This is a genomic window from Spirosoma lacussanchae, from assembly GCF_005870035.1.
GTDB classification, from domain to species: Bacteria; Bacteroidota; Bacteroidia; order Cytophagales; family Spirosomataceae; genus Spirosoma; species Spirosoma lacussanchae.
Window position 1 is genome coordinate 57,672 of sequence record NZ_SWJG01000004.1, and the last position, 57,671, is coordinate 115,342.

General features: G+C 55.8%; 42 protein-coding genes (2 of these 42 cut by a window edge). 14 read left to right on the top strand and 28 right to left on the bottom strand.

Annotated elements, in window-relative coordinates; genetic code table 11:
- The 5 genes from FBR45_RS16150 to FBR45_RS16170 all read left to right on the top strand — a co-directional run.
- Nucleotides 1–3,174, top strand: the 3' portion of a protein-coding gene (locus tag FBR45_RS16150; protein ID WP_138504153.1) for a hybrid sensor histidine kinase/response regulator transcription factor. The gene continues 936 nt to the left of window position 1, outside the view; the window shows 3,174 of its 4,110 coding nt (coding positions 937–4,110); the start codon falls outside the window, past its left edge; the stop codon is at nt 3,172–3,174.
- Between the two features lie 83 nt (nt 3,175–3,257).
- Nucleotides 3,258–3,869, top strand: coding sequence for a hypothetical protein (locus FBR45_RS16155; protein WP_138504155.1), 612 nt, complete (start codon nt 3,258–3,260; stop codon nt 3,867–3,869).
- A gap of 114 nt (nt 3,870–3,983) precedes the next feature.
- On the top strand, nt 3,984–6,266 hold the full coding sequence (locus FBR45_RS16160) for a glycoside hydrolase family 88 protein (protein WP_138504157.1): 2,283 nt from the start codon (nt 3,984–3,986) through the stop codon (nt 6,264–6,266).
- 41 nt (nt 6,267–6,307) lie between these two features.
- Nucleotides 6,308–7,063 (top strand): SDR family oxidoreductase, encoded by a 756-nt coding sequence (locus FBR45_RS16165; protein WP_138504159.1) that lies wholly within the window; start codon nt 6,308–6,310, stop codon nt 7,061–7,063.
- A gap of 11 nt (nt 7,064–7,074) precedes the next feature.
- Nucleotides 7,075–8,229, top strand: coding sequence for a glycoside hydrolase family 130 protein (locus FBR45_RS16170; protein ID WP_138504161.1), 1,155 nt, complete (start codon nt 7,075–7,077; stop codon nt 8,227–8,229).
- Between the two features lie 156 nt (nt 8,230–8,385).
- Here FBR45_RS16170 and FBR45_RS16175 read toward each other — a convergent pair whose 3' ends face one another.
- The 18 genes from FBR45_RS16175 to FBR45_RS16260 all read right to left on the bottom strand — a co-directional run bounded on the left by FBR45_RS16175 (nt 8,386) and on the right by FBR45_RS16260 (nt 34,749).
- Nucleotides 8,386–9,975 carry a glycoside hydrolase family 32 protein gene (locus FBR45_RS16175; protein ID WP_138504163.1) on the bottom strand — a complete coding sequence of 530 codons (1,590 nt, stop codon included), beginning with the start codon at nt 9,973–9,975 and terminating at the stop codon, nt 8,386–8,388.
- Nucleotides 9,976–10,071: 96 nt separating this feature from the next.
- The gene (locus FBR45_RS16180) at nt 10,072–10,971 is read right to left on the bottom strand and encodes a carbohydrate kinase family protein (RefSeq protein WP_138504165.1); all 900 of its coding nucleotides are present in this window, start codon (nt 10,969–10,971) and stop codon (nt 10,072–10,074) included.
- A gap of 11 nt (nt 10,972–10,982) precedes the next feature.
- Nucleotides 10,983–12,323: a sugar porter family MFS transporter gene (locus tag FBR45_RS16185; RefSeq protein ID WP_138504167.1), complete on the bottom strand. Its 1,341-nt coding sequence runs from the start codon at nt 12,321–12,323 to the stop codon at nt 10,983–10,985.
- Nucleotides 12,324–12,627: 304 nt separating this feature from the next.
- Entirely contained in the window at nt 12,628–13,341 is a 714-nt protein-coding gene (locus tag FBR45_RS16190; RefSeq protein ID WP_138504169.1) for an outer membrane lipoprotein-sorting protein, read from the bottom strand.
- A 50-nt stretch (nt 13,342–13,391) separates the two neighbouring features.
- Nucleotides 13,392–15,950, bottom strand: a complete 2,559-nt coding sequence (locus FBR45_RS16195) for a TonB-dependent receptor domain-containing protein (RefSeq protein ID WP_138504171.1) — start codon at nt 15,948–15,950, stop codon at nt 13,392–13,394.
- A 117-nt stretch (nt 15,951–16,067) separates the two neighbouring features.
- A complete protein-coding gene (locus FBR45_RS16200) occupies nt 16,068–16,826 on the bottom strand; it encodes a LytR/AlgR family response regulator transcription factor (protein ID WP_138504172.1) in 759 nt (252 codons plus the stop codon).
- A complete protein-coding gene (locus tag FBR45_RS16205; RefSeq protein WP_138504175.1) occupies nt 16,823–17,932 on the bottom strand; it encodes a sensor histidine kinase in 1,110 nt (369 codons plus the stop codon). Before FBR45_RS16205 ends, FBR45_RS16200 begins: the two co-directional genes overlap by 4 nt.
- Before the next feature lie 303 nt (nt 17,933–18,235).
- On the bottom strand, nt 18,236–21,019 hold the full coding sequence (locus FBR45_RS16210; RefSeq protein WP_138504177.1) for a substrate-binding domain-containing protein: 2,784 nt from the start codon (nt 21,017–21,019) through the stop codon (nt 18,236–18,238).
- Between the two features lie 164 nt (nt 21,020–21,183).
- Nucleotides 21,184–22,035, bottom strand: coding sequence for a LamG domain-containing protein (locus FBR45_RS16215; RefSeq protein ID WP_246082268.1), 852 nt, complete (start codon nt 22,033–22,035; stop codon nt 21,184–21,186).
- 268 nt (nt 22,036–22,303) lie between these two features.
- Nucleotides 22,304–23,473: a galactonate dehydratase gene (gene dgoD, locus FBR45_RS16220; RefSeq protein ID WP_138504179.1), complete on the bottom strand. Its 1,170-nt coding sequence runs from the start codon at nt 23,471–23,473 to the stop codon at nt 22,304–22,306.
- Nucleotides 23,474–23,483: 10 nt separating this feature from the next.
- Complete coding sequence (locus FBR45_RS16225) at nt 23,484–24,152, bottom strand: beta/alpha barrel domain-containing protein (protein ID WP_138504182.1); 669 nt, start codon at nt 24,150–24,152, stop codon at nt 23,484–23,486.
- A gap of 5 nt (nt 24,153–24,157) precedes the next feature.
- Nucleotides 24,158–25,165 (bottom strand): sugar kinase, encoded by a 1,008-nt coding sequence (locus FBR45_RS16230; protein ID WP_138504184.1) that lies wholly within the window; start codon nt 25,163–25,165, stop codon nt 24,158–24,160.
- A 10-nt stretch (nt 25,166–25,175) separates the two neighbouring features.
- Nucleotides 25,176–25,886, bottom strand: coding sequence for an MBL fold metallo-hydrolase (locus FBR45_RS16235; protein WP_171044910.1), 711 nt, complete (start codon nt 25,884–25,886; stop codon nt 25,176–25,178).
- On the bottom strand, nt 25,883–27,133 hold the full coding sequence (locus FBR45_RS16240) for an MFS transporter (protein ID WP_138504188.1): 1,251 nt from the start codon (nt 27,131–27,133) through the stop codon (nt 25,883–25,885). Before FBR45_RS16240 ends, FBR45_RS16235 begins: the two co-directional genes overlap by 4 nt.
- A 3-nt stretch (nt 27,134–27,136) precedes the next feature.
- Nucleotides 27,137–27,946: an SDR family NAD(P)-dependent oxidoreductase gene (locus FBR45_RS16245; protein WP_246082269.1), complete on the bottom strand. Its 810-nt coding sequence runs from the start codon at nt 27,944–27,946 to the stop codon at nt 27,137–27,139.
- A 1-nt stretch (nt 27,947) separates the two neighbouring features.
- On the bottom strand, nt 27,948–30,131 hold the full coding sequence (locus tag FBR45_RS16250) for a DUF6259 domain-containing protein (RefSeq protein ID WP_138504190.1): 2,184 nt from the start codon (nt 30,129–30,131) through the stop codon (nt 27,948–27,950).
- Between the two features lie 34 nt (nt 30,132–30,165).
- Complete coding sequence (locus tag FBR45_RS16255) at nt 30,166–31,656, bottom strand: RagB/SusD family nutrient uptake outer membrane protein (RefSeq protein ID WP_138504192.1); 1,491 nt, start codon at nt 31,654–31,656, stop codon at nt 30,166–30,168.
- A gap of 30 nt (nt 31,657–31,686) precedes the next feature.
- Nucleotides 31,687–34,749 (bottom strand): SusC/RagA family TonB-linked outer membrane protein, encoded by a 3,063-nt coding sequence (locus FBR45_RS16260; RefSeq protein ID WP_138504194.1) that lies wholly within the window; start codon nt 34,747–34,749, stop codon nt 31,687–31,689.
- 169 nt (nt 34,750–34,918) lie between these two features.
- Here FBR45_RS16260 and FBR45_RS16265 point away from each other — a divergent pair, with 169 nt between their 5' ends.
- A complete protein-coding gene (locus FBR45_RS16265) occupies nt 34,919–36,037 on the top strand; it encodes a LacI family DNA-binding transcriptional regulator (protein ID WP_138504196.1) in 1,119 nt (372 codons plus the stop codon).
- 1,102 nt (nt 36,038–37,139) lie between these two features.
- Here FBR45_RS16265 and FBR45_RS16270 read toward each other — a convergent pair.
- Nucleotides 37,140–37,796: a deoxynucleoside kinase gene (locus tag FBR45_RS16270; RefSeq protein ID WP_138504198.1), complete on the bottom strand. Its 657-nt coding sequence runs from the start codon at nt 37,794–37,796 to the stop codon at nt 37,140–37,142.
- A gap of 95 nt (nt 37,797–37,891) precedes the next feature.
- Between FBR45_RS16270 and trhO the strand changes: the two genes are divergently transcribed.
- On the top strand, nt 37,892–38,896 hold the full coding sequence (gene trhO, locus FBR45_RS16275; protein ID WP_138504200.1) for an oxygen-dependent tRNA uridine(34) hydroxylase TrhO: 1,005 nt from the start codon (nt 37,892–37,894) through the stop codon (nt 38,894–38,896).
- Between the two features lie 12 nt (nt 38,897–38,908).
- On the opposite strand, the gene FBR45_RS16280 is transcribed toward trhO, so the two are convergent.
- Genes FBR45_RS16280 through FBR45_RS16290 form a run of 3 tightly spaced genes read right to left on the bottom strand, consistent with a single transcriptional unit; the run spans nt 38,909 to nt 41,512 of the window.
- Entirely contained in the window at nt 38,909–40,003 is a 1,095-nt protein-coding gene (locus tag FBR45_RS16280; RefSeq protein WP_138504202.1) for a dipeptidase, read from the bottom strand.
- A 19-nt stretch (nt 40,004–40,022) separates the two neighbouring features.
- Nucleotides 40,023–41,120: a D-TA family PLP-dependent enzyme gene (locus FBR45_RS16285; RefSeq protein ID WP_138504204.1), complete on the bottom strand. Its 1,098-nt coding sequence runs from the start codon at nt 41,118–41,120 to the stop codon at nt 40,023–40,025.
- Nucleotides 41,117–41,512: a RidA family protein gene (locus tag FBR45_RS16290; protein ID WP_138504206.1), complete on the bottom strand. Its 396-nt coding sequence runs from the start codon at nt 41,510–41,512 to the stop codon at nt 41,117–41,119. The genes FBR45_RS16285 and FBR45_RS16290 overlap by 4 nt, the downstream gene beginning before the upstream one ends.
- A gap of 228 nt (nt 41,513–41,740) precedes the next feature.
- Between FBR45_RS16290 and surE the strand changes: the two genes are divergently transcribed.
- On the top strand, nt 41,741–42,517 hold the full coding sequence (surE, locus tag FBR45_RS16295) for a 5'/3'-nucleotidase SurE (protein ID WP_138504208.1): 777 nt from the start codon (nt 41,741–41,743) through the stop codon (nt 42,515–42,517).
- 93 nt (nt 42,518–42,610) lie between these two features.
- On the top strand, nt 42,611–44,155 hold the full coding sequence (locus tag FBR45_RS16300) for a GH3 auxin-responsive promoter family protein (RefSeq protein ID WP_138504210.1): 1,545 nt from the start codon (nt 42,611–42,613) through the stop codon (nt 44,153–44,155).
- A gap of 97 nt (nt 44,156–44,252) precedes the next feature.
- On the opposite strand, the gene FBR45_RS16305 is transcribed toward FBR45_RS16300, so the two are convergent.
- From FBR45_RS16305 to FBR45_RS16320, 4 genes are read right to left on the bottom strand one after another with little or no spacing between them, the layout of a single operon-like run.
- Nucleotides 44,253–47,084, bottom strand: coding sequence for a M14 family metallopeptidase (locus FBR45_RS16305; protein ID WP_394344387.1), 2,832 nt, complete (start codon nt 47,082–47,084; stop codon nt 44,253–44,255).
- A gap of 45 nt (nt 47,085–47,129) precedes the next feature.
- Nucleotides 47,130–47,756: a hypothetical protein gene (locus FBR45_RS16310; RefSeq protein ID WP_138504214.1), complete on the bottom strand. Its 627-nt coding sequence runs from the start codon at nt 47,754–47,756 to the stop codon at nt 47,130–47,132.
- Between the two features lie 17 nt (nt 47,757–47,773).
- Complete coding sequence (locus tag FBR45_RS16315; RefSeq protein ID WP_138504216.1) at nt 47,774–49,372, bottom strand: SusD/RagB family nutrient-binding outer membrane lipoprotein; 1,599 nt, start codon at nt 49,370–49,372, stop codon at nt 47,774–47,776.
- 31 nt (nt 49,373–49,403) lie between these two features.
- Nucleotides 49,404–52,649, bottom strand: a complete 3,246-nt coding sequence (locus FBR45_RS16320) for a SusC/RagA family TonB-linked outer membrane protein (protein ID WP_138504218.1) — start codon at nt 52,647–52,649, stop codon at nt 49,404–49,406.
- A 317-nt stretch (nt 52,650–52,966) separates the two neighbouring features.
- Between FBR45_RS16320 and FBR45_RS16325 the strand changes: the two genes are divergently transcribed.
- Genes FBR45_RS16325 through FBR45_RS16340 form a run of 4 tightly spaced genes read left to right on the top strand, consistent with a single transcriptional unit; the run spans nt 52,967 to nt 55,670 of the window.
- Nucleotides 52,967–53,584 carry a TetR/AcrR family transcriptional regulator gene (locus tag FBR45_RS16325; protein WP_138504765.1) on the top strand — a complete coding sequence of 206 codons (618 nt, stop codon included), beginning with the start codon at nt 52,967–52,969 and terminating at the stop codon, nt 53,582–53,584.
- Between the two features lie 48 nt (nt 53,585–53,632).
- The gene (locus FBR45_RS16330) at nt 53,633–54,073 is read left to right on the top strand and encodes a DUF2147 domain-containing protein (protein WP_138504220.1); all 441 of its coding nucleotides are present in this window, start codon (nt 53,633–53,635) and stop codon (nt 54,071–54,073) included.
- Between the two features lie 19 nt (nt 54,074–54,092).
- Entirely contained in the window at nt 54,093–54,872 is a 780-nt protein-coding gene (locus FBR45_RS16335) for an SDR family NAD(P)-dependent oxidoreductase (RefSeq protein WP_138504222.1), read from the top strand.
- 30 nt (nt 54,873–54,902) lie between these two features.
- Nucleotides 54,903–55,670 (top strand): hypothetical protein, encoded by a 768-nt coding sequence (locus FBR45_RS16340; RefSeq protein ID WP_138504223.1) that lies wholly within the window; start codon nt 54,903–54,905, stop codon nt 55,668–55,670.
- Between the two features lie 5 nt (nt 55,671–55,675).
- Here FBR45_RS16340 and FBR45_RS16345 read toward each other — a convergent pair whose 3' ends face one another.
- Entirely contained in the window at nt 55,676–56,314 is a 639-nt protein-coding gene (locus FBR45_RS16345) for a LysE family translocator (RefSeq protein WP_138504225.1), read from the bottom strand.
- A gap of 88 nt (nt 56,315–56,402) precedes the next feature.
- Nucleotides 56,403–56,951, bottom strand: coding sequence for an NUDIX domain-containing protein (locus FBR45_RS16350; protein WP_138504227.1), 549 nt, complete (start codon nt 56,949–56,951; stop codon nt 56,403–56,405).
- Between the two features lie 73 nt (nt 56,952–57,024).
- Here FBR45_RS16350 and FBR45_RS16355 point away from each other — a divergent pair, with 73 nt between their 5' ends.
- A protein-coding gene (locus FBR45_RS16355) for a cation diffusion facilitator family transporter (RefSeq protein WP_138504229.1) crosses the window boundary here: on the top strand, nt 57,025–57,671 show its 5' portion. The gene runs 361 nt beyond the window's last position; the window shows 647 of its 1,008 coding nt (coding positions 1–647); it begins with the start codon at nt 57,025–57,027; its stop codon lies off the right edge, out of view.

Sequence of the window (57,671 nt, forward strand, 5' to 3'; positions counted from 1 at the left end):
CGGCAGGGTTTTCAAAAGCGGTGGGAAACCGACCTGACTGCTTACCGGCATCCGCAATCGTTTCTCATCGACCGGTCGGGGGTGATGTGGTACGGCACCAACGCGGCCGGTCTCCGGCGGGTCGATCTTACCGCGCCCGACTTCACGACCTATCCCTACCATACCGCTTTTCATCCGGACGTCCTTCGGCAGGAGCTGGGTTTACCTATACAATCGCTGTTGCCGTCGCTTCGTAAGCCGGAACGGATGCAGCACTTCAGTTCGTACCTCTGCCGAACGGTTCATGATCCGCAGCAACGCATCTGGTTTGCCCACGATCGCGACGTAGGGTATTATGACCCGCGCAGCCGAACCGGTCGGTCCCTCCCTCCTCTCCCCAGCGATCAGTCGGCCGGCTCGGCCATCCGGGGCATCGCCCTATCGCCCACCGGGGGTTTATGGTGTATTCAGAGTAACGGTCTGATCTGGTACTTCGACCCTGCCCTTCGGCAGTGGACACTCCCCTTTGGCCGAACCATGCCCTACGGTCGGCTGGTGGTCGTTGATCTGCTGGCCGATACCGACCAACTCTGGATTACTACCCTGGACCGGGGCCTGCTCCGCTTTTCGCTGTCGACCCGCCAGACCCGGATCTATGATCATGCGCAACTGCCCGGTACGTTTCTGACCAATCGGTTACTGGGTATTATGCAGGATCCCCAGCGGGCCGATCTGCTCTGGGTCGGCAGCTACGAAGGCCTGATCTGCCTTAACCGGAAAACCGGCCATAGCCGTGTCTATACCACCCGCAACGGGTTGCCCAACAACACCATCTACGCCATGGAGGCCGACCGGCAGGGATTTCTGTGGCTCAGTACCAACCAGGGGCTTTGCCGCTTTCATCCCGTAACGCATCAGACCCGAACCTTCCGGGCCTACCAGGGATTACAGGCCGACGAGTTCAACCGGTTTCATTCGCTGCTGTTACCCGACGGTCGACTGGCATTCGGCGGGACGGCGGGCTGGACGATTTTTAACCCCTCCACGATCCAGACCGATACGTTTCAGCCCACGGTCATGCTGACCAGCCTGAAAATCAATAACCAGCCAGCCGATTACGGAGCTGGCCAGACGGCCCTGCCGGCTCCCCTGAATACGCTGACCGAACTGTCGCTTCCGTATGACCAGAACTTTCTGACGTTTGAGTTTGCCAGTACCCAGTATAACCAGCCCAACCGGCGCCGGTACCGATACCAGCTCAGAGGGGTTGATCCGGGTTGGGTTGATGCGGGCACCCTCCCACTGGCTACGTATACGAAACTGCCGCCCGGCCGGTACGAACTCAGACTGAATGCCGCCAATACGACGGGGCTATGGAGCCACCATATCAAAACCCTCATAGTTCGGATAAGGCCTCCCTTCTGGGCTACCTGGTGGGCATACATGACCTATAGTCTGCTCGCGCTGGGGGGGCTCTACGGCTATATTAACTACCGCACCCGCCGGATTCAGGAAAGGCATCGGCTGATTCTCGAACGGCAGGAGACGGAGCAGCTCAAAACCCTCGACAAGCTGAAGAGTCGGTTCTTTACCAACATTACCCACGAGTTCCGAACGCCACTGACGCTAATAATCACCCCCATCGATCAGCTCCTGCGCGAGCACACCTACCCACCCGCGCTCCAGCAGACCCTGACGTCGGTCCACCGCAACGCGGCCCAGTTGCTGCAACTGATTAATCAGCTGCTCGACTTGTCGAAGCTGGCGGCCGGCGGCCTGTCGGTTACCGAATCGCAGGGCGACCTGACTGCCTACGTGCGGGACCTGGTCGAGTCCTTTCAGGCCACCGCCACCGCCCGCCAGATCAACCTGACCTTTGTGGGCCAGACGCTGCCTGGCGATGTTTGCTTCGATGCCGACAAATGGGCCAAGATCAGCAACAACCTCATCCATAACGCCCTCAAATTCACCCCAATGGGCGGCCAGATTACCGTTGGGCTCTCGGCCACCGTTGACGAGACCACACAGGCCATCTCGACCGTCTGTCTGTCGGTAACCGACACCGGCATTGGCATTCCTGCCGATAAACTACCGCATGTGTTTGACCGGTTCTACCAGGTCGATGACTCGGGTACGCGCCCGTACGAAGGCAGTGGTATCGGGCTGTCGCTGGTTCGGGAACTGACCGATCTGCTCGGGGGCCAGCTTGCGATGACCAGCACTCCAGGGCAGGGCAGCCAGGTTCAGGTCACGCTGCCGGTCAGGCTGGCTCCCCATCTGCCAAATGCTGACACGGAACCAGCCTCACTCCAGCCGGCTGCTCTGTCGGCTATCGACGACCCGGAGCCCTCCCCGCCCGATTTGTATGACCCGCGCCCTCAGGTGCTGGTCGTTGACGATCATCCCGATTTGCGCGCCTACATTGCCCAGGGGTTACAGGCACACTACCGGGTCAGCACCGCTGCCGACGGACAGGCCGCCTGGCAGCTCATTCAGGTAAGCATGCCCGACCTGGTCATCAGCGACGTGATGATGCCCGGACTGGATGGGTACGCGCTCTGCCAGCGAATCAAGCAAACACCCCTGACAGCCCATATTGCGGTAATCCTCCTGACGGCACGGGTATCGGCCGACAGCAAGCTGGAAGGACTTGGCGCCGGGGCTAACGATTACCTGGCCAAGCCCTTTCAGATGAATGAACTTCAGCTCAGGGTGGCGAACTGGCTCTCGTATCAGCAACAACTCAGGCAGTTCCTCTACCAGCGGCTGAACACGGGCGATGCGCCCGTTGCCCACCAGACGCTCGAAGATCCGCTCCTGCGACAGCTGTACCAGATTCTGGATAGCGAACTGAATAACCCGGAGCTGAGCGTCAACAGACTCGCCAACGAACTGGCCGTCAGTACCCGAACCCTCCAGCGAAAACTGGCAGCGCTGACGGGGCTTAAAACCAACGAGGTTATTCGAAATTATAGACTAAAAAAAGCCGCCCAGCTTTTGCAGGAGGGGCATACCGTTACCGAAACAGCGTTTCTGGTGGGTATCGATAACCTGTCGTACTTTTCGCAGCGCTTCAAGGAGCTGTTCGGCCACTCGCCAACGGCATATATACAGCACAGCCGCAACGTACCCACCGACCTGACCACGCCACCGCCCCCAACCGAAGGGCCGTTTGCAAACTTACGGCCCGAGTAACAATCACTCGACCGGATTGCTTGTTCCACCTACTAAACGATTCGTATTTGCCCGCAAAGCGCTCACTTTTAGTAGAAAATCGGATGGATATTAAGTCAATTCTTGGCCAGCTACAACACGAGATCAAGGTGGTTCAGGGTGAGGACACCAAAGACGTGACCTACTCGAGCCAGCAGGCCTTCGCCGACGAGCCGGCAGCCACCCGGGCCTTCAACCAGTCGGTGCTTAAACTATTCCATGTCGACGGCTGGTCGGGACTGTCGAGCCTCACCGCCGACTTCAGGCTACACGACCAGCAGGGCCAGCCCAAACCAAACGATCAGCCCGTCGTCGGCGATTTTATCCAGATCAAACTCCCTGGCCCTATGCCGGAAAACTGGGTCCGGGTCACCCACATCGGCATCACTCCGACCCGGGTCGAATTTACCGTAAAACCCAGTCACAATCCGAAGTCAGCCCCGACCGACGTTATCGACCACTTTTTCGACCAGCAGGCCAGCAGCACGTTTCGGGTCGAGCGGACCGGCAATCAGGTCAGTGCCTGGGAAATCGGCAGCAATGAATCGATCAATAATCAACAACCGCAGGCTGGTGATCGGGCGGCCATCAATACGTTTATTGCCGAAGGGGGCTGGCTCTTTTACCAGAAGATTCAGTGGAAAGCCCTGACCGATTACCTGGTGCATCTGCCCTGATTCGCTCCTGCCCCCCCTACGCCATTGCCTCACTCGTCCATACCATCTGAACCCGGTACCGGTTTACTGAGCGCTGAGACATCATCCTGTTTCCTGAATTGAACCATTATTCAGATGCGTTGCAAACCGTACAACAGCGCCACTTACTGGCAACCGTTTACCCAGACGGAAGAAACGTCGCAATGGGTTACGGGTCTCGATACGCAGCTCAGGCAGGCTACCAACCGCGCCGATGTCCCTCTGTCGGTCTGGCGCGGCCAGCTGCAGAGCTGCCTGACGGCCAATTCGTTCTGGCTCCTGTACTCACCCGGAAAAACGGGTAGCCTGGCCATTCGAACCTGTTTTGACCCACAAACGATACAGGGTTGCCGGATCGGTCGGCAAAGCGATAAACAGGTCGAGTACCTGATCGACGGTTCGCTCGGCACCTTCCGGGTAACGGTAGAAGCGCCAACCGGCCAGGCTACCCTGCTCCGGTATACAACCACTCTGATCCCAGCCCAGTCGTTTCTGGTGCAGGCCCTGCCGCGCGACCTCTACCTGCTGGATACCAACGGCGACCCGACCACGACCGAAGGTATGGTTTACGTAACCCAGAACGGGCCTACGTCCGGCCTGGTCTATCTTTCGGTGGCCAAACCGGCGCTGGGCTCGTTGCTGTATTTCCAGAACCTGACGGCACTGAACGCTTACGGGGAAGCCACGCAGACCGAACCCACAGATCGGGTAACGGCCCAATGGCCCGAAGCGGGTTTCGCCCTGCCAGCTGCCAAACAACCCCTACCGGCCGGTATCGAAGTGGCCTTATCAGACGCCTTTATCTACCTGAGCCCTTCCATTCCGGCCAGTGAATTTGAAGCAGCCGACCAGTTTATGGCGGGTATGGCCTGCATTTACGCTCAGCTGCCGAAGCCCGAAACGGTCTACTATGACTGGCCCAAAGCCGCCGAACGAACCATCGACACCCTTGCGGAGTCGCCCCACTGCGGCCGGACTATCCGGCGCCAGTACTACCTCAACGCCTATGTCGACGCCACGAACAAGCCCCCCGAAAGCATGGTGCAGCTGGCGATCCTGGTGCCCCTCTGGGAGTATCAGCAATGGCAGCAGAAACCGGTTGCCCTCGCTGAAAGCCTGCAAAAAAACCTGGCAACGTTCTTCGATGCGAAGAAAGAGGTTATGATGCGGTGGCTACCCGGCGGAACGTTCAAAGACACCGATCGCAGCGAGGAGCAGGACCCCAGCAAGATAGACTCCTGGTACCTGCTTCATACGCTGATGAACCTGGCCCGGCTAGGCGAAAAGGGCGATGTGGACGCCAAAAACCTGTTTTTCAGCTCCCTGGAATTTGCCATCAAGGCCGCCCACGCCTTTGACTACGACTGGCCCGTTTTCTACAATATCAACACGCTGGAGGTCATCAAGGCCGAAACCGACGCCGGCAAAGGCGGTGAACTCGATGTGGCCGGGCTGTATACCCACGTGATGCTGCAGGCCTATGAGTTCACCAAAGAGCCGCGCTACCTCGACGAAGCCATTACATCGGCCGAGCGGCTCCGGGGCAAAGGATTCGAACTTCTCTACCAGACCAATATCACCATTATGAGCGCCCTAACGCTCGCTAAGCTCTGGAAAATTACGGGAAACCGCCTGTATTTCGACCTTAGCCGGCTCAGCATCGCCAACGTCATGGCACGGATGTGGATCTGGGAATGTGACTTTGGCTTCGGCGCCCACATCAGTACGTTCATGGGCGTGGCTCCGCTAAAAAATGCACCTTACCTGGCCGCCTACGAAGAAGCCGAGATCGTAGCCACGATGTACAATTACCTGAACGAACTGGGCACCGATGCTCCCGAACCGATCCGGTTGTTTTTCTCCGAATATACCAAGTACCTGCTGCACCGGGCGCGCTACTACTATCCGTCAGCACTGCCCCCCGAGATGGTCTGTCAGGCACCACGCGAGGGGCGCATCATCCGCGAGCTACCGATGCCGCTCGAGGACATAGCCACCGGCTGGACCCAGGCGGGTACCGTTGGGCAGGAAGTATACGGGGGGGCGTTAGCCTATATTCTCACCACCTACGCCTACAAACGATTCCCGTCGGCACCCGTACTTATTTACGCGGACTACCCCATTTACCAGGCTGAATACCAGACCGACAACAAAGAAAAGGGCTATGTCGTAATCCGGCTGGCTGGCACCGAAGGGTACACGTGCCGGGTTCGGCTGCTGGCCAGAAGTCGTGAACTGCCCCCGGTGAAACTCATCGACGAAGACGATCCGACGGGCAAGCCGATCCGCCCGGCCGAAAAAACCAGCCAGTATCAGGACTACCAGGTGCCGGGAAACAAGCGGCTCCGGATCGAGTGGAGCCGGACCGGTACATTCTGACTGGATCGATCAGCAAATAAATTAACCCTCTACTAACCGTTATGGAACAGACAACAGCCCACACAGCCGTCGAACCGCTGGCTCAGAAACGAATCCTGCTTACCGGAGGCACCACCGGCATCGGCCGGGCCATTGGCGTCCTGCTGGGGTCCTACGGCGCGCGTATTCTTACCTTCGGGCGGCATCAGCAACCCCTCGATGAAACCCTGACCGCTATTCGGCAGGCAGGCGGCACCGCCGACGGTTTAGTGGCCGACGTGGCTAAACTGGATGATATACAACGGATTTTTGAGCAGGTCGACACGACCCTCGGTGGCCTCGACATACTGGTAAACTGCGCAGCCCTGGGTGCCGAGTCGATCCGCGAGATGGACGATGCCGACTGGCGCTACGTAATCGAAACGAACCTGATCGGCTATATGGCCACGACCAAAGAAGCGATCCGGCGGATGGAGCCGCAGCAGAAAGGGCATATTGTCCTGATTGGATCGATGAGTGCCGATGTTCGGGAATCCGGCAGCTCGGTGTACGTAGCTACCAAAGCGGCCATTCAGGGTTTTGCCGAAAGCCTGCGGAAAGAAGTGAACGAAACCGGCATTAAAGTCAGTCTGGTAGAGCCGGGGGCGGTAGGCTCCGACATGCAGTCGACCACCTCGTCAGAAGAGCGGGACAAGCAAAAAACAGGCGAGATGCTGCGGGCCGAAGACATTGCGGTATGCGTGCATTACATCCTGACCCAACCGCTCCGCTGCGACGTGGTATCCGTGCAGATCCGGCCGCATCTTCAGTTGATCTAAACCCTCTCGTTATGACGTTTGAGACAGATCTGCTCGTTTTCTCACCCAATGACATCGACCTGAACCGGTCGCCCCTGCGGGCGCAGGTACAAGCCGACACCTATGTGCTGGGCGCATTCAACCCCGGTCTTACCCGCCTACCCAATGGTAATCTGCTGATCATAGTTCGGGTTGCCGAAGCGCTCAATCAACCCATCATCGGCGAGCAAATTCACGCTATCCGCTGGGACCTGCAACGGGGCTATGTGCTTGATGCGTACCCGCTGAGCAGCGTGAATGCCGCCGACCCCCGAAAAATTCAGCTGCTGGGCCATCCGTATAAAGTCATGGCCCTGACCTCGCTGTCGTGGCTGCTTCCGGTCGAGCTTACTGCCAACGGTACCGAAGTGGTTACTATCCATTACGATAAAATCGTTGCTCCCGAACAGCCTTATCAGGAGTACGGCATCGAGGATGCCCGCCTGTCGAAGATCGACGATATCTATTACATGACGACCTGCTCGGTCAGCTCGGAACGCCACGCTACCACCCTCTACACGTCTGCCGACGGGCTGACCTACCAGCTTCAGGGCATTATTCTCGATCATCAGAATAAAGACATGGTCTTCTTAGAGGGGCGGCTGGCGGGGCGTTTCCTGGCACTCACGCGCCCGCTGGGCGACCTCTACTTTGCCAGCCGGCCCGACCGTGAGTTTCTGCCGGGTCCGTCAATCAATCTGGCGGGCTCGCCCGATGGCCTCCACTGGAAACCCGCCGACACGCCCTTTATCCGGGCCCGAAAAGGGTCGGCGTCGACTATGAAGATTGGCGGAGGTACGCCCCCCATCCTGACTAAACGGGGCTGGCTGGTCCTTTACCACGGGGTGGAGTTGCATGGCATCGTTGGTATCTACCGCACCTTTGCCGCGCTGCTGGACGCCGATGACCCCAGCCAGATTCTGTACCTCAATGATGTTCATCCGGTTCTGGAAGCCAACCCCGCCCTGACCGAACCCATCCGTGACCAGCTTTACCTGACCGATGTGGTCTTCACTACGGGCATCGTTGATGCGGGCGATTATTATGTAGTTGCGTCCGGCGAAAACGACCTGGCCTGCCGGATCACCCACATCCCGCATGCGCATTTGAATCAGTTTTTAACCAGTCCCGACACGATCAGTTTGTAGGCAGAAGCGGGCTAACGGTAGTCACTTACGTCTGATATTTCTGCTCAGCCAGGGACAGGGTTTGGTCGATGGTCGGTTTAAAAAAAAGCGGCCCTGACACCACAAAAGCCGCTTTGTGGAGCTGCTTTTGTGCAAAATTCAATTGGTTTCGAACGGCTACTGGCGGATGGGCTTGAGTGCCCAGCGCGTCAGCCTGACAAACTCGGCAGTGCCTTCTTCGGCAAATATGTCAATGCCACTGGTAGTTTCGGTTGGGAAGATCAGGTCGGTTATGACGCGCTCGCCGTCGTTGACAAACACTTCAACCACCGACTTATCGACGAAGATGCGGAGCTTGATGACGCCGTTCTTCGGGCTAAGCGGAGCTTCTTCAACGCTGGGGAAACGGGGGCTGAACGATACATTACCAGACCGCCTGCGATCGAGCTGAAGTTTGCCGCCGGTGTATTGCAGAATGGTTTCCTCGTTCGCCCCTTTAGCTAGTTTGAGCCCCACCCGTTTGGCGGTACCGGGCTTCAGCTCGACCTCCAGCTCGTAGGCGTTATCGGTCGTTTTTTCCAGCGTCTGACTCTGGCTGGTCAACCGGATCGATGGCTGGTTCGTTTGGGCACCCCGCAGACTACGGACGCCTTCGATCGGCTGCTGCACCAGTTGCATCCCCCCCTGCGAGCTTTGCCGGAGGGTTATCTGCCGGGGCAATGACATGGCACCTTTGAAAGGCGTTGTGGGCAGTTCATTGCCATACGCCCAGTTGTTATGCCAGCCAAGCATGACCGGGCCGGGTTGCGAAGCGGGCAGGTTGTTGTAGGGAACCGCGGCATAATAGTCTTTCCCATAATCGACCAGCGCCCCGGCATAGCCATTGGCCGACGGAACGGGTCTGGGCTGGGCCGCCGGGTCGAGAGTAAATGTCGTCCCATCGAAATCGCCCACAAAATACTGGGTACCTACATAGTCTTTTTGCGGAAAACCCGCCGAGATAAACAGCACCCACTTCGACTTACCGGTCGGCTGGCCCGCTTCGGTATGTACCGGCACCTGCATCAGCCCCGGACACTCCCATACTTTAGAGGTATCGCCCACGGGTCCGAAGTGGCTCATCAGGGTCCAGTTTTTGAGATCTGTAGACGAGTAGAGAGCGGCCCGATGTTCCGTAGCTTTTACGGTTGCCATGATCCATTTCTGTTCGGGTGCATACCAGAACGCGTTCGGGTCGCGAAACTCTTTGCTGCCAATATCCAAGATCGGGTTTTTGTCGTACTGCTTCCAGGTGCGGCCTTTATCTGCACTATAGGCCAGGTTCTGATACTGCGCCAGCTGCTTGTCCCCCACCGTGACATTGCCGGTGTAGAGCGCGACCAGGCAGTCTTTCGTTCCCGCCGGGCACAGGCCATTTCGGTTGCCTTTGTCCACAACAGCCCCTCCGGAAAAGATAGCCGTTGTTTTACCGGCCGCATCGGTAAACTCCGGTATGGCCACCGGCAGGTGTTCCCAGTGGAGCAGATCTTTACTGACGGCGTGGCCCCAGCTCATATGTCCCCATACATTGCCAAACGGATTGTACTGATAAAACAAATGGTATTCGCCGTCGTGATAGACCAGGCCGTTCGGATCGTTGATCCAGTTCCTGGGGGGCGTAAAACGGGACTGTGGCCGATAGTCGGGACTACTCAGTCCGGGACTTTCCTGACCGTTGGACAACTGGGTCATAGCCGCCAGCAGGGTGATTAAAACAACGTTTTTCATGTAGTTAACAGTGTATCGCAGGTTGAGAACAAATCAGCGTCGGCCTGCTGCCACAGCCGCAGGCCAGCCAGGACCCATTGAAGAAATGAGGACGGGTTACTGATCCGGTACAGCAGCCTGCTCGAGAAACGAAACAATGGTCGCTTCGGTAAACGACGGTGTTGCTCCCGGCTGCGTAGCTACGTAAGCCCCGGTGGCACAGGCAAAGGCCAGTTTGTTCTGGGGCGTTTCGTGTCGTATGGTTTTGTGCAGGAAAGCCGCCAGAAACGCATCTCCGCTTCCGATGGTATCGGCCACTTCGACGGGGAAACCGGCCTGGGTATAAAACCCGGAACCATCGAGCAAAGCCGCCCCATCGGCACCGAGGGTGACACAGAGCGTTTCGAGCTGATAGCGTTCGTAGACCTGCTGCATAGCCGGTCGTAAATCGGTTTCGCTCTGGTACCAGTCCGTGATTTCAATCAGTTCGTGCTCGTTAAGTTTGGCCATATCGGCCTGGTACAGCAGGCTCTCTACTACCTCTTTGCTGTAATGGGGAGCCCGGAGGTTTACGTCAAACACTTTCTTTTTAGCCACGGCCAGCAACGTCTGAAGCGTCACATGAGTCTGATGGCTACGCGCGGCCAGGCTCCCGTAAATAAAGTAATCACTCTGGCGAACCATCTCTACCAGACCCGGTGCCAGCCGAATATAATCCCAGGCTACGGGCATGACGATCTTGTAGGTAACCTCGCTGGAGTCGGAGACGTTTGCCTTGGCCACACCCGTCAGATGCGACTGGCCGGTCTGTACCAGCTGGGTGGGAATGCCTTTCTGATCGAGGAAATCCAGGAGTTCGCGGCCCAGTTCGTCGCTGCCAACGCGGCTGATGAGCCGGGCGTCGTGACCGAAATTGCGCAGGTCGGCGGCCACGTTCATGGGCGCGCCACCCGGTTGTTTACTGGTGGGCAGTACATCCCAGAGAATTTCGCCAAAACAAATGAGGGTAGGGTTCATGATACGGGGGCTTAATGAACAACGAATGATTTGCCGACCTGCTCCAGGCTGGTGCCTTTGGTTTCGGGCATAAACTTCCAGACGAAGATGAGCTGAACGACCATCATCAGGCAGAAGAACAGGAATGTATAGGCACCGCCGATTGCTTCAGCGAAATAAGGAAATGAAAACGTGATGATGGCAGCCATGAGCCAGTGGGTAAAGCTGCCCAGCGCCTGCCCCTGCGCCCGCACTTCGTTCGGAAAAATCTCGGAGATAAATACCCAGATCACCCCCCCCTGCGAAAAGGCAAAGAAGGCAATGTACACGAAGAGAAAAATGGGTACCGACAGGCCGCCGAAGTCTTCGAGATAGAAAGCCCTGGCCACCAGGCCCAGGGTTACGATCAGGCCCACGGACCCGATAAACATCAGGGTTCTGCGCCCAAACCGGTCGATCAGGTTCATCGCCAGCAGGGTGAATAGCAGGTTGATCACCCCGATCCCGGCCGACGATAGCAAGGCAGAACTTTTGCCCAGACCCGTCATCTCAAAAATACGGGGGGCGTAATAAATGATGGCGTTGATGCCTGAAACCTGGTTGAATACCGCAAACAGAACGGCCAGCATGATGGGAGTCCGATACCGGGCCGAGAAGAGTGTCGCCTGCTGCTGGCCCGGCTGGCTGGCCGTTTGAGCAGCGCTCAACTGGAGGGCCAGCAGGGTTTCCGTATAGTTTTCTTCGTCGATGAGTTTGAGTACCTCGCGGGCTTCGTCCACGTTTCCTTTACGCAGCAACAGCCAGCGTGGACTTTCGGGAATGTTCAGCACGGCCAGCAGGAACAGCAGCGAGGGCAGGGCCTGTACGCCCAGCATCCAGCGCCAGGCATTATCGCCAATGTCCTGCAACAGGTAGTTGGACAGGTAAGCGATCAGGATACCCAGCACCACGTTGAACTGAAACAGCGCCACCAGCCGCCCCCGCGACCGGGCGGGAGAGATTTCGGTGATGTACATAGGTGCAGCTACCGACGACGCCCCGACGCCCAGTCCGCCCAGGAATCGAAATACCAGAAAGGTGCCCCAGTCCATGGCCAGCGCCGTACCCAGCGAGGAGACCAGATATAGAACGGCAATCCAGAAGAGGGTTTTGCGACGCCCCAGGCGCTCGGCCGGTATGCCGCCCAGCATAGCCCCCAGTACCGTTCCGACCAGCGCCATAGATACCGTCAGGCCATGTTCCCAGACGCTAAGCTCCCATAATCGTTGCAGGGACTGTTCGACGCCGGAGATAACGGCTGTATCGAAGCCAAATAAAAAACCACCCAGAGCGGCCGTAATCGACCAGAAGAAAATACGCTGTTGCTGACTCATACCCGACCGGAAAATGTCATTTGATGAGTCAAAGGTGTAGAAATGCGGTTCACTACGCTTGCAGTATACGTTCTGTTTCTTTCGAAATCAGATATCATAACAACACCCTATGAATCAGTTGTTTGCAGACTCATACAATGCAGCGACTTTCACTAATGATACGCTGATTTTTTGTTTTGTTACAGCCCTGTTTACAACGACTGAGGGCTGGAACAAGCCGGGCCAATGCCCAACCCCGTTCCAGCCCTCGTACGAACTTCTTGTGGCCCGGCTTGTTCCAGCCGGTTCCTGCTAACCCAGCCGCTTATTTAGCGGGCTTCTTGAAAATAGCTTCGTCCACGTTGCCGTTTACGGTTACTTTTTCGGTGGTAAAGGTCAGCGTACCCATCTGGCCAGCTTCCATTTCCATCGTCTTCGGAAATTTGATACCGTCCGTCTCTTTGTAGTCAGACAGCACAATCTCGCCTACCTGACCATTCATCGACCGCTTGATCTTGCTGACCATATACGTGGTGGCATCGATGTACTCATCATAGGGCTGACCGTCTTTACCGGTTACTTTGAGGTGATACACATCTTTGCCGTCTACCTTCTCTTTTCCGACCAGTTCGAGCTGGGTACCCTTCTCTTTGTAGCCCAGCAGCGGGAACACATCGAGTTGACCCATCTGCTGCTTCAGCTGATCGGCTGGCATGTCTTCCGGATCACCCGTGCCGCCCATCATGGCGGGCCGAACCATCCAGCCCGAACTGCCGTCAACGACCTGGATCATGGAGTTCCCCATAACGGTCGACTCGGACCGGGAAGCTTTACCCAATACCAGTGTCGTTTTACTGGGAATATCCATACCCTGCACCGAAATCGACTGCTCCATAACCAGGGTTTTAACCCCTTTCAGTTTATCGGCGCCACCGAGGGCCGCAATGTGTTTGTCTACGATCTCATCTACCGATTGCGCAAAGGCACCTACAGTAGCAAAAACGGCCAGCGCTGAGGCCAGAAACGGGGTTGTTTTCATTGTGTTAGTGAATTTTCGATTAGTACGGTTAACAAGGGTTTCAGAACGCATTACTGACGGGGCTGTCCGCCACCGGTGGTACCACCCGACTGGGTTTGACCACCTTCGCTCTTCACGTCGTCGTTGTTGACAGAGCGGGCTTTTTTGCGGGGGGCTTCCATGGTCATTTTCCCAATTTTGTAGGTAAACGTCAACCGGATGCCCCGATTATACAGGTATACGTCGCTGATCTGGCTAAGTTGCGGAGAATTTAGGACAGTATGAATATTGAAGCGGTCGTTCAGGAAATTTTCTGCGGCCAGCCCCACGCTCCCCTTCTTGTTGGCGATGTCCTTTTTCACACCCAGGGTGTAGAACCCAAAGCCGCCCTGGCGACCCTGCAGCTGTACCTGAGAACCCTGCAGGAAGCCAAACGCCTGCACCCCCCATCCTTTGCGGAACTGAGCCGACGCAAACGTACCACCGCTCACGTTAAAGCCATCGTTGGTCAGCGTTTTGGAGAGGCCATCGACCCCCAGTTCCTGACCGGTCAGGCTGGTATAGAAGGTGTTGAAGAAGATACCTACGTTGATTTTAGAGGTTACCGCCACGTTTCCGAAAATGTTGGTGCCGTAGGCATACTGACGACCAATGTTCTGATAGGTCGTTACGATAGCCCCGGGCAGCGTATCGGACGGTTGCCGCACCTGCGTGATGGCGTTGTTGGTTACCCGCCCGAAGAAGCTGGCGTTGATAAACGTTTTCTTGATGGTTCTGCTCAGGGCCAGCTCAAAGTTATTGGTCAGCTCAGGCAGCAGCTCGGGGTTACCAATCGTGATATTCTGCGGGTTAGCCGCGTTGAAGTTCGGGTTCAGCTGCTGCAGACCCGGCCGCTGAATCCGGCGGTTAAACGCCAGCTTGATCGAGGTTCCTTTTATGGTTTTTGACGCATTCAGGCTCGGAACCAGCACACCGTAGTTGGCAATACCCAGCACACCGCTCTCCCTCGTGCTGGCGTCGATGAAGGTGTGCTCATAGCGCAGGCCCCCTTTCAGGGTGTAGCGATTCTTGGTGGTGTAGGTATACGAGCTATAACCGGCCGCAATGTTCTGGTGGTACAGCAGCTCGCCCTGGGTGCCGTTCGTTTCGGTTCTGAAATCGCCCGTTGGCCCGGCTGTCAGGTAGCGGTAGTCGCTGTTGACTTCCCGCAGGATGGCTTTCCCGCCAAACTCGAGCAGCTGGTTCTTTTTGATCGGTGTTTGGTAATCGGTCTGGAGGGTAAACTCCTCATTGATGTTTTTATTCAGGTTCCGCTGCCGGCCAGTGAGCGCTCCGCTGGTGCCGAGCAAATCCGCGTCGAAGTTGTTGGTGAGGTCGTTGCGGCTGTACAGAGTCGAGATGCTCCACTCCTGCTGCGGCTTGTACGTATGCAGGTAATCGACGTTGACATCGACGGTGCCGGAGAGGTTTTTGGCATCAACATTCCGGCTCGCGGTCGAGCTGGGCAGACCGTTGGTGAACAAGCGGGTTACCAGATCCTGCTGACTGAGAAAGTTACGGACCCCGTAGCGTACGCCCGCCGTCAGACTCTGGTTTTTGGCCAGGTCATAATCGAAGCCCAGGTTATACTGACCAAACAGCCCTGAACTGGAGCCATCGCCCGTTTGCCGGGTGGTGGTCGTCACATCATTGACGCGGCTGGTCTGCTCCAGGCTGGTGCGGGTGATGGTGTTATAGTTGGCCCGCCCGAAGCCGCCGAGCGTAAAGCCCGCCTTGCCTTTGCGGTAGTTGCCGTTTAGTGATAGCGATGAGCCCCGGTTGCCCACCCCCGAATCCAGATTCAGGTTCAGACCCTGCAAACTGTTCTTTTTGGTGATGATGTTGATAATCCCCCCGGACCCTTCGGCATCGTACTTGGCCGAAGGGCTGGTAATCACCTCCACGGTTTTGATCTGATCGGCCGGAATCTGCTTGAGGGCGTCGGCTACGCTGCTGGCCACAATGGTGCTGGGCTTATTGTTGATCAGCACCCGGATGTTCTGGCTGCCGCGCAGGCTGACATTACCGTCCAGATCGACGGTCAGCAGGGGTACTTTCCGCAGCACATCCGATGCATCGCCCCCTTTGGCCGTGATGTCTTTCTCGGCGTTGTAGACCAGCCGGTCTACTTTTTCTTCGATGAGCGCGGCCTGCCCCACTACGTTTACTTCTTCGAGCGTTTTTACGCTTGGACTAAGCCGGATCACACCCAGATCGAGGGTTTGGCCGCTGGTCAGCTTCACGTCGTCGATGGTCTTGTTCCGGAAGCCGACAAACGTGAACAGCAGCCTGTATTCACCTGCCACCAGTTTCGACAGGGTAAACTTTCCTTTATCGTCGGCAACGGCGCCGTCTACGGCTTTGCCGGTCGTTTTGTTGTAGAGAGCAACAGAGGCAAATTCAACGGCTTTAGTCTGGGCCGAGTCCAGCACATAGCCCGTAATCCGGGCGTTCCCTTTGGGGCTTTGGTCGCCCGCGGTACCGGGCAGTGCTTTGGTAGGTGTAACTCCGCCACCCATTGGAAATTGAGCCCGGACAGACGAGCCGATACCAAGCAGCAGGATAGCGATCAGGTAGATGTGTGTTTTCATGGGGTTGCTTAATGCTGTACAAAGGTGTGCAGGCGCGAATACCCCTGAAACAAAAACAGGACGAACAGCCCGTTAACCCGGTTGGACATCGGTTTATGGCTGACGAATGAATGCGTTCTACCGGCCCAGCCAGTCTTTAAACTCCGACAGACGGCTCATACTAACGAATATTTCCTGCCGCGACGGGGGCGTCAGATCCAGCCGGAGCTTACCCGCCGAGTAGGCCTGAATGGTCTGAATGGCGGATCGGGCCACCAGAAACTGCCGGTTTACCCGAAAGAACTGGTCCGGATTGAGGAGTCCGGCCAGCTGGTCGAGGCTGTATTCAACGGGCAGATGAAGACCTTCGCGGGTGACCAGAAACGTAGCTTTCTCTTCCGAGACAAAATAGGCCAGCTCCGTAACCTCCACACTGCGGATTTTGGTACCGATGCTGATCATGAACCGCTCTTTGTAGGCAGCCGACCGTGGTTTTTGCATGAGCTCGACCAGGGCCTGCAGATCGGGCAGCCGGGGGGTAGCCCGAACGGTTTTGAATTTATCCAGCGCGGCCGTCAGCTCGGTATAATCGACTGGCTTGAGCAAGTAATCAATGCTGTTGACCTTAAAGGCCCGGATGGTATACTCTTCGTAGGCGGTAGTGAAAATGACGGGCACGGTCAGGTTCATCTGCTCGAACAGACTGAAGGCCAGCCCGTCTTCCAGGTGAATATCCATGAACGCCAGATCGGGCTGGGGGTGCTGCCGGAACCAGGCCAGCGCGTCTTTAACCGACGGCAGTTGCGCCAGTATGGTGATGGACGGGTCGTATTTGTTGATCAGACGTTCCAGTTGCCGGGCCGTACGGCCTTCGTCTTCAATAATTACTACGTTCATACTATCAGTGGAATTTTTACCATGAAGTTACCGGCCTGCGCGCCGTACTCAACCCGACGGTCGCTCAACAGGGCATAGCGGTTCGTGATGTTGCGGAGTCCTACGCCGGTCGAGAACTCGGGTTGGTCGCGGGGCTGTATCCGATTATCAATCACGAGCTCTTCTCCCTGACTGTAAATCCGGACCTGAAGCGGCTCCCGTACCGACATTCGATTATGCTTGACCGCATTTTCTACCAGCATCTGCAACGATAGCGGGGCAATGCGGTACTGCTGCTGCACCTCCTGCGGTACATCGACACTGACCTGAAATTTATTCTCAAACCGAATCTGGAGCAGAAAGGTATACGCCTGAATGAACTCAAGTTCGGTTTTGAGAAGCACCAGATTCTGATCGCGCTGTTCGAGAATGTAGCGGTACGCTTTGGACAGGTGTTTGATGAATTGCTCAGAAAGGTCAACGTCTTCGTGAATCAGCGAGGTGAGGATGCTCAGGCTATTGAACAGAAAATGCGGACTGAGCTGGTTCTTTAGCGCTTCGAACTGGCTCAGGGCTGCTTCTTTTTCCAGCCGTTCAGCTTTGAGCTGAACATTTTTCAGCTGCAGGTAGGCGCGGGCGTTGATGGTCAGGTAAAAGGCAGAGAGCATGATCACCACCGAAAAGCCGTTGTTGGCACGCTGGACATAGGCCAGGGCTTCGGCGGGCAGCGTAGATGGGTCCGGCTTCGGCCCTGTAAAGGGCTGGATGTAATGAATCACGGTAAAAATGCCCTGCAGAACAACACGAAAAGCAAGGATGTACAGCATCGCCAGCCCGAGCGATACCAGCACGGCCAGTAGCAACGCCAGCCAGTTGAACTCGAGCAGAAACTCTTCGCCGAACCACCGAAACAGCTGCCGCTGTATCAAATCCGTCGCGTTGATCCAAATGAAGTACATGCCCAGAGCCACCACACTGAAGCCCAGAAAATACGGCAGTCCATCCAGCAGGGTATCGGCTGTGCGGGCCGCTTCGGGCAGGTTGACATACAGAAGCAGCGGGGCATACAACAGCAGCAGCCGGATAGCCAGTTGCCATTTTTGCTTCGAAGTCAGCCGGTTAGTCATACAGATGTGTCGATCGTTGGGGAACGGGCAAAGATGCAGGGCGACCGATAAGCCGTCAAAAAAAGGTGGATGAGTCCGTCTTTTCAGCCGGTGAACGCGGGTTTTTGGAGGAAGACCCGTCGGCCCCCGGTCTACTGTCTGGCCACAACATACGGCCCCTGGCTGCCGGTTTCCGTATCATTCTAACCCGCTTGGCAGGGGGCTGTGTTGGGTTGCTACGAACCAATCCCAGTCTTTAATCCGCCGGCCGATGGTACATTGTCAGGGAAACGGGCTGGTATACCGAACGTCAGGCCGGTTCACTTACGCATTGATGGAGGGCGATTTCCGGTATTCGGAGGGTGTCTGGTGGGTGTGCTGCTTGAAGAAAGTCGTAAAATAGGCGGGCGAACTGAAGCCGGTTTCGAACGCAATTTCGGCAATGGGCTTGCTGGTCTCCGTCAGTAGCGCCCGGGCTTTCTTGAGCCGGATTTCGGCAAAATAGTCGGCCACGTTTTTCCCCAGCAGGGTCTGGGTTTTGCGGTACAGTTGCACCCGCGACAGCCCCATCTCGCGGCTCAGTTGCTCTACGCCGAAAGACGTATCGGTCAGTTTCCGCTCGATGAGGGCAGTCAATTCATTCAGAAACTTTTTCTCCTGTCGGTTTTCGGTTTTAGCCAGGTAATCGCCCGTATAGCGCTGTTGCCATTTCTCCCGATTGATAAGGGTGGTATTGATCGTTTCGAGCAGATAAGCCATCTGAAACGGCTTGCTGATATAGGCGTCGGCCCCGGCACGGGCCCCTTCAATCCGATCTTCCATCTGTCCTTTGGCGGTCAGCAGAATAACGGGTATGGTGGAGGTACGAAAATCGTTTTTGATGCGTTGGGTGAGCTGAAGCCCGTCCATGGCCTGTGCCGGCTGGCCCGACAGCATGATATCACTGATAATCAGATCAGGAATCGTTTCCAGGATGCGCTCCCAGCCCTGCTCGGCCGTCGACTCGGCCAGTACCTCGAACCGGTCAGCCAGGCGAGATACCAGGTATTGGCGCAGTTCGTCATGGTCTTCAACCAGGAGTAGGGTACCCGACTTACGCGCCCCGGCTTCGGCCACGCCCGTTTCGGCCTGCGCCCAGTCTTCCTCTACGGGCAGACCCGGCTGCCGCGCGGGCACTGGCTCGATGTCGGTTGGGTCGAGGTGGGCACTCCCGAGCGGAAGCTGCAGGGTGAACGTCGTGCCCCGCCCCTTCTCCGACTGTACCGTCAGTTCGCCCTGGTGCAGCTCTACAAACTCGCGCGAGAGCGCCAGCCCCAGCCCGTTTCCCAGCGTAAAGCGGTTACCGCCGGTATAGAACAGATCGAAAATATGGGTTTGTTCGTCGGCTGTCATGCCCTCGCCATTATCCTGCACCCGAACGAGTACGGTTTCTGCCCGCTCTTCGAGCTGCACATGAATAAACCCACCTCTCGGTGTATACTTGAAGGCGTTGGACAGCAGGTTGAACAGCACCTTGTCCAGCTTGTCCCGGTCAAACCAGATGAGCTGTTTCGATTCGCTGCTGATCAGCCGCAGATCGATCCGCTGCCTGGCGGCTTTTTGCCCGAAATCCTGTACAATATCCTGCACAAACGCGACCAGGTCTTCCTGCCGGGCGTTGAGTTGCAGCTTGCCGGCATCGGCTTTTCGCAGATCCAGCATCTGGTCGACCAGCCGCAACAACCGGTACGCATTTTTCCGGACGAGCAGCAAACTCGTCTTTACCTCCCGCGGATCGATCTGCCTGCGCGCCAGCAGGTCTTCGGTAGGGGTGAGAATCAGACTGAGCGGGGTGTTGAACTCGTGGGAGATGTACGAATAAAACCGAAGCTTCTCTTCGGTGGCCTGCCGGGCCTGCCGCGAAACGGCTTCGATCTGGTCTTTTTGCTGCCGGATGGCGTCGTTCTGCTGCGCCAGCTGCTGGTAGGCGGCCTGTTTTTCGCGGACCAAGTACAGGGCCCAGGCGCCCAGCACAATTACCACCACCAGGCTGAACAGGGTGATGTAGAGCCGGTTTCGCTGTGACGAATACGTTTCAGTCAGCTGATGAATTCGCCGGGTTTGCCGCTCAATATCCCGTTGCTGGGTATACAATCGATCGCTCTGTGCTTTCAGGGCCTGCACATTGGACGCGTCGATCTGAAACGACTTCAGAATCGTTTCGCGCGGCACGGCTTTCCCGCTCAGAATCCGGGCAGCGGCTTCTATGGCTTCCTCGCCCCCCGTTGGGTACAGAAACGTAGCGGTCAGAATACCATCCGATACCAGCCGCATGCCACCCACCGGGCCGGGCAGACCATCGATACCGACAAACCGGATTCGTCGGTCCAGACCGTATTTTTTACAAACCTGCTGGACGCCCAGCGCCATGACTTCATTGTGTGCGAACACCACATCGGCCCGTTGCAGTATTTGTTTCTTTCGCTCGGCCAGATGCCGGGCGGTGTCGCGCTCCCACTGCCCGTCGAGTTCCCGAATGACGCGCACCCCCGGCGTTCGGGCCAGCTGCTCCCGAAACCCCTGACGGCGCTCCTGAGCAGGCGACGACCCGGCCAGACCGGTTACTTCAACTACCGTCCCCTGCCCTTTCAGCAACGAGCCGACAAACCGCCCCGCCAGTCGACCAATCTCGACGTTATCGCCACTGATAAACGTATTGTACGATGTTGACGTGATGCGCCGGTCGAGCACAATGACTGGTATGCCTTTTTTGAATACGGCATCAACGGCTTTGGTAATCGGGACCGATTCATTTGGGGAAACGATGAGCAAATCGATTCCTTCAGCTGTCAGCTGCTCGATCTGGCGTAGTTGCCGGGCGGTACTATTGCCCGCGTCTTTGTAGCGTAAATCGTATTCCGGGTGCAGCGCCAGCGCCCGTTTCATGTCGTTAAGCATGGTTTGACGCCACAGGTCAGCGCCGGTACACTGCGAGAAACCAATACGATAGACGGCCTTTGATTTCGTTTCGGCACACCCGGCCAGAATGAGCAGCAGCCCGGCCAGCAGGCTACTGATAAGCCCACTGATGAATCGGCTGTGCGGTAAACCAAACCTATACTGGACCATGCGCGGGGCAGACAGCGCTGTATTCGACCTGGGCATCGCGCCTGCGTCCTCAAAAATATAGATAAAAACCAGATAGAAGTAGCTATTTCCCATCGTCGACCGGCCGGGGCAGCTTAGACGCGCTCCTGTCTGAGCGAAGCGTTCACGTTTGCGTTCCTGTCAGATCAACGAACCAGCCGGGTCAGCTCCGTTGCGCTCAACGCACGGTCAAATACGGCCAGACCGCCTATTTTGCCCGTAAAGAGATTTCCCATACCGCTTTTCAGCAGCACCGCCCCAACGGTAAAGTCAGAGCCGTTGTTACCGATCCCGTCCGGAAAATAGTACGGGTTCTTGGTTTGAGTCAGCCCGTTCGGATAGCCAGCCATTCCCCTGGTATGGTCGATCAGTTCGGCAGGTCGGGCTTCAAAAACCCCATTCAGATACGACTTGATCGCTTTTCCGTCGTAGGTAAAGGCTATACACACCCACTCGTTGGCGGGCACCGTCTGCTTACTGGCCGAGTAGTCGATGGAATAGGGAAACGGCGGAGTGGGCTTCCCCGTTTTCGACACGTGACCGCACACCTGATCTTTTCCGTTGTAGTAGGGCAAAGACACAAACAGCCCGTACTGGCGCTTGCCTCCATCCTGGTATTCGTTCCACATTCCGCCCACAAAGCCCGTTCGTTCGCCCGACCAGTTGACCCAGGCGACTACCGTTACGCCCTGTTTCGCACCATGTATATTCAGCGCGCCAGTTCGGGCGTTGGGTAGCGACAGATAGGCCCCCTTACCAAAACCAGCCGAATAGCCCGAAAGCGGCCCCTCGCTGTAGCGGGGAACCGGGCCGCCGGTTTCAGCGAGAGGAAAGTCAGCTGTACCAATTGCCTGACGGGACTGCCCCGAAGGCTCCTTAAAATCCCATAGCGCCACCAGCCCTTTGGTCGATTTGACTTTACTGACCAATGGCTGGTTAACGACAGGGGGAACTGGTTTCGATACAGCCTGTGCCTGGGTCAGATTTGACTTACCCACAAGCAAAAGCAGCGTTATTGAGACCACAAAGCAGGTGTTGACAGGACAAGTCACTAGTCGGTTTAAATCTACAGTGAGCCCAAAGAACCGCATAGTTCTATCTTTCATGCTGGTTTGTTTATGGTGGAAATGAGCGCAAGTTGGCACTAACCTTCTGCTCGGAAAGCCATTTGATTAGCCTTTTTTACCATCCTGTCAACAAGTTGGAAGCAGAGTACCGGCTTTCACGCTGGTATTGTTCACCCGACTAGTAGTATGTCAGAGCATCTTAGCTGACGAAGTAGCTCTGCGCGTCGGCCGGGCGGATTTCGGTCAGCGTTCCTTTGTAGTGCCGCAGCGGGCGCGGGTCGAAGGGGTGCTTGGCGATTTCGGCCAGGTTCAGATCAATACCTAGTCCCGGTTTATCGGAAATGATCATCTCGCCGTTCACAAACTGCACCGCTTCGGTCGTAATTTCTGAACGCCAGGGCACGTCAGTATTCATCGTTTCGAGCAGGTAGAAGTTCGGTACGCAAGCCGCCAGTTGCAACGTAGCGGCATTGGCAACCGGCCCAATCGGGTTGTGTGGGCAAACGGGCAGGTGATAGGCTTCGGCCATAGCCGCAATTTTTTTGGTCTCGGCCAGCCCACCCGCGTGGCTGACGTCGGGCTGCACAAAGTCGGCGGCCCGCAGTTCAAACAATGACCGAAAATTCCAGCGATTATACAGACGTTCGCCAGCGGCTATGGGTACGTTCACCCGGCGTTTTACCTCAGCCAGTCCTTCCAGATTTTCGGGCGGCAGGGGTTCTTCAAACCAAAGCGGTTCAAATTTTTCGAGGGCATGACCAATCCGTACCGCCGTCGGGATGTCGAACCGTCCGTGTCCTTCAATGATAATATCCGCTTTACCCCGCGTGGCATCGCGCACGGCAGCAACCACCGCCATGGCCCCATCAAACTCCACCCGGTTCATAGTTAGGTAGGCGGCTCCGAAGGGATCCCATTTAAGAGCTTTGAAGCCTTGCCGGATGGCAAAAGCTGCTTTTTCAGCGAACTGTTCGGGGGTTTTAGCCGGGGCAAACCAGCCGTTGGCGTAGCAGGGAACGCTGTCGCGTACTCTACCACCCATGAGCCGATACACGGGTACGCCGAGGTCTTTAGCCGTGATGTCCCACAGGGCCATCTCGACCCCCGACAACGCGCTCATCAACACCGAACCACCCCGCCAGTACACGTCGCGGTAGGCTTCGTGCCAGAGACTCTCGATGTTACGCGGGTCTTTACCTACAAAAATGCGCTCCAGCTCGCGGCACTGCTGCGCGACGGTCAGCTCGTTATGTTCCAGCGTAGCCTCGCCGATACCGTAGAGCCCGTCGACATTGGTCATGACGCGCACAAACACCCAATTGGTACGATAGGCGTGACAGATATACGTTTCAATGGCGGTGATCTTCATGGTTAATCTATTAGTTTATGATTTGTTTCGTGACAGCAACGCAATTGGCAACCAGTGCCTGGATTTGTCCGTACTCCTGAGCGGCCAGAACCGAAGCCGGAAAAAGCTGCGAGCCCATACCCACGCAGAAAGCGCCTGCCGAGAACCAGGACCGCAGGTTTGCATGGGTCGGCTCTACCCCACCCGTCGCCATGAGTTTGACCGTGGGCATAGGCCCTCTGATGGCCCCAATAAAGGCGGGACCGACTATGCTGGCTGGGAAAATCTTAACCACACTGGCCCCCCACTGATCGGCTTGGGCTATTTCGGTCGGGGTCAGGGCGCCCGGAAGCCACGCCACCCCGGCCTGATGACATACGTCAGCCACTTCCTTCTGAACGATGGGCTGAATGATAAAATCAGCATCCAGGTCAATGTACTTCCTGGCCTCATCGGCGGTAAAAATGGTACCAATTCCCAGCGCCAGGTCAGGCATTTCCTGACGAACCAGCTGGACCAGATCTGCAAAAACAAGGTCGGCATCAGGGCTCCGATTCGTGTATTCAAAAACCCGCACTCCACTGGCATAACAGGCTCTGACAACAGCGCGGGCCGTCGTAATGTCTGCGTGAGTAAACAGGGGAACGATGGGCACAGTGGCTAGTTTGCTGGTAATTGCTTTGGGTGTAAACCGGGCCATTCGAGTTATCGGGTTAGTCGACCGGAGGTATTGCCGTTCATGATTGTTTCGATCTCCTCAATGCTGGCCAGGGGCAGGTCGCCATCGATGGTGTGTTTCAGGGCCGAAGCAGCCACGCCAAAACGCAGCGCGGTCAAGGTATCCTTTGCCGTAAGCGATCCATAAATGAAGCCCGCCATGAAGGCATCACCTCCGCCAATCCGGTCTACAAGGTTGGGAATATCAATCGTTTCGGTTACCAGCAGTTTCTCGCCCTGCCAGCACTTGCCCAGCAGCGTATTGTGCGAAGCCGACAACTGGCCCCGTTCGGTAGTGATGATGGTTGACAGGGCTGGAAACTGGCCCATCAGCTGCTGACAGACGGACCTAAACGGTTCCTCGTTCGGGTGTGGATAGACGCCAAACAGGTCGGCCGTATCGTGCGGACTGCATACGATGACCGTGCAGTGTTTAATCAGTTCGGGAATAACATCAGCGGGTCGTTTTCCCCATTGCCAGAGCTTGCTTCTGTAGGCTACATCCATAGATACGGTAATGCCCATTCTGTGGGCGGTTTGGACCGCATCTAAACACGCCCTGGCTGCCTGTTCGGAAACCGCCGGGGTAATGCCTGTAATATGAAACCAGCTGCCGCCTTCTAGGATGGTTGGCCAGTCGAAATCAGCTGGAGAAAGCGTGGCAAAGGCGGAGTCGGCGCGATCATAGATCACCTTCCCGGCTCGAATCGACACGCCTTTTTCGACAAAAAACAAACCCAGTCGGCCCCCGCCCCGTTGGATAAAGCGTGTATCGACGCCCAGCGATTTAAAACTATCTACCACCGCATCGCCTAAATCGGTGCCGGGCAACCGGGTCACGTGGGCCACCGGCACGGCCCATTTCGCCAGGGCGGAGGCAACATTTGACTCTCCGCCGGCAAAGGCACTTTCATATGCCGTAGACTGGCTAAACCGACGATACTGGCAGGTCGTTAACCGCATCATGGTTTCGCCAAACGTTATTACTTTTCGCATCGTTCAGTGATTAAAAATTAACCGGTACTCCCGGTTGCATCAGTTGAGTTTTGATGCCGTTCTGATGACAGTTTCGGGCAAATTCCAGCGGGTCAGCGGTATTTTCGGCGAACATGCCGTAATGCATCGGAATAGCCAGGGCGGGCCTGAGTGCGCTGGCAACCCGCACCGCTTCGGTAAGATTCATGTTACCCAGCCGACCGTTGATGACGATAAACGCGATGTCGATCGGTTCGGAGCAAACAGCCTGTATATCATTCAGGTAGGCATCTGTCAGCATCGTGTCGCCACTGTAGAAGATGGCTTTGTCCTGCACGTGTAATAACAAACCAACCGCCAATGGATCGCCGTGGTAAGCCGGCAGTGCCCGCAGCTGGAACCCGCCCGCCTGGTAGACCGAACCAACCGGTAACGGGACCAGTGTTGATTCGTCAAAGTCAAATTCGCGCGCCTTCTTCATGACGCTCTCGGGTCCGATGATCCGTGCCCTTGGGTACGTTTGATGGATGATCGGCAAGGCGATGGGATCGAAATGATCCAGGTGATCGTGCGTGATGAAGATTAGGTCAGGGTGCAGGTCAGCGATCGGAACGGGTGCTTTCATGAGTCGCTTAAGGCCGTGCTTCTGCTCGACAATATCACTGTAGAATGGGTCGATGAGCAGCCGCGCGCCCTGGCTTTCTACCAGATAGCCGCTTTGACCCAGCCAGGTTACGTTCATGCGCTTACAGGGGTTAAGGGTTGCTGGACCCGGTCTTTCTGAAAATACCACCGGAGCGTAGACCATACACAAAGGCCACCCAGGAGATAGGCCAGCCCCAGCGAAGAGAGGCCGTTCGACAAACCAACCGTGGGTTTGAGATAACCAAGCAGAAACGGAACCAGAGCCGCTATGACGTAGGCAAACATGGCCGACAGCCCTACCGCCGTGGAGCGGTAGGGCGGCTCAATGACCTCAAACAACGTGGTGTAGAGATTGGCTTCGTACAGGCCCCGGCAAAAACCAAACCCGGCCAGACAAACAAACGTCCAGAACGGGGTGGCGGCCTGCCCCATACCGACAATGAAGGGTACCCCTAGCAGTAAGCCCCCGCTTTGGATCACCAGCCGGTATCGAACCGAGCGCATCGCCAGCCTGTCGGACAGCCAGCCCCCACCCATCACCCCCACAAAGGCGGCAACGTGGTGGTAAAACATGGACGTAAAGCCCGCTTCGGCCACCGACAACCCAAACTTCTCGTGCAGAAACGTGGGGGTCCATACCGTATAGCCCACGTTGACAACCACCAGCGTCAGAAAAGCACCGCAAAGCAGTCGAGCGGCCGGTTTGCGCAGTAGCGCCAGCAGGGCTTCTTTAAAAAATGCCGGTTGCTCCGCTCCTGAAATTGTTGCGGCCAGTGTTGGTGTTGGGCGCAAACGAACGAACAAAACAGCTGACAGGATAACCCCGGCACCGCCGAACAGATAGAACGCATTCTTCCAGCCGTACTGCTGGGCAATGTAGCCGCCCAACGCCCCGCTCACCACTACGCCCGCGTAGAGCGAGGTCTGGTGGATGGACATGGCCAGTGCTCGCGTTTGGTGATGATGCTGGCTAATGAGTCCGTTGGCCGCCGGTGCGTAAAAGGCTTCCCCGCCCCCCACGGCCAGACTCCTGAGTACAATCAGCTGAAGCAGGCTGTTACTTAGCCCCGTTAGCAGGGTCGCTGCACTCCAGAACAACAACGAAAACCCGATGATCCGTTTGCGGTTCAGCAAGTCGCCCGCTATACCCGCCATGGGGATCATCAGACCCAGCGTCAGTGCAAACAGCGACCCCACCAGTCCGGCCTGCGCATCGGTCAGTCCCAGATCCGTTTTGATGAGTGGCAGCGAAACATTAAAAATCTGCCGGTCAGCCTGATTGAAGAAGAACGCCAGCCAGAGCCAGAGCAGCAGTTCCCAACGGTATCGATCCTGTTTTTTCATCGGCTAGCGCATATTCATTCCACCATTCACATCGAGCACCGTACCGGTGATGTAGTCGCCCCCTTCCCCACACAGAAACGCAACCGCCAGCCCAACGCTGCGGGGCTTTCCCAAGCCAAGGGGTACGGTGGCACTAAGTTTTTTCGTGCCTTCCACGCCGTGGGTGTTCAGCATCAGTTCAGTCTCAATGATTCCCGGCGCCACGGCATTAACGTTGATTCCCAGCGGGGCACCCGTACGAGCCAGGGTTTTGGTCATGCCCAGCATCCCGCTCTTGGTGGAGGTGTAGTGCATATGGCCGTACATCGATCCCCGCTCCGCCACTACGGAGCTGATGTTGATCACGCGTCCATACTGCTGTTCCGCCATCATCATCATAGCCTCTTTGGCGCACAGAAAGCAGCTCGTCAGGTTGGTATCCAGCACGTAACGCCAGTCTTCCAGGCTGATTTCGAAGATGTTTTTGTTTTGTGAGGTGCCCGCGTTGTTGATCAGGATATCCAGGCGGCCAAAGTGCTGTTTAACAGCAGTAAACATGGCTTTCACCTCATCTTCCCGGCTTACATCGGCTTCGTAGGCCAGCAGATTGCGACCCAGTTCCCGGATTTGTTCGGCCACGACTTCCCCATCGAGGTTCAGTTTTTTGTCATTCAGCACGATGTCAGCTCCCTGCTCGGCCAACACGAGGGCAATTCCTTTTCCAATGCCACGCGCAGCTCCGGTAACTAAGGCAATTTTGCCTTCCAGGGGTAAGGGCATCATCCGTTCAGACGAACCGGGTTTGGGTTGAGGGCTTCTCACTACGTTCGCCATATCAGTTGTTTTTTCCGTAAATCAGCAGACGGATCGAGTTTGGTTTTAGAGTACTTGCCGGGGAGACAGTCGCCGTGCCGCCGGCCCGATGGTCCGGTTCGTGGGCTTCTACTAATCGGTAACCGGGCACGTTAATGGTCACGGAGCGATGCGCTGACGGGCTTGTATTCCAGACCACTATGCCCAGCTGGTTGCCCTGCCGAAATCCTTTGGCAGTAATATCGGGGCCACTGACCTGAAAGCCTTCTTCATCGACGAAGGTGCCCATCCGCAGAAACGACGCGTGGGCGTTTTCGAACCGGATCAAATCCAGTACGTATTGAGTAGCGACCTCGGCCGGGGCTTCTCTGATTTTGGCCGGAACGGGTGGGTAGTAGGTTACTTCAGCGTAGCTCTCGGCGGTGGGCATTTTCCCTTTCACCAGATAGTCTACATCTTCTTCATACCGGCTTTCAATTTCGTGGCGGAGGCCATACACGGTCGCGAAGTTGGCTTCGGCGCGGGTAATCATCGGGTTTGCGTTCCGCTGCGTTTCGACCAGTTCGGGGAAGGTGTACCGGTACAGGGCCGGAAACGAATACTGCGCCGACCCAAAGCCGATGGGTTCGATAGCGGTACCGATGCCCCAGCCGTGGTGGTAATCGATATTGTCCAGCACGCCGTCGTGGGTTGCTTCGGTCATGATGATAAACTCCGGGTCCAGCTTTTTCATGGCCGTTCGAATCTCGTTAAGCATCATAACCCGGTATTTAGTGCCCGATTCCTGGGGTAGCTTATGATCCTGAATTTTCGAAAAATTCAGCAGGGCTCCCTTTACCCCCGCCTGATCGTATAGGATACCATCGGCACCCAGCTCCCGGGCCTGAAGGGCCAGGTTCATCATCGTTTTGCGCCAATAGGCTGAGCTGTAGGAGCTTTCGACAAAAACGACGGGCGTGGCACTGTTGTACTTCCGGATGCTGCTGGTATAAGCCATCTGGTCCTCCCGAACGGCCATGGTCTGGTTGCCGGCGTGTTTATAATACTCGCTCGTAGCATCCATCATGGTGGCATTGGCATACAGGATGACCTTGAATCCACGTTTGTGCGCGCGCTCGATACCCGCTTTCAGAGCCGATTGCCCACCCAGTAAATCATCCGGTATCCAGTTAGGAAAAAGTCGGTCGTGTCCGCCATGCGCCCAGCCGAACAGGCCCAGGGTTTTGAGTCCATACCGGTCCGCGATGTCACACAGCTTGTCGATCTCGTCATAGCGCCACATCACGTAGCCGTTCTGTTGTTTCAGTATGGCCAGAAACCAGCCCGCATCCTGCTTTACCCAGGTCGGCAGCGTCGGTAGTGTAAACTGACTTAGATACCAGGTCCGGTAGCGCTTTGCCCCCGTATGCCACGTTCCTGCATACGGAGCGACCAGAATGTCAGGAACAACGTAGGTGGGGCTAAACACCGGGAAGGTGATGGCCGAACTAAACGATGCAGAGGGCGTATGGTAAGCCACCTCGAACTGTTTCTTGGTCCGGTCTGCATCGTGACACCCGATGTACAATCCCTGCTGGGGGGTGTTGATCGTAAACCATTGCATGCTGCCCCGTCCACTGGGGTAATCGAAGGACAGTTTGCCCAGGCTGGCGGGATCAGTATAGCATCGGCCGAGCGATTCGGGCCAATAAACACTGGGTTTACTATCCTTTGCCTGAATCTCGGACAGGATCGGATAAGTGAGGTCACGAAGGAACCACGGAGACGCGTCGGGTTTAGCGGCCTCTACACTCAGGTTGCCGCTAAACACAAAGGCATCATTTTTCACTCCGACACGGAACATTACTTTTAGAGGCAGCGCATGCCCTCCGCCCTGCAACCCACTGTACGTCAAGACGATTTCATTACCCGTCTGCGCTACCTCAGGGCCTGCCCCCGGCAGTACTTCTACCAGTTTTGGGGCTAGGATGGTGCTTTCCAGGCGGTTTTGCAGGGTCAGCTTCCAGAGTTTTGACAGGGGCGTGCGGGTTGTCAGGGTCGCGCTCCCCTTCGGCGCAATGGTCAGGTTTCCCTGCCGGTCGACGGACAGCGTGGCTTGGGTGGTGGAGAGCCGTACCGACTGGGTCAGAGCCGTCAGTGGCCATAGACCGGCAGCCAGCAGCGCCAATCCGAGATAAAGTGGACGTAAGGAACGTATATGTTTCATAAATAATGAATCAGCGTTAGACAGGCGGGCATGGTCAATACCCGGGATTCTGGTCGGCCTGTGTAAGGGCCAGATTGGAGTTAAGTTCGGAAAGGGGAATGGGAAACAACGTGGCTCCCTCCCTTACGTTTTTGCCCTGGGCTTTGATGATGGCCGGAAACTGACCCGTGCGCATCAGGTCGAATAGCCGTTTGTTTTCAATGACAAATTCCAGGCTCCGCTCCCGGATAACTGCCTGCCGGAACGCGCCCTTGCTCAAACCCAACGGCACGTCGAACTCCGAGGGAGCGTTCAGCGGCACTTTGTACCCCCGACGCCGGACCTGATTGACCGCATCGTAGGCGGCCGGCGGGGGGCTGGCAGCGGCTTGTGACGCAGCTTCGGCAAAAATTAACAGCACATCCGCGTAGCGGTGAATGATCGGGTTGCACGGACTGTTACCGTTTGACACTTCGTTGGGAGCGTTGTACTTGCCAAAGCCCGGAAACGGTTGGGGATAATCGAATACGCTGACAAGTTTGCCTGCCTTGTTGATAAACTTATCGTAGGTCGAAGCCGCCTTGCGCCCGTCTTTACTATCCCAGTTGAGCCAGATGTCAGATTTTTGCTCTACCGACCAGTTGGCGCTACCCAGAAAACAATTCGGGTTGTCGGTGCCTCCGGCATGGTTGAAGGAAGCGAACCAGGTACCAATCGTTGGCCCATCGAACTGAATCGACTGGATAATTTCGGCATTGGCTTCGTTGCTGATGGAAAAAACAGACCTAAAATCCGGCAGTAGCTGGTATTGCTTTGAGTCGATCACCTCTTTGGCCTTATCGGCGGCCTGCTGCCAGCGTTCTGTAGTCAGATATACCTCTGCCAGCAACGTCTGAGCCGCTCCCCGGGTCGCTCGTCCCCATTCGGCAGCCGGGCGTGTCAGCGGCAGTACTTTCTCGGCTTCCAGCAGATCGGCTACAATCTGCTCATAAACCTTGTCTGTGGGCACCTTCGGGTTGTTGGTCTGACCAGTCGACTGAATCTCTGTTGTCGGCATAGGTACGCCACCGAAGAGCCGGACCAGGTTGAAGTAATTGTAAGCCCGCACATATCGGCACTCACCAACCAGGGAGGCCCGACGTGCTTCGTCCATTGAAATCGTCGGAAGCCGCTGGATGCCCGTATTGGACCGGTTGATGCACAGGTACATCTGCTGCCAAAGCGCCGTATGAAACGGGTGGTCGGGTGTAATATTGAAGTTATCGACGGCCTGGAAGGTGGCATTCCTACCGATCATCACCTGATCGTCGGCCAATAAACCGACGTTATAAAAGTTGCGCCTGAAATAATCGTCGCTGGTGAAAGGCTGATAGGCCGCAATAACGGCGGCTTCGGCATCGGCGGCCGTTTTATAGAAATTGTCGGCCGATACGAAACTGTACACCTCTTCCTGCAACGAATCCTGACAGCCCGGCAGCAGGGCCAGCGAGAGCGACAGGCTCAGCGAAATCAGCCCCCGACGGAGGAGTGTTTGACGTGTGTTCATGAGTTGATTACTTGTCGGTTTAAGAATGCGTTAAAAACCCAGTCGCAGGCCGGCTGTCCACATTTTGGCCGCCGGATAAGCCCCGATATCGACACCTTTTCGAAGATCGGAACCTGCCGTTGAGCTTACCTCCGGGTCGAACCCGGTATACCGCGTCACCGTCAGCAGGTTCTGGCCGCTCACGTAGACCCGAGCTGACCGTAACCACTTTACGCCCAGCGATCCCACCGGAAGATTGTAGCCCAGTTGAATGTTCCGCAGCCGGAAGTAGGAAGCGTCCTCGAAAAAACGGTCGGATACCAGCGGACTGACGCTGGATGCGCGGGGATATTTGGCGTTTACATTTCTGTTTTCGGTCGTCCAGCGGTCAGTGATGTCGGCTACCTGGTTGTTGCCCCGGGCAAACACATCACTGAGGGTAAAATTGTTGGCATTGAAGACCATGGCCCCCTGCACACCCTGAAACAAAATATTCAGGTCAAAGGGGCCGTAGGTGAGCTGCGAGGTGAGGCCGTAGATCAGGTCGGGGTTCGGCTTGCCCAGAATCGTCCGGTCGTCGGCCGTGATCCGGCCGTCCCCATTGAGGTCTTTGTACCGTTGCTCGCCCGCCCGGGCGTTAGGCATCAGACTGGTAGCGCCCTGGTCTTCTCCCCACAGGCCGTCGCGGACATAGCCAAAAAAGGCCGACACCGGCTGACCCTCGCGGATGATGTTGACCGGCAAATCGACGGGTGAAGTGATCAGCGGGGCAAAAAACTGCCCCCCACGAACGGCTACCGACTGTACCCGGTTCTGATTGGTCGACAGGTTCAGCCCGGCATTCCAGCGCAATTTTCTGCGGTTGAGGATTGTCCCATCTATCGAAACATCGAATCCCTGGTTGCGGATAGAACCAGAATTGAGCAAAATGCTGCTAAATCCGGATGAAATCGCGACCGGTACCTGAGCCAGCAGATCGGTGGTGTTCTTGACGTAATAATCGAGGCTTAGATTAACCCGACTATTCAGGAAGCTAACATCAAGCCCGGCGTCATACTGTGTGGTGGTTTCCCACTTCAGGTCCGGGTTCGCCATCGTCGTGACGGCAAAGCCTACCACAGGTGCCTGAGTAACGCCCTGAATGCTGGTGACGGTATTGAGCCGGTTTAACGACTGATAGTTTCCAATTTCCTGGTTCCCCGTTACGCCTATACTCGTGCGTAGCTTCAGATCAGAAATCCAGCTCACCGCCTTCATAAACGGTTCTTCGGACACCCGCCAGGCCAGCGCGGCTGACGGAAAAAACCCCCATTTATTACCGGATCCAAACCGGGAAGACCCATCGGTCCGGGCCGAAACGGTTAGCAGATACCGGTCCTTGAAGCCATAGTTGACTCGGCCCAGCCACGACAACAGCGAGTTTTTGCTCCGGCCCGACCCGGGCAAACCCGGACTGTTGCCTGCCGACAGGTTATCCGTCCCAAACAGGTCGACGGCAAAGTTCTGAGAGCTGGCCGACAGCGACGAGAATACGCTTTCCTGCCAGGTAAATCCGCCTGTGGCGTCGAGGCTGTGATTCGCTCCAATCTGTTTTTTATACGTCAGAATATTTTCATTGAGGTAGGTCGACCCCTCCCCCGTGAAAACACTGGCCTGGCCGGTCGATCCGGGGAGCTTCCGGGAAAAATAGCGGTCGGTACGGTCACTACTATAGTCGATTCCCAGTCGAACACTCAGCGCCAACTCAGGCGAAAAAGCATACGTCAGGTTCGTATTGGCCAGGATCCGGTTCGTAACCAGCTGGTTACTGAACTCCTGAGCCAATGCCAGCGGATTGGTACCGAACGGCTCCGTTGCCGGAATGGTGTTGACCCGGAAATAGCTGCCGTCTGCGTTGTACACCGGGGCCAGCGGTGCGCTGATCAACGCGTTATATACCACCCCATTACCGAAATTAATGCTGGTTCGGGCCTGCTGGTTGATGCTTCGCGATGCGGTGATGCTGGTCGACAGACTCAATTTACGGCTGATGGTATTATCCATGTTTACCCGCACGGAACCCCGTCTGAAGCCGGAGCCAATCACGATGCCCTGCTGATCGAACCAGTTGCCCGAGATGGCGTATCGACTGGTTTCTGACCCGCCCGAGAACGACAGGGCATAATTCTGGATCGGTGCCGCCTGGAATAGCTCTTCCTGCCAGTCGGTACTGACGGGCCAGCTGCTTTTATCGGGAAACGGAAGGGTGGTTTGCCCGAGGTTCCGGGCTTTTTCGTTAGCCAGATCCATGTATTGGGAACCGTTCAGCAACGGTAGTTTACGCCGAACGGTCTGTACACCATAATAGGCTTCGAAATCAACAGTACCGGGTCCGGCTTTGCCGCGTCGAGTCGTTATGATGACGACCCCGTTGGCGCCCCGAGCACCGAAGATGGCGGTTGCCGACGCATCCTTGAGGACTTCCATCGAAACAATATCGTTGGGGTTGATGGTTGCCAATGGGTTGGTCGGCTGCGACTGACCGTCGTTCGTCCCGATGCTATTATATACCGGAAAGCCGTCGATCACGTAGAGAGGTTCGTTACCACCAAGAACTGAATTCCCTCCGCGTACCCGGATGCTGATAGCCCCACCCGGTGCCGAATTCGACTGGATCACCTGTACCCCGGCAACCCTTCCCTGCAGGCCTTGCTCGGCCGAGGTGATGGGCATCTCTTTAATAGCCTGTGCCGACACTGACGCAATGGAGCCGGTTACGTCCCGTCGTTTCTGCGTACCATAGCCGACTACTACCACCTCGTTCAGCGACTTATCGTCGGCAGCCAGCGTCACGCTGATTTCGGTCCGATTTCCCAGGACCACTTCGGTATTCTGGTAGCCAATGAAACTAACGGTGAGCGTTGCCGTAGGGCTTGCGGTCAATGTAAAGCGGCCATTGGCATCCGTTGTGGTACCCGTAGCGGATCCTTTAATCACCACCGATGCTCCGGGCAAAGGCGAGTTATCAGTCCCTGAGAAGACAATACCGGTCACTTTTTGCTGACCAAACACCGGGTTCAGGATTGAAAAGCAAAGCGTGATTAACAGCGCTAAATAGGCGTATAGGCGTTTCATCTGTAATTGGCCTTGGTTAAGGGTTAGTAGTAAATTTGGCACAATTATAATAGCACATTTTCAATATACAACTGCACAATTTTATGCAAACGTTTGCGGGAACGTGTGCATAAAAAATTATTTTTGTGGCGTTTATTTTCGCTATCTATTTCCCTCCTGTTCCATAGCTATGCCCCGTCTAGACCGCAGTCGCCGTACCAATGTTACCATTGTTGATATTGCTGAAAAGCTTCAGATTTCCTCGTCGACGGTATCCCGGGCGTTGCGTAATCATCCGGATATTCGACCTGAGACCGTTGAGGCCGTCAAGAATATGGCCAAGAAGCTGAACTACCAGCCCAACACCCAGGCCCAAAGCCTGCGCGAACGCCGGACACGGCTCTTGGGCGTACTGGTTCCGGAGATTCAGCAATTCTTTTACAGTTCGGTCCTCAATGGCATCGAAGAGGTTGCCTTCCGAAAAGGGTATCAGGTTGTAGTATGTAAATCAGGCGAAACCTACGAGCGCGAAATGCTTCAGGCCTCAGCCATGGGAAATCAGGTAGATGGGATGATTGTGTGTCTATCGCAGCAAACCCGTAAAACTGAGCACTTCAGGCAGTTAAAGCAACAGGGCATGCCGCTGGTGTTTTTTGACCGGGCGCCTGAACGCTTTACTGCCCATAAAGTAGTATTCGATAATGAAGCCCATACGTTTCTGTTAACTGAACATCTGCTCAAATCAGGTTTTAACCGAATTGCCCTGTTAACCGGCCCGCCCCACCTGATTAGTTGCCAGGAGCAGATTCGGGGGTACGAAAAAGCCCTTGACCGCTACCGAAAAGGTGACGATACAGCGCGGGTACAGACAGTAGGGTTTGGCTACCAGGATGGCTGTGTGGGGTTTCAGAAGTTGATGAAGCAGCCAGCCCCGCCAGATGCTATCCTAGCAGGCAGCGACCAATTGGCCTTCGCCACTTTATTGGAAGCGCGCAGCATTAAACTGAACATTCCCAGTCAGTTAGGACTCGCCGTTTGTGGGGGCGATCCGTTTCATGCCCGATTCGAAAACGCGGTGACAAGCCTGACGGCGAAAGGGTTCGAGATGGGCAGCCGGGCCGCATACCTCTGCATTCAGGACATTGAAAATACCGACAAAGCGACTAAGGCCCGAACCGAACGAATCACTTCCGACATTGTGATCCGGCATTCCAGTGTTCGTCCGCAGGGCGGTGAGTACGCGACTGGTGACTACAGCCGGCACATATCCACTCATGAGCCAGGTGCCGACGAGGTACACATTTATTAAATAATCAACGAAAGGCGGGCAGGAATCTGCAAGTAGAGTCACTCACAAGACGTCGCTGATTTACTCATTCAGGCATAGTCGCCCGATCTGGCAGGGTGAAAACGGCCCGGTTTAAACTCATCAGTTTATCAAAAAATACCGTTAATATGGCCTCGCAGGAGTAGGCACCATGCTCCCTTTTTTGAGCCCATCGGTATTTTGGCTTCAACCATGTAGTAACATTTGATACTGATGAATAGTGGAATCGACAAGCATGTGTACCTAATTAAGTTTTACGCAACCGCGCCTTTTAGTTAGCGAGGCCAGTTGGCAGATCGAATTAGAAAAGGACGGGATAACTGAAGGCCCGGCTATAAGGGCCTAAAAACAAAAGCCCGGCTGCAAGGGCGACCGGGCGTTGTGATATTCTCAATATACTTTATTCTACCAATACATTAACAAAAACCGTGCCTATGTTCAGCATTCATGTCGCTGAATTATTTTACCTATTTATTAAACGGAAATTTTTATATAAAACTCTAATTATCAATTAATTAACTATCAATAATTAACCTATAGACCTTATTACTAATTTAACCTTTGCAACACTGGCACGAAACCTGTTAGGCCGAAAAATGGCCTAGACCCTGAGCTCTCAGCTGTAAATCAGCACATTACTGACTTATTAGTTACTATGTCCACTTATTTTCATGAGCCGCCCCAGTCCAAATCTTTAACCTGAGTCGGGTCATTCATCAGCGGAATCACCGAAATACGCACCCGTTATGAGCCGACAATTTACACTCGTTTCCGTACGCATTGAGCAAAACAAACGCCCGGTTGCAGGGCTACCGGGCTTTGTAAACTCCTCTCAATATATTGTCTTGTGAGCCAGTTCTGTACAGCCTGACTAGCTATTTTTATATCACCTTGCAAACCAACATTTGTTCCTATAAAAACAATCAAACCTATCAAATGTTACCCAAAGTTGATTAACCGTAATTAGATTTTCAAAAATATAAATTATTCGGTAACCAATTTTCCTGACAAGGAAAGGCTTTATAGCGACATCCTTCCCCGATCGGTATGCTAACAAATTGACTTTTAACATCCAGAAGGCTTCTCAGCGGGTAGAAAGGTCTCTGCTGGCCAGGTGCTCGTCGATCTGCCGGGTTATTTCGGCAAAGTCCGCCGGACGCTCCGCATAGTCGAGGGTGTTAACATCCAGAATGAGCAAATCGCCCTGGTCATACTTGTCGACGAACTGGTCGTACAGCTGGTTGAGGCTGAGCAGGTATTCATCGCTAATTCGCTGCTCGAACGACCGGCCCCGCTTCTGGATCTGTTCGCGGAGTTTGGGCAGATCGGCCCGCAGGTAAATCATCAGATCGGGCGGCTGCACCAGACTCATCATGTTATCGAACAGGTTCAGATAGGTCTGGTAATCGCGCTCGGCCATTCGATCACTCTGGTAGAGGTTGCGGGCAAAGATGGCGGCATCTTCGTAGATCGTACGGTCCTGAACCACGGTATGCACCTGATGGGGATTGTCGCGATTGGCCTCCCGAATGGCCATAATTGTTTTGACCTGGGCGAACCGACTGTTCAGAAAATAGATTTGTAAGTTGAAGGCCCAGCGCGGCATGTCGGCGTAAAAATCAGCCAGATACGGATTACCTTCCACGGCCTCGTAGAGTACCTCCCAACCGTATCGGGCCGCCAGCATTTCGGCCAGGGTTGTCTTTCCGGCGCCTATATTTCCTGTAATGGCAATGTGCATTCGGGTCAGGCGCGCCCCGTGATTAGGTGAGTCGATCGGGCCGCCTATCAGCTAACCGCTGCTAACTATCGAGTGTTTTACGTTAATTTTGTTGTATGAAACCGTACCGCGTCTTACTCTACTATATTTATTCACCCATCGAGAACCCCGATCAGTACCGCGACGAGCATCATCGGCTGTGCCTGCGGCTGAACTTGCTGGGCCGGGTAATTGTAGCCCCCGAAGGACTCAACGGCACCGTTTCGGGCCTGACCGCCGATTGTGAAGCGTACATGGCCGCGCTCCACGCCGACCCGCGCTTTGCCGCTATCGAGTTCAAGGTCGACGAGGCCGACGAGCATACTTTTCAGAAACTACACGTTCGGGTAAAGCCGGAAATTGTGCACTCCGACCTGCCCGTCGATCCGCGCCGGCAAACGGGTATCCACCTGGAACCCGAGGAGTTTCAGCAGCTCAAAAACGATCCGGATGTGGTTCTGGTCGATATGCGATCGAACTACGAACATGCCGTTGGCCGGTTCAAGGGAGCGGTCACCTTCGACATGGAGAACCTGCGCGAATTGCCCCAACACGTCCACGAGATCGAACATCTCAAAGACAAAAAAATCATCACGTATTGCACCGGGGGCATCAAGTGCGAAAAAGCCAGCGCCTATCTGCTGTCGCAGGGATTTCAGAACGTGTACCAGCTCCACGGTGGCATTATCAAATATGGTATGGAAGCCGGGGGCACTGACTTTGACGGCCAGTGCTACGTGTTCGACAACCGGGTCACGGTCGACGTCAATCACGTGAATCCAACCACGGTGTCGGTCTGTTACCGCTGCGGCACCCCCACCAGCCGCATGATCAACTGCGCCAGCCCGGCCTGCAACAACCACGTTACCCTCTGCGAATCCTGTGGCGATGCGCATGGCGGCACCTGCACTGATGCCTGCAAAACCGATCCGGACCTGCGCCCCTACGATGGCACCGGCTATTACGGTAAGCAATCCGTAGGCTATACGCCGGTGCAGGGCTATATCAGCCGTCGCGGCCAGAAAATTGACCTAAGCGCACCACGACTGGCCCCTGTCAGCACGGATACGCCGTCGGCCTAGTCACCAGTTAAACTAGGGTAAGGCGTTCTGCAAAAACCGAAGCGCATTACCATAAAAAATTGCGTCGATGGCGTCGGCTGGGTAGCCCCGGGCAGCCAGCCGGTCGCCAAGTTGTTGCAGATCGGCAATAGTATCGAGATCTGTGGGCGACTGCTCCCGACCGAACGCTCCGTCGAGGTCGGACCCGATAGCACAGTGCAGCGCGTTGCCAGCCAGCTGGCAGATATGATCATAGTGATCAACGATCGTCTCGATGGTTATACCAAAGTCGGCCGGGTTACTCTGACGCTGGGTCAGCCCGGGCTTCATCATCCAGGCATCGAAACACCCGCCAATAACCGCCCCGCGCTCAACGAGCTGGCGGATCTGACGGTCGGTGAGTTGCCGCTGGTGCGGTACCAGGGCCCGGCAGTTGTGGTGACTGGCCCAAATCGGCCCACTGTAGAGCGACAACGCTTCCTCAAACCCCTCGTCGGTCAGATGGGTTACGTCGAGAATCATCTTTAGCCGATCCATTTCCCGCAGCAGCTCCCGGCCGCGGGCTGTCAGCGGACCGCTCAGCCCTGTACCGGGGGCATAGCGTCCATCACGGTAATGGGCTGGCCCTATCGCCCGCAGGCCATAAGCATAAGCCCGTTCAACGTAGGAGACGTCGATCAGCGAATCGGCCCCTTCCAGACTCAGCACGAAACCGACAGGCTTTTGATCAGCGGGTTCGCTCTGGTCCTGCCAGCGGGCAAGGTGCGCATTGAGGGCAGCCCGGTTGGCAATCAGTACCATCTGCTGTTCGTCTTCCATCGCCTGATACCAGGCCCGCTGCGCCTGCGTCATGGCCCAGGCCTGGGCGGGCGAGTTCCAGCCCGAGCCCGGCATCACAGCCCCCGAACCACCCGCATCGGTGGGGTTGACCCGGGCAATCTGCGTAGCAACGACCAGACCTATATGTCCCCGGCGGAGGTCAGGCAAGGACACCACGTTTTTACCCCGATCAATCTTGTCGGTCATGCCCTGCTCCGAAGCCCGAATGGCGGTTACCGGCTGGCGGTAGTCGCGGTTCCATTCGATGGCATTCATGGCCAGATCCAGATGGGTATCGATAATGAACATAAATGGCTGAAATGACGGGTTAATGACCCCGGGCGGTTACCTCCCACCGACCAGTCCACTGATTATTGACCACCACATCGGCCTGATCGTACAGGTTGACCGTTGGACAGATATGTACCGGCACCCCGTACCATACGTCGCCGGGCTGGTACCGGCTGCTGGCCTCCACGCGCACCACCAGATGTTCTTCACTCTGGCCTATGGGTTGCGCACTGGGTTCGTTCAGAAAAACGACCCGGGGCAACGGATTTTCGGCCGCAACGGACTTGTGGCCCAGGTCGAGACAAATAGTTTGGGGATCGACAATGGAAATGACCCGCATTAGCAGGGCGGCAGCCATGACAAACGGCTGATCGGGCAGCATCTGGGCGTAGCCCGCATCCCAGAATACAAACGTGCCGGGGCTCAGTTCCAGACCGGGCCGACGCGCATGCATGGAAAAACTCGGCGAGCCGCCCATGATTAGGGGCAGGGTTTCGCCAGCCGAATCGGCAATAGCCTGCTGAACGCCCGCAGCCAGCGTAAAGCTTTCGTCGGTACGCCGGGCACGGTCCGTGAGATCGGTATCCCGAATGTGACCGTCGTAAGCATGCAGCCCTACCACCCGAATGCCGGGTTGCGACTGGCAGTGATCGTGGAGGGCCGGAGCATCGGCGGGCTTGATACCGGTTCGGTTCATTCCCACATTCAGGTCAATGTACACGTCGAGTGGGCGGCCTACGAACAAAGCTGACAGGCGATCGGCTGCAGTTTCGTTATCGATCAAACAGGTAAAACGAACGGTGGGGTACTGCTGCCGCAGCTCGGCCAGCCGCTGTACCGATGGGCCAACGAGTGGATACGCCAGCAGGACATCCCGCGCACCGGCATCGGCCAGCATCCGGGCTTCGCGCAGGGTGGCGCACTTGAAAGCCACGATCCCCTCTGCCAGCAGCAGTTCGGTTACGGCCCGCATCTTGTGGGTTTTCACGTGCGGACGCAGACGTTCTGCCCCCTTTCCATCCACCATACCGGCAATCTGCAGGGCCGAACGGATATTAGCCGTCACCCGGTCCGGGTACACCAGCAAGGCGGGCGACGCAATGGTGTCGGGGTTTTCTACTTCGTACCAATTCATGACTGCGGCACCCGGGCAATCACATCGATCTCTACCTTGATCCCTTTGGCCAGCCCCGACTGAACGGTAGTACGCGCCGGCAACACCCCCGGAAAATAGGTTGCGTAAACGGCGTTATAGGCCTCAAAGTCGTTGATATTAGCCAGGTGGGCGGTTGTTTTCACCACATCATCCCAGGTGCAACCGGCGCCTTCCAGCAGTTCCTGGATGTTCTGCATAACGCGGTTGGTCTCTTCTTCTATCGTACCCAGCATGACCTCGCCGGTTAGATAGTCCAGGGGGGTCTGGCCGGATACGAAGAGCCAGCCATCGCAAACGAGACCGGGCGAATAGGCAGGTGTTACAAGTCCTTCTTTAACAACAGGATGATGAATGGGCGTTTTTGTGGCCATGTCGGGTTGGTTTTTACTGGCTGCAAAAGAAATAGTTTTTGTGTCCCTACCCAATTTATTTGCCCGATATCGACTCGGTAGCCCCAAAGTCCAACAGTGTATCAGGGGCTGCTTTTCCGATCATCAGGCCCACAGCCCGACCGTCGGAAAAGCAGCAGCTTCGGGCGTATTTGCGTAGTTTTGCAAAAACAGCCGGTCTTATTCATACCGGCGACATACGAACTCGTTATGGCTGACAGAAAGCCCCTGATTTTAATTTCGAACGATGACGGCATTACCTCCCACGGCATCCGGACACTCGTTGACCTAATGAAACAACTGGGCTCGGTGGTGGTCGTGGCGCCCAACAGTCCGCAGTCGGGCATGGGACATGCCATTACCATAGCTAACCCGATCCGGCTTTATCCATCCGATATTTTTGGCGAGGTGCCCGCCTATGAATGTTCCGGCACCCCCGCCGACTGCGTCAAGCTGGCCAAACACCACGTACTCAAGGATCGGGCACCCGACCTGGTGGTGAGCGGTATCAACCACGGCAGCAACTCATCCATCAGTGTGCTGTATTCGGGCACCATGTCGGCGGCCATCGAAGCCGCTATTGAAGGCATTCCCGCCATTGGTTTTTCGCTCGGCGACTTTACGCGCCAGCCCGACTTTTCGCATACGCACGATCACATCCTGAGCATTGCCAGTAATGTACTCGAGCGGGGCATGGAGCGCGGAACTGCCCTGAACGTGAACTTCCCGGGACGGACAGCAGAGCCCATCAAAGGCATCCGGATCTGTCGGCAGGCTAACGCCAAATGGCAGGAGGTGTTCGATGAGCGACGTGATCCGCATGGCCGCCGGTATTTCTGGCTGGCGGGCGATTTTGTCAACTTCGACACGCATGCCGAGGACACTGACGAATATGCGCTGTCGCAAAACTACACCTCTGTTGTACCGTGCCAGTATGACCTGACCGCCTACAGCATGATGGATCAATTACGTAATTGGAATCTGTAACCAAATGCTACCTGATTAACGAAACAAGGAGCGATCGACACCCCAGTCGGCTCGGCTGGGTCGTTCATCAGGTAGCATTCATCCCTATTAAGAATGGCACTTCTCGGCAGTATGTTAAAAACCGGCATTCGACTGACGAATGTCGTACAGCGCAGGCAGCTGAATCCGCTGAAACAACAGCGAAAGGCGTTCCGCAAACTGGTCGGCAAAGCCCGGTTTACGGAATTTGGCACCACCTACCACTTTGAGGAACTGCTCAGCGCAGCTGAATTTGGTGGCAAGCGGGAGTTCTACGAAAAATTTAAGCAGAACGTCCCCATCCACGACTACAACCGCATGTTCGACAGGTGGTGGAAACGATCGCTGGCGGGGGAGAAAGATGTAGCCTGGCCGGGCAAAGTCAAGTATTTTGCGCTGAGCTCCGGCACCTCCGAAGCAGCCTCGAAATATATTCCGGTTACCAAGTCGATGTCAAAGGCCATTCAGCGAACGGGCGTACGGCAGATCCTGACGCTGGGCCGCTACCAGAACCTACCGCCAACGCTCTACGAGAAAGGCTGTCTGATGCTGGGTGGTAGTACAGATCTGAACGCCCGGGGTGGCCACTTTGAAGGTGACCTGAGCGGCATCACCGCCAGCCGGATACCTCTTTGGTTCGAGCGATTTTATAAACCCGGCCGCGAAATTGCCCAGGAACGCGACTGGGCGCTGAAGCTCGACGAAATTACCGAACAGGCCGCCAACTGGGATATTGGCTACGTGGTAGGCGTGCCGGCCTGGATTCAGTTACTGATGGAAAAAATCATTGCCCGTTACCAGGTAAAGACCATCCACGACATATGGCCCAACCTGATGGTATTTTGCCACGGGGGCGTCTCGTTCGAACCGTACCGGGCCGGATTTGAGAAGCTCCTCGCCCACCCCATCACCTATATTGAAACCTACCTGGCTTCAGAAGGCTTTATCGCCTACCAGACCCACCCAAACGCGGAAGGTATGCAGCTGGTGCTGAACAATGGTTTGTTCTTTGAGTTCATCCCCTTCAACGAGCAAAATTTCACCGCCGATGGCGAGCTAACGGAGAATCCCCAAACGCTGATGATCGACGAGGTAGAGGAAGGCAAAGAATACGCTCTGCTCCTGTCGACCTGCTCGGGCGCGTGGCGCTACCTCATTGGCGATACCATCCGGTTCGTCAGCAAACCGCGGTCAGAAATCATCATAACGGGTCGCACCAAACACTTCCTGAGTCTCTGTGGCGAACACCTGAGTGTCGACAACATGAACCGGGCTATCGAGATGGTATCCGAAGAACTCGGCATTTCGGTACGGGAATTTACCGTGGCCGGCGTTACCCACGATACGTTGTTCGCCCACAACTGGTACGTCGGCACTGACGATCCAGTCAACCCTGACACACTGCGTAACCGGCTCGACGAGAAACTGAAAGAGCTTAACGACGACTATGCCGTAGAACGCCGTCATGCACTGAAAGAAATCACGGTTACGGTGCTGCCCACCGACACGTTCTACAAATGGATGGAGTCGAAAGGCAAGCTGGGGGGACAGCATAAGTTTCCACGGGTGCTGAAAAAAGGGCTGATCAACGAGTGGGAGTCGTTTCTGGCTACGGCCTGACTATATCCGGCGTCTATAGTCTTACCCGACCGAAACGATAAAGGCCCGGCACGAAGTCATCCTTCGTGCCGGGCCTTTATCGTTTCGGTATGACCGTTTACTTACCAATCATAGACACACCCTGGCTGTTGAGGCTGGTGCTGTACAGCTGGTTCAGCAGCAGTTTAAACGTTCCCTGTGCCTGAGCCCGGAAGGTAATTTCGGGGCCAAATGCGTACAGCTTACCCGCACCCACGGGTGCCATGAAGGCCGCCACACCATCCTGCAGGTACGACTGTCCCCAAGCCCAGCCGCTCCGCAGCGGCTTGTCGGTATCGAACCACGCCAGCGGCATTACGGCCCCTTTAGCGATGGCATCGGGCGAGAGTTTGAATACAGGGCTGTTATCGAAGTAGACGTCGGTCTGCGAAGGCATTCCCCAGGTGGCGTGCTGGGTCGAATCCAGGCTCACCCGCAACACACTGCCCGGAATGTAATACTTCTCGCCCGGCAGGGGCCGCTCCGTCCCGCTGCTCGTCATCTCCGTCAGCGCGTTCTTCACGGGTAGTTTCAGGTGATACGCCAGGTTGGTGCTCGACCCGATCGTAACGACCGTTCCACCCGCTTCCAGAAACGCTTTGATCTGTGGGATCGACTTGGCTGCGGTGATTTTTCCGAGCCGGGGGCGATATTCTTCCGGGGTAGTCTCTTCTTTGGGCTCTCGCTCCATGGCGCTGAAGATGTCATTATCCTGACCACGTACGGGCGGTATGGCCCGGGTCACGAAAACGATAACGTCGAATTTTTTCTTCAGATCACCCGCGTCGATATCGCCGGGGTAAATTACCTTCATCGGGAAGTGGTACTGTTCCATTAGCCAGCGTACCCAGCCCGACGGCATTGATCCGCCATAGGTATCCCAGAGAGCAATCCGCATGGGCGAGACTTTAACCATCGATGAGGTTGGCCGTTTGGCAACGCCCGTTACGTCGAGTCCCAGTTCTTTCACCGACTTATCGAGTATCGCCTTGGCCTTGGGTGATGCCGACACAAAGAAAGCGCCCGCTTCTACACCTGACTTACTGCCCAGTCCGTTAGGCAACCGGTACACGTCCACCCCCGACGCCAGCAGGTCATTGACCGCAATAAAGGAATTGTTGGTTCGGGCGCTCAGCAGGTATCCCCCGCCGGCAGCCCCGGCCATGCGCCCTTCGGGCGACTGCAACTCACCATAGGGCAGCTTTTTGAAGGGACCATCGAAACCATCGAGCACCCGGTCGAACTGTACATTCATCAGGTAAGCCAGCGTCCAGCCAGCGGCATCGTACGGCCGAACCGGCGGACCGCCCGGGTACTGGAAATCGTTGGGGTGGTCCTGCGGCTCGAACATGTCGAGAATGTGCGGCCGGAATGCCTGGTCGGTTTTAACTATGTACGACCCTTCGGGGTATTTTTTACCAGCCACGGTAAAGTCGGCTGTGGCCTGCTGAATCTGAATACCGGTCTTGATCAGCGCGTTAACAAACTTAACGGCCGTCGCGAAATCGGGTTGATTGGCCGGAATGATGAAGCCTCGCGGATCACGCAGGACCGGCGCTTTCATGATGGTATCATAATACTTAACCGGCATACCGCCCCCCCGTGGTAACATGCCATACTGAGCCAGGGCCGCATTGGTGGAGGTAGACGTGGGTTTCTTCGGATCGTTTTTGAAGGCTTCGTTAATGGCCTCGATCCGTTTCGGCGACAGGCCCCAGGTGTCTTTGCTACCGCGTTCGATCGAGTTTTTACCCATGCGGTAGATGTTGAACAGCAGCTCGTCGCGGTAGCGAGCCGCGTAGCCCATCACGGCATAGTTCAACGACAACGAATAATCGATAGATTGTTTGAAGTGCCACTTCTGCGGAGTTATCGGGAACGGGGTGTTGCCGTTCGGGATCAGCCGGCTCGGCACCAGCGGAATATCTTCGGGGGTTGGGCCACCTATGATTTCGGTCAGCAGGCCGATCATGTTGTGGAAGTGGGTCGTTGTGCGCAGACCGCCGTTATACCAGGTCGAGAATACCGAACCGCCCAGCCGCGTAAAGCCCGGCTTGTTTTCAGCGTTCAGCCGGTTGATCATGGCCGCGCCCAAGGCGTCGATACCCGTAACCATCAGCGGATCGAAAACGTAGTTGAAGGGGTCCCGATAAGGCGGCCCCGCCAGTACCGAACCCGCCGGCCCGCGCTGGTGGTGGTTATACATTATCTGCGGAATCCATTCGACAAACAGCTGCCGCCCGATGTTTTGGGTTTCCTTCATGTTCATGATGAAGAAGTCGCGGTTGTTGTCGTGTCCGATGTATTTCTGATAGAGCCGGGGCAAATTATCGAGCGATCGTTTCTCGGCTTTCGGCTCACGCATATACCAGTTGGTCACGATCTCCTGCCCGTCGGGGTTGGCGTGTGTCAGGAGCAGGATGTCCTGATCCAGAATCCGCATCGTCTCGGGGTCCTTGCGGCTCACCAGCTGCCAGATGGTTTCGATAAGCTGCATCGTTCCAACGGTTTCGGTAGCATGGAGCCCCCCGTCGATCCAGACAATGGCTTTCCCTTCCTGGGCCAGCGCCCGGGCCTGATCGTCGGAAAGTCCTTCGGCGCGGGCCAGCTTCTGCGAAATCTCCTTGTAACGGTCCAGCTTTTTCAGGTTCTCCGGCGACGAAACGATCAGCATGTACTGATGGCGTCCTTCTTCAGTCATACCGATGTCGACGAGTTTGACCCGGTCCGAAGCAGCCGCTACTTTTTTGAAATACGCTTCGGTCTGCGTATAGGTAGCGAGTTGATAATCGTCGCCAATGTTGAACCCGAAATGTTCTTTGGGCGACGGTATCGACTGCGCCAGGGCACCGGTCAGATACCAGCCAGACAGCAATAGAAACGTTGATAATCGAAGGAAAATAGACATCATAATAGTCTGTTTGTGAGTAATATAGAATTGGAGTTAGTTACTTGGCTATCGTCTGCGAAAGCGAACGCCAACCCGGCAGTCGCCCACTTCGCCCCGGGCCTCATCGCAGACGTTTTCCTGAAAGCCCGCAATCCGGCGGCCATCTTTCAGGTTGAGGATAAACTTAAACAGAAAATAATCATTCTGCGCCACCGTACTCAGGTTTACTCCGGTAAAAGCAGCCAGTTGAGCCGCCGTTACTGTAAACGTTTTCGGAAACTGGGTAACGGTTTCGTACAGCTTGTCGGTTGCTCCGACCCGGCTGGGCAGCGGAAACTGCGTAACGCTCGGATACAGCCCACCTGGTTGCGACAGTACGATCGGATAGGCCGGGTTTCCGGTGGCGGCTGCCTTATTAAAACCGAGGTACACATCGATGGAGTTGACCTCCGCTTTCCCGAAGCCTTCCCAGCGCAGCGTGTATTCAAAAACCTGGTTGGGTAGGTCCGCATCGTTCAGCGCAAAAAAGGAGGTATTGGCTGTCGATACCGTAGGCAGGGCTGATTTGGTCGTGTTGACGGCCACCAGCGGCACGGCGGTATACGACCAGTTTTCCCAAACGTAATTTTCCGTTTTACAACTGTCCAGGGCGATCAATCCCAGCAGGGAACAACAGATAAGTATGGCTCTCATGGTTCTCAATGTGGTTTTTATTTATCCCAGAAAACGGGGGTGGTCTGCTGAGCGGTTTGAAGCTGATCCGCTTTGCCCGATACATTTACGTTGGTGGCCAGCTCAGTTACCGAGTAGGTAAGCCGGAGCGGGAATGTGTTGAGTGGCGCGATGGGAGCCGGCAGCACCGGCAGCCCCGTCCGACGGTAGTCGTTGTACGATTCCATGCCGTTGCCGTAGAGGGCAATGTACTTCTGCGTCATGACGGCATTCAGCTTACCAGCGGCATCGGCCGCATCGTACTGGCTGCTCCGGTTGGCGACAAAGGCCGTAATCGTGGCGGCAGGCAGGGTCGGCGCCGAGTTGCCGCCCGTTGTCGAAATAGTGTTGACGCTGTTGAGGTGCGCCGTAATCCCATCCTGAAACAGCTGGCGCGCATCGCCGGTCGTACCCATCGTCAGCGCTGCTTCGGCCAGTATGAACTTGACCATGGCATTGGTGATGAACGGAAATACCCCGGCTCCGCTCCCATCGAGGTTCGTGACTACCTTGGGCGCGCCCGTCGCACCGGTGTTCGTAATGAACGTCTGGGCCGCAGTCAGGTTGTTGATCGGGCTGTTGTCGTACAGGCCACCGGCCGGATATACGCCGAAGGTGGCCTTCAAGGCGTTATCGTTGGGCGATGCGGTGGCGTCGCCCGTGTAACGACCGAAGTAACCGTTGCCGGTGGGCGTAAATCCAACCGTATAGTTCGACGTCTGCCGGAAAAAGTAGTACCGAATGCGCGGATCATCGGTGTTGAACAACCGCTCGATGAAGTTCTGGCTCATGTAATAACTTTTGCTGGCCTGGTACTCGGCCCGATGCCAGGGGTGCCGGTTGGCGGGCGTTTCGGTGGTACCGAATCGGAACGAGAAGTCCTGCGCATTGGTCGTGATCAGAGGGGCGTTGGCGGTTAGCAGGGCGTTGATACCAGCTTTTGCCTTCTCGGGCTGCACCAGCCGGATCTGATTGAACAGTTTCAGCTTCAGCGAATTGGCCATGCGTATCCAGGCATTTTTATCACCTCTGTAGATAATATCGGCCGTTGTGGGCTGAATGGCAAACGCACCTTTGTTGGCGTCGGCCAGGGCCTCGTCGATCAGCACGAAGAGCTTGTCGTAGATGGCAGCTCCGCTCTCGAAGGCGGGGTCCGACACAGTAAGGCCCTGCGAGGCATCCGAATACGGAATGTCACCCCACAAATCGACCATCATGCTATAGACATAGGCTTTTTCCAGCTTGGCAATGGCCACATAATCCCAGCGTTGCAGCCGGGTCCCCTCCCGGATAATGATGTCAACATCGTTGAGCATCTGGGTATAGAGGCTGTTCCAGGATTGCTGATAATCGGTGCCATCCTGAAAATTACGGCTGGTCGTGCTCGTATACAGGTGCTGAACCAGGATTGATGTTCCCTGATTCACGTCGCGCAGACTGCCGGCCATCGACAGCTGGGTGGCGGGCAGGAGCAGCTCCAGCACCGGCGTAGTGGGGTTATTCGGGTCGGTATTGATATCGACGAACTCTTTGCAGCTTCCCCCGATAAACAGCAGACTTAGCAAAAAAGCCGTTCGTATGGTTGCGATACGTATCATAAAATGCCAGGTATAGATGAATAGAGGAAAATCAGAAGCTAAACCGCAGGTTGACGCCCAGACGGCGGGTGGTGGGAATACCGATGAAGTCGAAGCCCTGCGAGTTACCCGCACCCAGCGAGCTGACCTCCGGATCGAAGTTCAGGTATTTGGGAAAGTTGGGGGCCAGATACCACAGGTTGCGGCCACTCACCGACAGAAAAGCCGATCCGAACGGGGTTTTGGCCAGCCAGCGTTTGGGCAGCTGGTACCCCAGCGACACCTCGCGCAGCCGGAAAACTGTAGCGTCGAGTACGTTCACCTCAGCCGCTCCACCGGGGCCAAACCCACCCGTGAAGTAGTAGTCGGCAACCGCGATACCGATGTTGTTCGGTATTTTACGGCCTTCCCCATCCAGCAGGGGTTTGAGCGTATTTACGTCACCCAGCACACCGGGTCCGACCAGGATTGCCTCCCGCTCTTCGGTATCTTTGGTAGCCCCCCGACTCAACAGCTCATAGGCCGTGAAGGAGTACATATCCCCTCCCTGCTTCCAATCGAACAGCGCACTCAGGGTCAGACCCTTATAGCTGAACGTATTGGTAACGCCCAGGATAAAATCCGGGTTGGGGTTGCCAATAGCCGCCGTCTTGCCGCTCAGGATTGGCTTACCCGTGTTGGGGTTCACCAGTATGTTTCCTTCATCGTCGCGGGCGTAGGTAGAGCCACGAATCTGGCCGTAAGGCTGTCCCGCAATGTGCACGCTTCCCAGATCGGAGAACCCGCCGTAGGGCAGCTCTTTCAGGGCGCCGATGTCCAGCACGATGTTGCGGTTCAGGGTAAAGGCCGACGACAGGTTCCAGGTAAAGCCGTTGTTCAGTTTGACGGGTGTAGCGTTCAGCCCAATCTCCACCCCTTCGTTCGAGGAGCGGCCCAGGTTGATCACCTTCTGGGTATAGCCCGACGACGGTACGGCATTGACGGTAAAGATCTGCGACGTACTGATCTTGTTGTAATACGTTACGTCGAGCCCGATCCGGTTATTGAAGAACTGAAGTTCCGTACCGATCTCAAGTTCGGTAATAAATTCGGGCTTCAGGCTTGCGTTGGCCAGCAGATCCGACTCGGTCAGCGAGCTTTGTCCGGCGAAGGGCGACGCTATGCTTCCCGTGCCGGTGCCCACGCCCAGTACCGGGTTGGCGATGTAGACCGTCTGCGTCTGGTAGGGCGTGGCTTCGTTACCCACCCGAGTGTAGCCCGCCCGGAACTTACCGAACGACAGTATGCTCTTGGGCAGCTGAAACGCTTCGGTAAAAATGAGCGAGGCACTGGCCCCACCGTACAGATAGCTGCGGTTGCTGGCCGGCAGCGTTGACGAGACATCGTTACGGGCTACCAGGTTCAGGAAAGCGTAGTTCTTGTAGTCGAGCGAGATATCCGTGAAGAAAGCATAGTACCGCTGTTTGAAGTTATTCCGGTTGTTGGGCAGCACCCGCGGAATCGTTACGCTGGTGTTGTTGAGCGAGTTGATGCCCCGGAAAATGATACCATCGCCAAACACAACGGCCCGTTCGGTGACGCGCTGGTTCACGTTGTTGCCCAGAATCACTTTCAGCCCTATGTTTTCATTGATCGGCTTGGTGGCGGTCAGCAACAGGGTATTGTCCAGCTCCTGCCGGTAGATGTTGTCATTGGTAATGTTGCCGTTCGGGAAGTAATCACCCCCTTTGCCGTTCACCACCGTGCGCCGGTCGGTATAGGCGTTGAAACCAACCGTATTCTGCACGTTCAGCCAGGGAAGCGGATCGACGCCCAGGACGACATTTCCGTAGTAGCGATCTACCTTGCTCGTTGTAGGACTGTTGACGACAGACCAGTAGGGATTGTCCGTTCCGACGCGGTCGTAGACATTGTTTCCGTTGAGCGGGTTGGTATTCGGGAAGCCGGTGAGGTCATAGCTCGTCGGCACAAACATCAGAATGTCCAGAATGGAGCTACCGGCCCCGTTGGCCGCCGACACCTGGGGCGACACCTGGTTGGTATTGACGTAGTTGATAGACCCGCCCACGTAGAACTTATTATCCAGCTGGGCATTGCCACCCAGGTTGACAGCGGTCCGGGTAATCTGGTTTTCGGGTACGACGCCCTGGTTCCCCGTGCGCGACAGCCCCGCCGTAAAGCTACCCTTCTCGCTGCCACTCGACACCGAGATGGCATTCTCGAAGACGCTGCCCGTCCGGAAGAAATTTCGCGCATTATCCTGGGAGTACGACTGATAGGGCACCTGAATCGGCGTGATTCCATCAGCCTGGTAAAACTGCGGGAATACCGTTGACGGGTAGCGGTTATTAGTCGTGAGCGGGTGCGGAATGGTTTTTCGGGTCGGAATCAGACTCGTAATCCCTTCGTACGGTGGCCCCCAGGACCCAAATACACCACTGCGGTAATCGAAGTTTGTCCCCTGCCCATAGCTGGTCTGGTAGTCGGGCAGACCGGCCACGGTCTCCATTGAATACCCGGTGTTATAGGTAATTTCAAGTCCTTTCCGACTCTGGCGCTTACCAGCTTTGGTGGTAACGATAATGGCTCCGTTGGCCGCCCGCGATCCGTAAAGCGCAGCCGCTGCCGCGCCTTTGAGTACCGTCATGGTCAGGATGTTGTTGGGATCGAGGTCAAAGGCCCGGTTCGTAATGGTCGAGCCGCCTACGAAACCATCCGTGCTGCCGAAGCTGGAGTTATCGAAGGGCACACCATCGACCACAAACAGGGGCTGGTTGTTGTTACCCAGCGACGAATTTCCGCGAATGGTGATGTTGGTAGCACCACCGGCGGCTCCGCCCGACCCCTGAATGTTGACCCCGGCCACTTTACCGGTCAGCGCCCGTAACGGATCGGGTTCCGATTTCTGGGCCAGCTGGTTGGCGTCCAGCGTCGAGACAGCATAGCCCAGGGCGTTTTTGTCGCGCTTGATACCGGCAGCCGTCACGACCACCTCGCTGAGTTGTTTGGTGTCGGCGGTCAGCTCCACGTCGATAACCTGCTGGTTGCCGACCGTTACCTCTTTCGACTGGAAACCAACCGACGAGAAGACCAGGACTGCCGTGCGGCCAGACACCGTTAGTTCGTACTGCCCGCGCGCATCAGTCACCGTTCCGACGGTACTTCCCTTCACCGTTATGGTCGTGCCGGGCAGCGCTTCCTTACCCGTTCCGTCGATCACTTTGCCGCGTACAGCTCGCTGTTGCGCAACTAACAAACCGGGTAGAAGTAAGAGAAAAAGTAGTACCTGTATTTTCATGCTGTTCTGGATTAGATGTGTACATAGGTGATTAATACATGAGAGATTTTATTATCAGTCAATTCTAGAAAACTTACGACTACAAAAAAAGACATGAACAGAATTTTATTTTACTTAATCAAATAAGTTAAAAATATTATATCTATTATTCTAATTAATACAGCTATGTAAAACCATATGATACTTATATTGCCAAATAAAATACGGACCAATACAGAAGAGATACCTCTTTGTCTCCCTCTATCCTAAGCGAATAGAAAAAAACAATTTTTTATTTTGAACGTTGTTCATTTTATTTGCTGCAGATTTTGAATACGATGGGAGTTGCCGAACGGAAAGCACGCGAGAAAGAAGAGCTGAGAGACCTGATCTTACGGGCGGCCAGAAAGCTGTTTACCGAAAATGGGATCGAGCAGACCACCATTCGCAACATAGCCGAAGCCATCGATTACAGCGTTGGAACGGTGTATGTATACTTCAGGAACAAAGATGCGATCCTGCATGCGCTCCACAGCCAGGGATTCGGTATGCTGGCCAGCTATTTCTCGGTGCTGGCCAGTGTGGCAGATCCGATGGAGCGCTTACGGGCCATGGGGCGGATATACATCAAATTTGGCCTCGAAAACCGGGATATGTACGAGCTCATGTTCAGCACTAAAGCACCCATGACGTTTTTGTGCGCTACCGATCAGCCGGAATGGGACGAAGGAAAAGCAACTTTTACCGCCCTGAGCAGTACTGTTGCCCAGTGCCTTGAAGCTGGTCATTTTGCCGGGCATTCGCTCCAACCGCTGTCATTCATGTTCTGGAGTCTGGTTCACGGCATGTGCAGCCTGGAAATCAGCCAACGTACGCAGGGAGTCAATCTAACCGATCCGTCGGCTATCGTTGATCAGGCGTATACCGAGTTTTTGAAACTACTGGATCATTTCTAATTTTTTTGCCCTATTTATGAACATTGTTCACATTTTAAACCAAGATCAATGAAAGTCTTTTTTTTCGTACTCGCCCTGTTGGTTACGGGGGGAGTTACCCGACATACCCAACCGCCCGCCGACGCTGTTACCGGTGAGTGGCTCTCGCCCCGGAAAGACAGCCGAATCACTATTTATCGACAGGGAGATCTGTATCAGGGGAGGATCCTATGGGGTACGGGAACGGCCACTACTGACCAGAGCAATCCTGACCCAAGCCTACGCAGCCGAAATCTGATCGGGCTGGTCATCCTGAACGGGTTCGTCTATGACGGCCGAAGCACCTGGGAGAACGGCACCATCTACGACCCGCGGGAGGGAAAAACCTATTCCTGCAAGATGACCCTTACCACCCCGAACAGCCTCAGTATTCGTGGCTACGTTGGCGTATCGCTTTTTGGCCGGACAGAGGTCTGGTCCCGGGTTACGCCCGGTCGACCAAATCCTTAACTACCATAACCCAAATCCCATGAACGAATTTATCCTACTGACCGGAGCCTCGTCGGGTATTGGCCTCAACATGGCCCGCTTACTGGCTGCCCGCAAGCAGAACCTGATCCTGGTAGCCCGCCGGTTCGACTTGCTGGAAACGCTGAAGGCCGAGCTGGTAGACGAGCACGGGATCTCCGTCTACACCTTTGCCAAAGACCTTTCCAACGCCGACGAAGCTGTTGCCCTGCACAATGAGATCAGCGCCCTGGGCCTTCCGGTAACGAAGCTCGTTAACAACGCTGGCTTTGGTACCTACGGCCCTTTTGACGAGAGCGCGCTTGAACCGGATCTGCGCATGATCGACCTGAACGTGGGAGCGGTAGTAACCCTGACCAAACTGTTTCTGCCCGCTATGAAGCGTCGCGGCAGCGGGCACATCATGAATGTTGCCTCGCTGCTGTCGTTCCTGCCGTTTCCATACTATTCGGTTTACTCAGCCACCAAGGCGTTCGTCCTCGCTTTCTCCGAAACGTTGGCAGCGGAACTGACCGGCAGCGGAGTTACCGTTTCAGCCTTCTGCCCGGGTCCTGTCGATACGGGTTTTACCACCGATGCTATGCTGAAAACCAATGCATACGCGACGAACAAACCAGCCGATGTGCAATGGGTAGCGGCCGTTGGCGTCCGGCACCTGCTATCGGGCAAAGGGGTCAAAATTGTGGGCCGCCTGAACTGGCTGCTGGCAAACACCCCCCGCTTCTCGCCCCGCTGGCTCACCATGCGGATCAATAAATTTCTGGCCAGCCCCAAACGCTAATACGTATTTGGTTCTATTAGCCATTTTGCCATGAAAACCTTATCCGAATTGTTGCGCTACCGGAATGAACCGATGTATCTGTTCGGCCTTGCCTGCCTGCTGGCAGCGGCCGTTTGCCTGGCCCTGACCCGGCTCACCGATGTTCAGGTGAACGGCGTCAGCGCCTGGTATAAACCCGTCAAGTTTTTCCTATCAACCACCCTGTTTGTGTGGACTATGGCCTGGTATATGTTTTACCTGGGTCCGTCCAGAGCGGTGCAGATTTACTCCTGGGGGGTCATACTGCTGCTGGGGTTCGAACTCATCTATATTGCCGTTCAGGCCGGGCGGGGGCAGCTGTCCCACTTCAAGGTCGATACCCCTATGTACGCAGCTCTGTACAGCATGATGGCCCTGGCCGCTGTAGGCATAGCCCTATGGACGGGGTATATTGGGTTACTCTTCTGCCAGCGCAACTTTCCAGACTTGCCCGCGGCCTATGTCTGGGGCATCCGGATCGGCATTGGCCTGTTCGTGATCTTCGCGATGGAAGGGCTGGCGATGGGGTCTCAGCTACGGCATACCGTGGGTGGCCCCGATGGTAGTCCGGGACTGCCCGTGGTCAACTGGAGCCGAACCTACGGCGATCTGCGTATTGCGCATTTTATGGGCATGCACGCCATCCAGATCATCCCCATCCTGGCCTATTACGCCCTCAAAAGTGTTCGCCTGACAGTTGCGGTGGGTTTGCTCTATGGCCTCGCCACGACCCTGCTGTTTATTCAGGCGATGCGCGGCAAGCCCCTGTGGCCTCTCTGATAGAATTACCAGTTCATGAGCCGGGCTACGGGCTCATACAGCCGCGTATAGGCAATCTGAACGGCTACGGCCAGAAAGACAAAACCCGTTGTTCGGTTGAACAGGGTGACGACCCGGGGGGTAAAGAGTCGCTTGAGCCGGTTGGCGTAATACGCCAGCGCCGACTCAGTTACAAATACCCCAACCAGACTGGCGCTCATGAACCCGTACTGTTCGGCCTGGGTGTAGTGCAGGTGCGAGCGGATATACGCCACAATGGCTACCCAGGAAACGAAATTGACCGGATTGAGTGCGTTCAGAAAAAAGCCCGTCGACACGTAGTACAGGTAGTTACCAAATCGGGTTTGGGGATAAGCCAGCCGGGGGGTGCCCCGGAGGATGTTGACCAGGCCCATGGCCGTTAGGAAAATGACTCCCACAACCGCCATGAAATGCTCGAACCCCTGCACCTTTGGAATAAACGATGTCCCTAGCAGGGCAGCCAGTACGAACAGGATATCGCCGACGATCACGCCCAGCACGATCTTCATTCCGGACCGAAAGCCGTTATCGACACTGTTCTGGATCAGGGCAAAAAAAACGGTTCCAAATGTCAGGCAAAGGGCAACGCCGACCAGAAATCCGTACAAAATTGGTAAAAACACAAGTGATGAAGTTTACAGTGTTGGTGTCTGGCTGCCGAAGCTGTCGGGCCATTGGAGTCAACAGCCCACCCCCGTATACCAGCACCCGTTAAATTCCCCGCAGGCGGGCTACCATGAGCAGACCGCTAACGCTCAGGGCGTCGGTAATGCGGCTGTTCATAGCCATATCAACGGCTTCAGCCAATGGAAGTTTCCAGATTTTGAGATCTTCTGTTTCTTCGGGCTCATGGTCGCCCTGAACCAGATCTTCGGCAATGTACAGAAACCCCTCCTCGTCGGTAGCCGAATTGGAGGTATGAATCCGGGCAATTTTTGTCCATTTCCGGGCTTCCAGACCGGTTTCTTCCCGAAGCTCACGCCGGGCCGACTCGAGCGGATCGGTACCCAGCGGGCACCCGCCTTCCGGTATCTCCCACGAGTATTCGTTGAGCGGATAGCGGTACTGGCCAACGAGATAGGTATTCCCATCCGCATCGATCGGGATCACCCCCACCGCTTTATTCTTAAAACTGACAACTCCGTAAATGCCGGGTGTGCCGGCCGGCGTGATCACATCCTCATGCCGGATGCTCAGCCAGGGGTTTTCGTACGTTACGGCCGATTTTAATGTCTGCCAGGGGTTATCGGTTGCATTCATGCCAGCGAAAATACGGACTTTGTGGGTACGGTTGGCTATATTTGTTCACACGTACCACTTCATTCCGGGCTTCATGAGGGCCAGTCAACGCACTAAATACCGCTGGATGGGCCTGTCGTTTGGGCTCAGCATCATTCTGCTGGTTGTCAAATTCACAGCTTATTTCCTGACGTCATCGACCGCTATCCTGACCGATGCCGTCGAGTCGATCGTCAACGTGCTGGCCAGCGGATTCGCGTTGTATAGCATCTACCTCGCCGGACAACCCCGCGACCAGAACCACCCCTATGGCCACGGAAAAATTGAATTTCTGTCGTCGGGTTTCGAAGGGGCCATGATATTATCGGCCGGGCTGGTGATCGTCTGGCAGGCCATCCTGAGCGTTTTCGAGCCGCAGGAGCTCGATAATCTGGGTACTGGCTTTGTGCTGCTGGGGATTACCGCACTGGCCAATGCGTTTGTGGGCTGGATGCTGATCCGTACGGGCCGCCAGACCGATTCCCTGGCCCTGATTGCCGACGGGCAACACCTGATGACCGACGTAATCAGCAGCATTGTGGTCATGATCGGCGTGGCCATTGTGGCCCTGACCGGCCAGCGCTGGATCGATAGCGTGTTGTCGCTGGGTCTGTCTGTCCTGATCATTTACAATGGTCTGCAGCTGGTTCGGCAGTCCGTTGCCCGACTCATGGACGAAACCGACGCGCCAACCCTGGACCG

Coding starts and splice junctions, on each gene's coding strand:
- FBR45_RS16160 (WP_138504157.1), top strand. CDS start 3,984: ATGCGTTGCAAACCGTACAACAGCGCCACTTACTGGCAACCGTTTACC.
- dgoD (WP_138504179.1), bottom strand. CDS start 23,473: ATGAAGATCACCGCCATTGAAACGTATATCTGTCACGCCTATCGTACC.
- FBR45_RS16290 (WP_138504206.1), bottom strand. CDS start 41,512: ATGGCCACAAAAACGCCCATTCATCATCCTGTTGTTAAAGAAGGACTT.
- FBR45_RS16305 (WP_394344387.1), bottom strand. CDS start 47,084: ATGATGTCTATTTTCCTTCGATTATCAACGTTTCTATTGCTGTCTGGC.
- FBR45_RS16330 (WP_138504220.1), top strand. CDS start 53,633: ATGAAAGTCTTTTTTTTCGTACTCGCCCTGTTGGTTACGGGGGGAGTT.
- surE (WP_138504208.1), top strand. CDS start 41,741: ATGGCTGACAGAAAGCCCCTGATTTTAATTTCGAACGATGACGGCATT.
- FBR45_RS16270 (WP_138504198.1), bottom strand. CDS start 37,796: ATGCACATTGCCATTACAGGAAATATAGGCGCCGGAAAGACAACCCTG.
- FBR45_RS16350 (WP_138504227.1), bottom strand. CDS start 56,951: ATGAATGCAACCGATAACCCCTGGCAGACATTAAAATCGGCCGTAACG.
- FBR45_RS16195 (WP_138504171.1), bottom strand. CDS start 15,950: ATGAAAACACACATCTACCTGATCGCTATCCTGCTGCTTGGTATCGGC.
- FBR45_RS16265 (WP_138504196.1), top strand. CDS start 34,919: ATGCCCCGTCTAGACCGCAGTCGCCGTACCAATGTTACCATTGTTGAT.
- FBR45_RS16165 (WP_138504159.1), top strand. CDS start 6,308: ATGGAACAGACAACAGCCCACACAGCCGTCGAACCGCTGGCTCAGAAA.
- FBR45_RS16210 (WP_138504177.1), bottom strand. CDS start 21,019: ATGGTCCAGTATAGGTTTGGTTTACCGCACAGCCGATTCATCAGTGGG.
- FBR45_RS16310 (WP_138504214.1), bottom strand. CDS start 47,756: ATGAGAGCCATACTTATCTGTTGTTCCCTGCTGGGATTGATCGCCCTG.
- FBR45_RS16205 (WP_138504175.1), bottom strand. CDS start 17,932: ATGACTAACCGGCTGACTTCGAAGCAAAAATGGCAACTGGCTATCCGG.
- FBR45_RS16240 (WP_138504188.1), bottom strand. CDS start 27,133: ATGAAAAAACAGGATCGATACCGTTGGGAACTGCTGCTCTGGCTCTGG.
- FBR45_RS16300 (WP_138504210.1), top strand. CDS start 42,611: ATGGCACTTCTCGGCAGTATGTTAAAAACCGGCATTCGACTGACGAAT.
- FBR45_RS16315 (WP_138504216.1), bottom strand. CDS start 49,372: ATGATACGTATCGCAACCATACGAACGGCTTTTTTGCTAAGTCTGCTG.
- FBR45_RS16320 (WP_138504218.1), bottom strand. CDS start 52,649: ATGAAAATACAGGTACTACTTTTTCTCTTACTTCTACCCGGTTTGTTA.
- FBR45_RS16225 (WP_138504182.1), bottom strand. CDS start 24,152: ATGGCCCGGTTTACACCCAAAGCAATTACCAGCAAACTAGCCACTGTG.
- FBR45_RS16280 (WP_138504202.1), bottom strand. CDS start 40,003: ATGTTCATTATCGATACCCATCTGGATCTGGCCATGAATGCCATCGAA.
- FBR45_RS16235 (WP_171044910.1), bottom strand. CDS start 25,886: ATGAACGTAACCTGGCTGGGTCAAAGCGGCTATCTGGTAGAAAGCCAG.
- FBR45_RS16155 (WP_138504155.1), top strand. CDS start 3,258: ATGGATATTAAGTCAATTCTTGGCCAGCTACAACACGAGATCAAGGTG.
- FBR45_RS16285 (WP_138504204.1), bottom strand. CDS start 41,120: ATGAATTGGTACGAAGTAGAAAACCCCGACACCATTGCGTCGCCCGCC.
- FBR45_RS16170 (WP_138504161.1), top strand. CDS start 7,075: ATGACGTTTGAGACAGATCTGCTCGTTTTCTCACCCAATGACATCGAC.
- FBR45_RS16260 (WP_138504194.1), bottom strand. CDS start 34,749: ATGAAACGCCTATACGCCTATTTAGCGCTGTTAATCACGCTTTGCTTT.
- FBR45_RS16230 (WP_138504184.1), bottom strand. CDS start 25,165: ATGCGAAAAGTAATAACGTTTGGCGAAACCATGATGCGGTTAACGACC.
- FBR45_RS16255 (WP_138504192.1), bottom strand. CDS start 31,656: ATGAACACACGTCAAACACTCCTCCGTCGGGGGCTGATTTCGCTGAGC.
- trhO (WP_138504200.1), top strand. CDS start 37,892: ATGAAACCGTACCGCGTCTTACTCTACTATATTTATTCACCCATCGAG.
- FBR45_RS16175 (WP_138504163.1), bottom strand. CDS start 9,975: ATGAAAAACGTTGTTTTAATCACCCTGCTGGCGGCTATGACCCAGTTG.
- FBR45_RS16335 (WP_138504222.1), top strand. CDS start 54,093: ATGAACGAATTTATCCTACTGACCGGAGCCTCGTCGGGTATTGGCCTC.
- FBR45_RS16250 (WP_138504190.1), bottom strand. CDS start 30,131: ATGAAACATATACGTTCCTTACGTCCACTTTATCTCGGATTGGCGCTG.
- FBR45_RS16245 (WP_246082269.1), bottom strand. CDS start 27,946: ATGGCGAACGTAGTGAGAAGCCCTCAACCCAAACCCGGTTCGTCTGAA.
- FBR45_RS16180 (WP_138504165.1), bottom strand. CDS start 10,971: ATGAACCCTACCCTCATTTGTTTTGGCGAAATTCTCTGGGATGTACTG.
- FBR45_RS16190 (WP_138504169.1), bottom strand. CDS start 13,341: ATGAAAACAACCCCGTTTCTGGCCTCAGCGCTGGCCGTTTTTGCTACT.
- FBR45_RS16325 (WP_138504765.1), top strand. CDS start 52,967: ATGGGAGTTGCCGAACGGAAAGCACGCGAGAAAGAAGAGCTGAGAGAC.
- FBR45_RS16340 (WP_138504223.1), top strand. CDS start 54,903: ATGAAAACCTTATCCGAATTGTTGCGCTACCGGAATGAACCGATGTAT.
- FBR45_RS16200 (WP_138504172.1), bottom strand. CDS start 16,826: ATGAACGTAGTAATTATTGAAGACGAAGGCCGTACGGCCCGGCAACTG.
- FBR45_RS16185 (WP_138504167.1), bottom strand. CDS start 12,323: ATGAGTCAGCAACAGCGTATTTTCTTCTGGTCGATTACGGCCGCTCTG.